This is a genomic window from Trinickia camelliae, from assembly GCF_053525655.1.
Genome location: NZ_JBCHAA010000018.1, coordinates 1 through 57,318 on the forward strand (window position 1 = coordinate 1; position 57,318 = coordinate 57,318).

Here is a 57,318-nt window from a genome sequence, read left to right on the forward strand (position 1 = left end):
ACCCGCGCGGATGGTCAGCCACACATGTCTGGTTCGCGCTGATTTCCGCCGAGGATGGGGTTCTTACCAGAGGCGCGAACACCGCCGATGTGGCGTGGGTCGACGTCGATGCCGTGACAGCGAAGCGCGGACTCTCGTTCGATCACGACGACATTCTTGAGGCCGCGGTCGAGCGGCTACGCAGCAAGGTCGAATACACGTCCCTGCCGGCTTTCCTGCTGCCGGAACCCTTTACGCTGCCACAGCTGCAACGGGCGTATGAGATCGTGCTTGGCCGGCCGGTGGACAAAAGCGGCTTTCGCACGCGCATGCTTGCCGCGGGATTCCTCGAGGAAGCTGGCTACGTCGCTGGGGAATCGAATCGGCCGGCGCTGGGGTATCGGCTCGTGGACCGGCATGCGCCCGTGGTCTTTCCGCGAACTTTCAGTCCGCGCGGCAGCAACTGACGGGCTCGAACGGCACAAGCTCTCCCCAACATTAGGGAGAGCTCAGCCAATCCACTACGACGAAGTCAAAACTTATGGCGTATGCCCGCGATCACCAGATTCTGGCTCTGACTGGTCGACGGGGCATTGAGGAAAATATCCGCCACGGCGTGCGGACCGCTGACACGCTGGTAGTCGTTGAACACGTAGACATCGGTGCGCTTCGACAATGCGTAGTCCACCGTGATCTGCCCTGTGTTCCAGTGAGGGTTGGCGTCGACCCCGCCGTAGGCGCCATGTGTATAAACGTAGGACGCCGCAACCGACAACGCCGGCGTCAGCAAGTACGAAAACGAGACGTCGTAGTTGTTGAGGTGAAGACTGGCGTGGTCAAGATAGTCATACCGGATGTCGTCCACAAACGCGCTTAGCGTGGCCTTGTCGGTAATGCGGATATTTCCGCCCGCACCGATATTCCGCTGTCGCTGAACACCCACCGCGCTGTTGATCGGGCTCGTGCGGAACAGCCAGAACGGCGCGCCCGAATAGTCGTTCGTTACCGCACCGTTGGCGTTGGTCGTGCCGGGGTACTGGAGGTCCACGTATGCCGCCGCGACGCTGAATCGATTTCCCGTGTACCGCACGCCCGCGCTCCATGCTCTGTTGAGGGCGAAGTCGGTCGAATTGCTCATGGCGTAGAGCGCTTCCGCGGAGAAGCCGTTCCAAACCGGCGTCGCGTATTTGATGCTGTTGTTATAGCGCCAGCTTCCCATCAAGTTGTCGGAGTCTCCCGGGTGCGCTGCAAGCCCACCCGAAGCATAGGGCGCTGAGAACAAAGCAATATAGTCAAAAAACGCGTCGTACTGCCGGCCGAACGTTAGCGTTCCCAAGGTGTTGCTTTGCAGACCAACCCAGGCCTGCCGGCCGAACATTCGCCCGTTCTGGCCCAGATTGCCGGTGGTAATGTCGAAGCCGTTTTCGAGTTGAGCCACCGTCGCAAGACCGCCGCCGAGGTCTTCCCTGATCTTGAAGCCCCATCGATTGTTCTGGTTCGTCCCGGAGTAAAGGGCATACGCCTTGGCGCCCCCGGCGTTGCTCACATAGCCAACCCCCGTACTGATGAGGCCGTACATCGTTACGCTCGACTGCGCATGTGCCGGGAGCGCGCCGCAAGCGCCCATCGCTGCGACAGCAGCGGAAATAAAGGTCTTTTTCATCACGATTTCCAAACCAAGATAATTGTGAATTTTTAATTAGGATGACGATGCTGGTGTCGCACTTGCAACGCTCACATCGGGTAGAGATGTTGTCGATGGTGATGCTTCGCGCTCGAGACTTGCGCGATAGTGGCGGCATCCGATATAGAGCAGTACGAAGGCGAGCACCGTCGCGATCGCGTTGATCACGGCCATCGAATTTCCTACCGCGAGCGGAGAACCAAAAATCTTGTCGGTCACGAGGGCGACGAGCGTGGTTCCCAAGCCGAGTCCGATCAAATTGGAAACGAGTAGGAAAATGGCTGAGACCTGGGCACGCATCTGATTGGGCGCGAGATTCTGCATCGCCACGGCAGACGTGGGGAGCGGGAAGGAGGCGAAAAACATCGCGAGCACGAGCCACATCAGCGAGCCGCCCACATCTTCCGCTTGTGTCATCACGACCGATGGGACGATCAGGAATAGCGCCCCCAGCCACGCGGCGCGCATCGGTGCATCCCTGTAGCCGCGACGCAGAAACCAGTCATTGAGCCACCCGCCGCAAAAAACCCCTGCCGTATTGGCGACGAGCAAGACGGCCCCGAGCTTGTAGCCGGCCTCGACCGGCGATAGCCCGAAGTGGCGCATGTAGAACGCGGGCGACCATGACATGAGGCAGTAGAGCGTCATCGCGTAAAACGAGAACCCAACGAAGTGACAGAAGAACGTCGCTCGATGTTTTCCGATGAAGCGTAAGGTATCCAGCAACGACACCTTCCTGGCTCGACCATTGATATCGCTGGCGAGACCTTTGCGCTGCGGATCGCGAACAGTCGCGAAAAACAAGAGCGCGATCAGGAGACCCGGCAAGCCCACGATGAAGAACGTGATCTGCCAGGCATGCACTTCGCCGAGGACGGGTAGCGAGAAACGGGTCGCGTGCTTCAGCAGAGCGATGACGTAGCCGCCGACCAGGAAGGCCATCCCGCCTCCGATGAACGATCCCAGCGAGTAAATGCCGAGCGCACGTCCCAGCTTTTCCTTGGGGAAGTAATCGGAGAGCATCGAATACGTGCTTGGGGATAAGGCAGCCTCTCCAACGCCGACGCTCAAGCGAGCGGCGAACATCTGCACAAACGTTTGAGCGGTGCCGCACCCTGCTGTGGCGATGCTCCATAACGCGATGCCGATCGCGATGATTCGAGGGCGAGCGAAGCGATCCGCGAGGTAGGCGATCGGCATCCCCATGATTGCGTAGAACAACGAGAAGGCGAACCCCTGCAGCAGGCTGAACTGCGTATCGCTGAGCTGAAGATCGTGCTTGATGGGCTCGATCATCAATGCCAGCACTTGCCGGTCGACGAAAGAAAATACGTACGCAAGCATGCACACGATGACCACATACCACTCATATGTGTACCGCCTGACCGACTTGGGTTTTGTCGACGAAGACATCTTAGGTCTCCAATTCCAATGAATATTAATGTTGCGATTAGTGAGCGAATTGTCAGTCTCGATGGAAGCGGAAATTTACTAAGGTATCCGCACGATGGAGTGTCGAGTGGTCATATATCCACGTCAAATCTGCCTAAAAGGAGTAGACATATAAGCGTCGTAAATTTTGGATATAAGCCGCACTGCGTTGTCAGGAAATCCTGAGCAAGAGGCCGCATTAAGGTACGCAGGCACAAATCCCTTTAGCTAGAAAATAGCTATGGACTGCGATTGATTGATGAATGATTGAAGATTGCGCGGGTAGTCCGCGCCAGATCGGAGACGGTCGATGCACAGAACCGGTGGTCGGCATGTGCTCGCCGGAAGAAGGGATCAGATGATAATGTCGCGGCGGGCGCTGGCGACGTTCGACGCTGCAGCCCCGCTGGATGGCAATTTTCCTAGTGGCGCCTTCGATTAGGAAAGACTGGATTCACGCCGCCAGCGCGGCCGGCAGGCGATGGAAATGCCTGTTGAAATAGATCAGGCTTTCGCCTCCGTTTTGAACGCGGATTCGGGTGGCCTCGACGAACATGACCGAGTGCGAGCCTACATTCTTGAAGTCGACGATCGCCCCCTCCAAGCTTGCGAGCGCGTCCTGCAGAACGGGGACGCCGTGCTCGCCATCGTCCCATGCGTTTAATTCAAAGCGCTTCTGCATAGGCATTTCGGTGAACCCCGCGAAATGCCGAGCCAGCGGTTCGTGATGCCCGGTGAGCACGTTGATGCAGACATTCCGATTCTTCTCGAAGACCGCGTGCAAAGCGCTCGACCGGTTGAGGCAGACCAGCAAGGTCGGCGGCGCATCGGTCACGGAGCAGACTGCGCTTGCCGTGATCCCGCAACGTCCTGAAGGCCCCGATGTAGTGATGATGTTCACTGCGGCGCCCAGATGAGCCATGGCGTTCCGAAACAGTAGGCGCGCTTCATCGTTCGTTGCATAGGGGAGGTTGTTCTTGGCCATGGTAGTGAAGCTCCGACGCTGAATGGGACGTTAGGATGTAGCGTAGTCCACGGTATCGGCTGGCGAAATCGGCATCAATGCCACAAACAATGAAGCAGTTCCCTACGCATCTAAAGATTTCCCTAGATCGGCCGCCCGGAATCAATTTATTTGCGGTTGCGAGCCGGCCGCGATGCGCTCAAACTTGAGCCAACGCTGCAAAAACAGATACGGATTGGACTCCATATGACCTCGCCATCTGCCATCGTTTATATCGTCGACGACGACAATGGTCTGCGTACGTCGCTGTCCTGGCTGCTCGAGTCGGTCGGAATTGCTTCGAAAGGATTCGCGACCGCGTCCGCTTTCCTCGACGCATTCGATGAAAAGAATCCGGCGTGCCTCGTTCTGGATGTCCGAATGCCGGAAACGAGCGGCTTTGAAGTGCAGGCGGAATTGAACAGGCGTGGATCGACGCTGCCGACTATTTTCGTCAGCGGGCATGGTGATATCCCGATGTCGGTCCGCGCGTTGCAAAATGGCGCGATCGATTTTGTGGAGAAGCCGTACAACTCTCAACAGATGCTGGAGCGCATCCAGCGCGCTTTGAAGCTGGCTACGCAGCGTCATGCGGCCGGCATGCGGCGCAGAGAACTTCAGCAGCGGATCGAATCGCTTACCACGCGCGAAAGGGAAGTGCTGACGCAGGTGCTTGACGGGAAGGGAAGCAAGAAGATCGCATCAGACCTTGGGATTAGCGTCAAGACCGTGGATGTCCATCGGGCAAGCATCAAGGAAAAGCTCGGGGTAACGTCGATCGCCGAACTGGTCCGGGACGCCGGCATGATTCTGGGTAACCAAAGGGACGGCAGGGAATAGATTGCAACTGAAGCACCCAGGTGCTCGCGAAACCCTGTGAAGAGCCTCAGCGCATGTACAGGCCGCCATTGACATCCCAGCAAGCGCCGTTCGCAAAGTATGCGTCAGGCGACGCCAGCAATACGGCGACGTCGGCGACATATTGCGCGGAGCCCAGGCGGCCGACCGGGATGCCCGCTATCACCGTTTTCAGCTTATCGGCGGGAACGCTCTCGTGGACGATCGGAAGATCGAGCGGCCCTGGGGAAATGGCATTGACCGTCACACCGCGCGCCGCGAGGTCGCGAGCGAAGACCTTGGTCAGCGTGATCGCGCCACCCTTGGCTGCCGCATAGTGCGCGCCAGTTGCGGAGCCGCCGTTCTGTCCGGCCAGCGATGCCACATTGACGATGCGTCCTTCGCCGCGGTCTGCGAAGTACTGGCCGAACACTTGACAGCCAAATAGCACGCTGCGCAGATTCACGTCGATGACCTGGTCGAACTGCTCCGCGGTAATTTCCATGACCGGCACGACTTTCGATGCGCCGGCGTTGTTCACCAGCACGTCCACGCCGCCCCATCGCTGAACGAGCGCATCGAGCGCCGCGGCGAAGTCTGCTTTCGAGGTGACGTCGAGGCGAATCGCGCAGGCCGTGTCGCCGCTTGCGTCGAGTTCGCGCGCACTGCCCTGCGCTTCGTCGAATGCAATGTCCGCCAAGCCCACGAGATAGCCCGTCCGATGAAATTTGCGTGCGACCACTGCGCCGAGGCCCCGGGCCGCGCCAGTTACCAGAACGATTCTCTTCGACATGTTCATGGTCCTCGTTGAAGTGAGCAGGTCCCGCAAACGCCTTCACATTGGTGCGATCTATCCATCGGCCGCTGTGGCGCCTCCAAGCTGCAGCGGTAAAGTGAATCTGCAATCCAGGCCGCCTGAGCGCGCCTCTTGCGCCCAGATCCGGCCTTTGTGCCTCGATATGATATTTTTGCAAAGCGACAAGCCAATCCCATTGCCACCCGCTTTCGACGACGAAAATCCGTCGAACAGGCGTTCGTGCCTCCCCGCCTCGACGCCGCGCCCGTTATCGATCACGCGCAACTCCGCGTTGTCTTCCTGTCGCACTGCCTCGATTGTCACGCGCCCGCCGGCGACTGAGTCGGCCACCAGCGCTTCCGCGGCGTTGAACGCCAGATTGAGGATCACCTGCCCGATCAAGACGCGTTCGCACACGACGGGTAGCGGCTCGCTGCTCTGGCTGATATGAACGGTGACGCCGGCTTCCGCCGCCCGCAGTTCTATGAAGTATGAAACGTCGGCGAGGATGTCCCTGAGATCGACGCGGGTCGTGCCCTGCTCGCGCTTGACGATGTACTCGCGCACGCTCTTGAGTATCAACGCTGCATGCTCCGCTTGGCGATCGGCACTGCGCAATCCCCAGAGCACCGAGTCCATGCCTTCGGATTGATTCAACCGCTGGATTGCGCCTTCGATGAAGTTGCGGACTGCGGCAAGAGGCTGGCTCAACTCGTGCGCGATGGCCGTCGCCATTTCGCCCATCGCGTTGTACCTGCCGGCGTGCTCGAGCATGCGCGCTTCGGCGCGTCGCAGTTCTTCGACCTCCACCTCGCTGCTGATGTCGCGAAAGTGGACGACGAGATCGTCCGGATCGCCGTCGATATTCACGCGGCGGCACGTTACCTGAAGCCACCGTTCCTCTCCATCGTGACGAACGATCTTGTAGCGCTGCGGTTCGGACGTACGCGCCGAATTCGCGCGATCGAGTTGCAAGGTAAGACGCTCCCGATCTGCGGGCGCGCAGTAGTCCTGCATGCTTCCATGGCTCGGCAAAGCTTCGAGGCCCAGCACGCGAAGTCCGGATTCGCTGATGTATTCGAACGTACCTTGGCGGGCCAGCAACGCCACCCCTTCACTGAGGTCATGCATCAGTTCCCTGAGCCGGGTTTCATACCCGCGCAGCCTTTGCCGCATCGATTCCTCGGCACTGATGTCGCGGAACTGGACCATGACGATCGCGCGCTCCCGCAGCTGGACGAATGTCGCGACCGCTTCGGACAACATGTCGACATTCGTACGCGAGCGATAGCACCATTCGTAGGCCTGCGGACCCTCCGTTTCGGCGCGGTCCATAGCGGCAACAGCAATCTCGCGCCGATACTTCGTGTCGGGCCGGGTCATGTCCGCGGCTTTGAGGGGCAGCAGCTCTTCAAGGGAAAACCCTAGCGCCGAACATGCGGCGCGGTTTGCCCATACGATCGCTTTCGATTTCGCGTCGTGAACAAGGACGCACAGCGTCAGTGCGTCGAGAAGGCGATGGAAGTCTTCTTCCGCAGGGAAATCCATGGTGTGCAGTCAGGCTATGGGCTGTCCCGCAACATACCAACAATAGGCCACATGTGTATGTAAAGAATTCTTTAGGGACGCTGGCGTACTTACGTAATACCGGGGACAGCGCCCCAATTGATCGCGTTCTTCTGCCTTTCTAGACTGGTATCGCAGTGCATAGCCATGCAGAAACAGACAAATCGAGCAACGAGGAGCGCATACCATGTCCGACGCGGCAACCGTCATTCAATCCACCAACGCCCCATTTGCACCAACCGCCGGGGTCGACCGTGATGCAATCGCGTTGGATCGCGTGATCGCAGAGATCGCCACACGAAGGGAAGAGTTCGAGCAACACTCCCACGTGCCTCGCGACATGATCGCGAAGCTGAAACAAGCAGGCGTCTACCGCGCCGCGACGCCGAAGCGCTTTGGCGGCGATGCGCTTCCTCCAGCGAAGTTTCTGTCGATGATCGAGAGAATCGCCGTTGCCGATGGATCCGCCGCGTGGGTGGCCAGCTTCGGCTCGGCAAACGTCTATCTGGCCGCGTTGCCGGTCGAAACGCAGGCCATCATCTATGCGGACGGACCCGACCAGGCCTTTGCCGGAGGGCTGTTCCCGATGCAGCCGGCGCAGCCGGCGGAAGGCGGTTTCATCGTCGACGGCACCTGGAAGTTCGCGAGCGGATGCAAGGGCGCGGACTGGCTTGGCGTGGGCATCGGCGTTGCCAAGGACGGGAGCCATGCCGGCAAGCCGCGGACGGCGGTCTTTGCACCGTTCGAGGTCGACATCGTGGAGAACTGGGATGTCGTCGGGATGCAGGGCACAGGCAGCCACGACCTGCGTGTCGACAGCAAATTCGTCGACGAGGCGTGGACCTTTGTACGCGGTGGAACCGCGACGATCGATGAGCCTCTCTATCGTTACCCCACGATGGCATACGCGTCACAGGTGCTTGCGGTCGTGAATCTCGGTCTCGCGCGCGCCGCGCTCGACGTCGCGAACACCATGTCGGGCGGCAGGAAGACCACCACCGGTGCGCCTCAGCTTGCAGACCGCGCGTACTACCGCATCGAGCTTGCGAAGGCGGAAGCCCAACTGCGATCGGCTCGCGCGTTCTTTTACGACGCGACCGAAAGCGTATGGGAGTCGATCCTGAAGGGCGACGAGGTCACGCACGAGCAAATCAGCTTGCTGCGTTTGTCAGCGACGCAGGTCGCCCACCAGGGGGCCGATGTCGTCACTCGCGCGTATCGCCTCGCCGGGACAATGGCGATTTATCGAACTCATCCATTGCAGCGCCTGGTTCGCGATTCCATGGTCGTCACCCAGCATGCTTTTCTCGGTCATGGAAACTACGACGGCGCCGGCGCCGTGTTCGTGGGCGTTCCTCCGATTCCTGGATATCTGTAAGCCCATTCGAATCGAACCTTGACCACCCCATTTGGAGTCGATATGACGGCGGACACTCGCAACCTTCCCTTGCGCGTGCTTTTTTGCTGCGGCGTGACGCAAAACTTTTTCGATCTGCCCAGGGATCAAATAGGAGAAGTTTGGCAGGCGTACGCAACGATGCTCGATGCGGTGCAAGCCATGGAGACGATTCGCGTGCTCGGCATCATGGACGACGATCGCTTGACCGTTGGACAGTCGGATGGTGCGCCGTGGACCTTTTACATCATGGCGGATGTCGCCGACCTCGACGCTGCCGTGGCCGTTTGCAATCTGTATCGGAGTACCCCGGTGGGTCAATACAACCTCTGGCGCTACGGAAAGATCGAAGCGCGTGTGGGAAGGCCATTGACAGTCCCGCCGGCAGTTGCCGAAGCGAGAACAGACGCTTGACCTTGGCCTGTGAGGCCGTTGCCGCTGACCACAGCCTTTGCCGATTCCGGCTACCTCGTCGGCATCGATGAGTCCATGCTTGGCAGCCGAACGCAACGACACCGACACTTCCCATGAACGAAACCAACTGGATCTCCGTAGGCGACCTCGGCACGAGCTTCGCCGTTTCAAGCCACGCGCTCGCCCCCGTCGCCGACTTGGCCGGCCATGCTTACGACATCGATTTCGGCGGCGACGTCGTCACGCATACGTTCGTCGACGGCGAGACGCTGCGCTGGACCGTCAAGGGCGCCGGCCAGTCCGGCACCGATACGTATCGCGCCACCTCGCCGCGCCAGGGCATCTATTTCGTCGACTTCGTCAAATCGTCGGAGCGTGCGACCTCGGTCAGCCTCGTGCTCGATCTGCAACGCGGCATTGCGACGGCCGTCATCGGCACGCTGCCCGACGAGGCGCGCGCCAGCATCCCCGCTGTCGAACTCGCGCGGGACAAGCGCGAGCTGACCGGCGTCGACGTGCAGATTCTTGCGGGCGTCGTCGGCGGCAAGTTCGAAGCGTTGTCGCCCATTCACGAACCAACCAGCGAGCTGGTCGGCAAGCGCGTGCTCTACCGCTACAACCCGCACGAGTGCTACGAGCACGTCTATCTGAACGACAAGGTGTACGCGTGGCACTGCGTTTCCGGCATCGAAAAAGGCCTCGCCGACGCTGACCGCTGCGACTACCGCAAGATTCGCGACGGCCTCTACCTGTTCGTCTGGCGCGAGAAGATCGTGCCGACGCTCGGCGTCGTCGTCATCGATCTCGAAGCACGCAAGACGACCGGCAAGATCTTCGGCTATGCGGGCGACGACTTCGGCAAGCTGGCCAATTTTCCGGTCGGCGCCTACGCCACCGTGCTCAATACGACGACGGCGCCCGCATGACGCGGCGCTTTGACGGCTCGCAAGCAGCGCCGCGGGCCTCTCAAGCGTCCCGAAGCCGGGGTATCACGCATTGCCGATTTGGGCTATCTGTCGCATTTTGGGCTCCCTACACTGGGCTTCACATCGCATGCCGCCGCCTGTCCAGCCTTACCAGGCGGGCGTTGCGGGCAAACCCGATGCTGCGTGCGGAACCATCGAGGAGCCTTACAAATGACTGTCGCAACCGAAGCACAGGAGTCGACCGAACTGAGGCGCGAAGCGCTTGGGCTCGGTTTCATCATCTTCTTCGTGATTTCCGCGGCTGGTCCGCTCGTCGCGATTGCGGGCGGTGTGCCGATCGGCATCATGCTCGGCAACGGCGCGGGCACGCCAGCGCTGATCGTCGCCACCGTCATCATCCTGCTCGCGTTCTCGGCGGGCTATACGTCGATGGCGCGTTATGTCACGAACGCCGGCGGCTTTTATGCATTCGCGGCGCGCGGGCTGGGCGGCAACGTCGGCGGCGCCGCCGCGCTGCTCGCTCTGCTCGGCTACAACACGATGCAGATCGGGCTTTACGGCATGTTCGGCACGGTCGCCTCCGGGTTTCTCGCCCAGCACCTCGGCATCGGCGTGCCCTGGTGGATCTGCGCATTCGCTGCCATGGCGAGCATCGCGGTGTTCGGTTACCGGCAGATCGACCTTTCCGCGAAGGTGCTGTCGATTCTCGTGATCGGCGAATATCTGGTCGTGCTCGTGCTCGATGTCGCGATCCTGAAGGTCGGCGGGCAAGCCGGCCCCACGCTGGTCCCGTTCACGCAGCATGCGATTTTCAGCGGTACGCCCGCGATCGGCCTGCTGTTCTGCTTCGCGATGTTCATTGGCTTCGAAGCAACGACCATCTATAGCGAAGAGGCGAAGAACCCGCATCGCACGATTCCGCTCGCGACGTATCTCTCGGTTTTGCTGATCGGCGGCTTCTACGCGTTCTCGGTCTGGTGCATGGTCGTCGGCGCGGGCGCCGATTCGATCGTCAAGAACATCTCCGCGTTGCAAGACCCGACGACGTTTCTCTATTCGCTCTCTGACCGCTACGCGAACAAGAACCTGACGCTTGCAATGAGCGTGTTGTTCATCACGAGCGTGTATGCGGGCTTGCTGGCCTTCCACAATTCGGCCGCGCGCTACTTCTTCGCGAGCGGACGCGAAGGGCTGCTTTCGAAAGCGCTGGGACGTACCCATCCGATTCATCAGAGCCCGCACAACGGCTCGCTGCTGCAATCCGCGTTGGCCGCCATCGTCGTGCTCGGTTTCGTGATCGCCAAATCCGATCCGGTGCTCACGCTCTTTTCGTGGCTCACCAACGTCGCTACGCTGTGCGTGATCGCGCTGATGGCGCTGACCTCGTTCGCGGTCATCCGCTACTTCAAGCGTGCCAATGCGGGCACTTCGGAAAGCGCGCTGCGTGTGTTCATCCTGCCGCTCTTGTCGGGCGTCGCGCTGACTGCCGTGCTGCTGCTCGCCATTGCGAACTTCTCCGTCCTCACCGGCGCGAGCAAGAACGTGTCCTATGCACTGACGATGTCGTTGCCGATCGCCGCCATCGTGGGTCTGCTCCTGGCCGGCAGGCTCAGGACGCGCAACCCCATCCTCTTCAGCCGGCTCGGCAATTCGAAAATCTAGGCGCGCTTCGCAAGCCTAGCCCTGCTCACCGGTTTTGCATGATGTCCGCGGGCATCGACGCATGCGTCGACGCCCCGGCTGCCTCTTAACGCCCACTCGCACGATGAACCAGCTCGACTCCCTCACCTACTACAGCGCCACGAAGAAGTACGACTTGCGCTTTCCCGCCCTCAAAGAAGATATCGACGCCGACGTCGTCGTCATCGGCGGCGGCTTCTCCGGCATCAACACGGCGCTCGAACTGGCCGAGCACGGCATCACGAATGTCGTCGTGCTCGAAGCCAAGCACCTCGGCTACGGTGGCACCGGCCGCAACGGCGGCCAGATCATGGCCGGCATCGGACACGATCTCGACGCAATCGCGAAGCACGTCGGCGAAGACGGCCTCAAGGAAATCTTCAAGATCAGCAACCTCGGCGCCGGCATCATCCGCGACCGCATCGCGAAGTACGGCATCAATGCCGACTTCCGCAACGGCTATGCCTATCTCGGCTTCAACGGCCGCCAGGAAAAAACGTTGCGCGCTTGGGAAGCGAGTTTCAAGGCAGTGGACCCCGCGACGGAAATCCAGCTCCACACCGGGCAGGAAGTGAAAAAGATCGTCGGCTCCGATGTCTATGGAAGCGCGTTGCTGCATATGGGCGGCGGCCACGTTCATTCGCTGAATCTGCTGCTCGGGGAAGCGCAGGCGCTCACGAGCTACGGTGCGAGGATCTACGAAAACAGCCCCGTGATCGACGTCGAGTACGGCGAGCGCGTGATCGTGCGGACCGCGATGGGCTCCGTACGCGCCTCGAAAATGCTCTGGGCGTGCAACGGTTTTCTGAACGGTCTCGAACCGACGATCTACAAGAAGACCGTCAATACGTTTGCGTTCCAGCTCTGCACCGAGCCGCTGCCGGACGACTTGATCGAGCGAATCAGCCCAATACGTGGCGCCTATAGCGACATCCGCCCCATCATCGACTACTACCGCGTGACCAACGAAAACCGCCTGCTGTTCGGCAGCGCGACCGCCGTGCTCGATTACATTCCGAGCGACCTCAAGGCGTGGAATCGCAGCCTCATGCTGAAGGTGTTTCCGTATTTGAAGGACGTCAAGATCGATCTCGCGTGGGGCGGGCCGCTCTGTTGCGGCGCGAATCTCTTTCCTCAGATCGGCTCGCTCAACGGGCATCCGAACGTGTTCTACGTCCAGGCTTATGCGGGCTTCGGCGTCACGCCGAGCCACATCGTCTGCAAGGTGCTGGCCGAGGGAATGACCGAAGGCTCCGCGCGCTACGACCTTCTGAGTTCCGTGCCGCACATCGACATCTTCGCCAAGGACCACCTGCGTGCGGTGATGACGACCGCGGGCAAGACCTGGAACCAGGTCAGCGGCTATTGGAAAGGCCGGCGATAGATCAAGCAAACCGGCACGTAGACAAGCGCAATATTTTCTAACCGACCAACGGAGTCGACATCAATGCATAGCATCAAACTGGGCACATTTCCGCACGAACTCGACGCATGGGGCACGGTTGCCGACCTCGGTTCGACGATCGTCGAAGGCGACGTAAAGGCCTTCGGCAAGGTTCACTACGGCACGCCCGCTTCACCTGTCAGCGCGGGCTACTTCGCGTGCACGAAGGGCAAGTTCAACATGACCTACCCGTTCACCGAGCATGCGACCGTGCTCGAAGGCGAATGCGTGCTGCGCAACGAGAACACGGGCGAAGCGGTTCACTACAAAGTCGGCGACAGTTGGTTCATCGAGAAAGGCACGCCGATCGCGTGGGAGATTCTGTCGGAGCGGTTCACGAAGCACTACTTCGCGGTGGTCTGAGCGCGATGCGATTCCAGGCGGGCGGCGATGACGTGTTGCGTGTGCGGCCACTGCGGCGTTCAGCGCCCCGCCTGACGCGCCCCCTACGCCGCGCCCTTGCCCTGGCGCCGTCTCGTCGCCGAGGGCAGTTCGCCGAACATGCGGCGATAGTCTTCGCGAAAGTGCGAGGGGTGCCAGAAGCCCCATTGCGCCGCGATGTCTCCGACGCCAAGCGAGCGCGAGCGCGGCGACTTCAGTGCTCGCCGCGCTCCGTTCAGGCGCACCGCCTTCAGATACGCGAGCGGCGCGACACGTTGATCTCTTTGCACAGGGCGCCGACCGTGATCGGCTCCGCGACGTTTTCGCGAATGAACGTTATCGCGCGACTGACCACGCGCCACCGAACGACACTTCGACAAACCGGCCGTCGAAGCGCCCTGCACTCAATTGATCGAATCGCTGTTCGAAGACCGTCAAGCCGTGCGCGAGCTCGTTGACGTCGTCGGTCTCGAAGCGCGTCACGATGCAGGGAAGCGGCGTCATCACGCCGGCTTGCGCGCGCTTTTGAGCGCACAAGCGCCGTCGCCGAGCAGGAACAAGACGATCAAGGCGACCATCCAAAACGCCGGATATTCCCATCCGCCGTCCTTGTTGGTGAAAAGCCAGCCATTCGCCGCGTGTACCGTCACGATCGCACCCGCGAGGTCCAACGCGAGCGGAATCGCGAAATAGCGCGCGTGCCAGCCGACAATCAGCGCGATTCCGCCAACCAGCTCCAGCACGATCACCGCATAGGCAAGCGGCCCGGGCAAGCCCAGCGAGGCGAAGAACTCGACAGTGCCGGGAATCGTAAAGACAAAGATCTTAAGCAAGGCGTGCGCGACAAAGAGCACGCCGAGGCTCACGCGCAGCAAAAGAGCGGCATAGGGAGCGGAATTTTCGCGAATCATGAGGAGAACCCAATGAGGAATTGAAGTGGAACAGGCCGGATCATTCGGATTTCAGAACGCCGTCCTTCGAAAACAAGATCGGTGTGCTTGCCTGTGCGTCAGCACCCGCGCCCGGCACGATCAGCGCGGTCAGCTCTGCACGATCCAGCCGTTCTTTAGCTGTGAAACTCTCGGCCGCCGTGGCGCCGCTGATCACGAAACCTTCCAGGCCGACACCGAGCACCCGGTCGCCCGCCGCGACGAGATCCGTGATCGATCCGCTCGAACCCGAGTCGATCGCCGTCCAGGTATCGCCGCCGTCGCGGCTCCGATACAGATGGCCGAGCAAGCCGCCCACGTAAAGCGATCCGTCCGGCGCAGCCGCACCCGCCCACAAGCTGCCCTTGTTGCCGGTCTCGCGGTATTCCCACGTCGTGCCGTGATCGCGCGAGCGCAGCACCGTGCCCTTTTCGGCCGCGATGTAGAGCGTGCCTGCGCGATCGGCGAAGATCCGGTACAGATTGCGGTCCGCCTTGCCGCCGCCGGGCGGCGGCGGCAGCTTCGCGACGTTCCAGGTGTGCCCGCCGTCGGTCGTTTCGAGCAGCAGCGACCACAGGCCCGCCGCCCAGCCATGCTGCGCGTTCTCGAAGTACACGGAAAAAAGCGGCTGGTCGATCGACGTGTCGGACCGCTGCAGGGCCCAGGTTTCGCCGCCGTCCGCCGTGGCGAGAATCACGCCCCACTGGCCCGCTGCCCAGCCGTGCTGCGGGTCGGCGAAATAGACCGACGAGAGCGTCGTGGCCGCGGGCACCTGCTTCGCCTGGCGGTAGTGGCGGCCGCCATCGTCGGACAGCACCACGATGCCGTGCTCGCCGACCGCGACGATGCGCGCGCCGGCATGGGCCGCGTCGAGCAGCATCGCGTGCTCCGGGCCGGCCCAGGCATGCGCGGGGGTGACCGGCAGCGCAGCAGGCGCACCGCCGCCCGACTGAGCGAAGCCGTTCGCGCAGGCACAGCACAAGGCGATGCCGGCAATAGCGTTCTTGATCATTGCGAGACCTTTCCTGTTGCGTTCGATTTCGTGAGTGACCTCAGTGGCTCAGCAGACCCGGCGCCCGCACCGGCTTGCGCCGCGGGAACAGCCGCTCGAGCACGACAGCGAGCGCGGGCAAAGCCGTCATCGCCATCACGAGATTGACGATGAACATGAAGGCGAGCAGCTTGCCCATGTCGGCCTGGAACTTGAGCGCCGAAAAACTCCAGGTGGCGACACCGATCGCCAGCGTGATCGCGGTGAAGATGGTCGCCACGCCGACTTCGAGCATCGCGTGCTCGACCGCTTTCACGATCGGCTGCCCGCTGGCGAGGTGCAGCTGCAGGCGGTTGTAGATATAAAACGCGTAATCGACGCCGATCCCCACCGCCAGCACCATCACCGGCAGCGTCGCCACCGTCAGGCCGATCTGCAGCTCCTTCATGAACCAATAGCCGATGAAGGTCGCCACTGTCAGCGGTGCACAGCAGGCCACCATCGCGCGCAGATCCCGGTAAGCGAAGAACACGAGGATCAGGATCGCCGCGTAGACGTAAAGCATCATCGGCAGCTCGCTTTGCGCGACTTCGTCGTTGATCGCCGCGAGGACGCCGGCGTTGCCGGCGGCGAGCCGGATCGTGACGCCGTCGAGATGATGCGCGGCGCGATACTGCTTGACGTCGTCGAGGATGCGATTGATCGTCGTCGCCTTGTGGTCGGTCAGGAACAGGTGCGTGGCCGTCATGCTGCAGTCCTTGCTCATGTAGCCCTTCACGCGGCCGAGATCCGCCGAGATGCCGCCGTAGTTGCCGGAATCGATCGGCACCACGTTCATCTTCGGATTGCCCTCGTTGTAGCCTTCGTTGTAGGTGCGCAGCATCGCCGGGTACGACTGCACCGAGACCACGCCAGGCTCGCGCTGCATCAGCGACGCGAAGTCGTCTTCGAAGACGCCGACGGACGGGTTGTCGCACGCCGTGCCCTTCGATTCGAACACCACCGTCAGCCAGTCGAGCCCGATGTCGTAGTTGCTCGCAATCGACACCGCGTCGCGGTTGAAGCGCGCATCGGCGCGCAACTCGGGGGCGCCGGGCTGGAGCGTGCCGATCACGCGGTCGCGGCTTTGCCACGCAGACAGTACGAACACCACCGCCGTCACGGCGAGCACCGCATAGGCGTTGCGCGGTTCGGCCACGCGTGCGAGCTTGCGCAGCCACGCCGAGCGGCGCTCGCGCTTGTCGAGCGCGCGGTCGGCGTAGGCCTTCGTGAAGTGGAAGCACGAGGCGGCCACCGGCAGCATCACGAGGTTCGTGATGATCTTGTAGCCGACGCCTAGCGATGCGGTGATCGCCAGCTCCCGCACCATCGGAATCGGAATCAGGAGCAGCGTGACGAACGAAACGAACGCCGTGATCAGGGCGAGCGTGCCCGGGATCAGCAATCCGCTGAAGCTGCGGCGCGCCGCCTCGAGCGAACTGTGTCCATGCGACAACTCGCGCACGATGTAGTTGACCTGCTGCACGCCGTGCGACACGCCGATCGCGAACACCAGGAACGGCACCAGCACGGCGAGCGGATCGAGACCGAAGCCCAACAGCCTGAGCGTGCCGAACTGCCACACGAGCGACGTCAGCGAGCAGACGATCGGCAGCACCGTGAAGCGGATCGAATGGCTGTACCAGTACACGGCCAGCGCGGTCAGCAGCAGCGCGACACCGCAGAAACCGAGCACGGCCGTTGCGCCGTCGGCGATATCGCCGATCTGCTTGGCGAAACCAATGATCTGAATCTCGTAGTTCGCGTCTTCCAACGATTTGCGGATCTGGCTTTCGAGCAGACGGTTGAACGCGACATAGTCGAGCACCTTGCCTGCGCTATCGCGCTCGTTCAGTTCGGCCGTGATCATCGCGCTGTCCTGATCGTGCGAGACGAGCGTGCCGATGTAGCCGCCTTCGGTCGCCGCCTTGCGGATCTGCGCGACGATCGCGGGCGTCAACTGCGCCGGCGTAATCGTGCCGTCGATGACCGGATCGGCGCGGAAGCCGTCTTCGGTGATCTCGTTGACGAACGCGTTCGGCGTCCACAGCGACTGAACACCCTGACGATCGACGTTGGGCAGGAATATGACCGCCTGCGTCGCCTGGTACAGCTTCTTCATGCCTTGCGGCGTCCAGATATTGCCATTGCGCGCGCGCACGACCACCGTGATGCGATTCGCGCCGAACAGGTCGTTGCGATACTGCTGGAAGGTCTTGATGTACTCGTGGCCGATCGGCATCTGCTTCTCGAAGCCGGCCTCCATGCGCAACTGCACGGCGAACACAGCCATGACCGCGGTAAAGATGCCGATCGCCGCCAGCACGATCATGCGATGTCCGAAGAACAGTGTCTCGAGACGGATGACAAAGCGATTCAACACGGCGCTATCCTTCAAGTAGGTCCGCGGTGCGCAGCGCTGCGCACCGTTTTATTGCGCTTGCCGCACTAAAAGTTGCGTGTGGCGAAGAGGCCAACGAAGTTCCGGTCGGCGTACGGCTGTCCGACGCCGCCATGGCCGCCGAAGAACGCCGTGTAGTTGATGCCCGCCTGCCAGACAGTCGGATTCTGGTTGAACAGCACATAGACGTTCACCGACTTCGCGCCCTGCAGGTAGTTGGCCGTGAACGTCGGCGTGTAGCCATACAGCGCGTCGGCGAACGTCACGCCCGGGGTGACCTGCCAGCCGGGAATCACGGTGCCGTCGTAAGTCCAGTTGAAGTCGATGGTCGCGCCTACCGAGCTCGCCGTCCCTTGTGCGGCGGCGATCGGGTAGCCGAGGCTGGAACCGTTGTTCAGCCACGCGTAGTAGCCGGCGGCGGCCACTTGGGTGACGCTCTGGCCGTTGATCGTGCGGGTCACGCCGCTCGAGCTCAAGCCCGGGTAGTAGATCCAGGTCAGTTCGGCCGTCAGCACCGCCATGTCCGCGTGAAGCAGCTTCAGGAACGGATACTGGCTTTGCGTGAGGTTCAGCTGACCGTTGATGTCATACTGGAATTTCTTCTTGTCGATCCATTGCTGGCAATCGATGCCCGAGACGCCGTTCGTATTCAAGTCGAGCGGACCGCCCGCGCCATAGCAGCTCGAGAGCGCCACGGCGTCGCGAGGACGATATGACAGCTCGGTCCCGATGGCCCAGTCGCCAAGCGAGAAGTTCGCGCTCACGCCGAATAGCTGGCGGTTCTCGAGATACGACCATTGGTTCGAACCGTTCGCGAGCGTGGACAGAACCGGCGATTTGTCCGTGTAGTTCTCGTAGTAGAAACCGAAGTTCACATCGAGATTTTTCGGCCGGTAGTTGAGCTTGAGGCCGAATTGCGGCTTGTACTCGCTCGGCAATTGCGTGGACACCGGGATGCCGATCGAGTTGTACGGCGCACCCGCATACTGTCCGTTCACGAGACCCGTGTTGATGGCCGAGAGCGTCGCGGAATTGCCGGCGTTCGCGCCCGCGATGGTGCCGGCATCCACCCCGCCCACGTTGCCGTTGATCGTGCTGGCCGTGAACGGCACCGCCCCGCGCCCGAAGTTGTTGGTCACCGACCAATACGTGCCCACTGGAGGATAACGATTGCCGTTCCATTGAAACTGGTAGTAGCCCTCGGTGCTGAAGCCGTTTCCGAGCCCTGCCGCAAAGCTCAGCATCGGTGCGGGCAAGAGCGCCTGCTTGAGCTGCGTGCCGGGAATCAGGAGCTTCTGGACATCGACCGAGTTCGTCGCGTTGATGCCGTTGGTGGCGAAGTAGCTTTCGCCCCAGTTGATGACCTGGTTGCCGAGCCGCACGTGCGCCGGCTCTCCGCCGATGTTGAAATCCTTTTCGCCCCACAAATCGAGCAATTGAGCGTTGTAGACGACTTGCGCCGACGCCGTGCTCGAAAGCGGGGTACGCGCGGTATTCCCAGCCAGGAAGTCGTACATGCCCGTGCCGCGGATCATGAACTTGTAGCCCTCGCTAGGCATCGTCAGCAGCAGTTCGCTCGTCGCGCTGATGTACGTGCTGAACGGCTGCCCTTTCCTATAGTTGAGGTCGCCCATATCGCCGCCGCCCCACTGCGCGACATTCGCCGCGTCGCCGCAGCCATAGGCATTCGGGTCGCCCGTCAACGCACAGCTCGGGCTCTTGGTGCGAATGCCTGCACCCGCCGTCAGGTTGGATACCCACGAGCCGGACAGGTCCCCAAGGCCCGTCGTGAAATCGTAGCCGTACGCACTGGACGACGCGGCGCCCAGCACGGCCAGCGAAACAGAAACAGATACGCCAACCCCTGTCGTTTTCATTAGCATTCCTTCACATTGTCATGGCTCGTGGCGCCCGCCTTGCGGCACGCGCCACGCCTGTGTTGCCGGCTTCAGCGCTCGCTGATCGAGCGCAGGTTTTCCGCGGAGTAGTAGTTCGAAGAGAAGCGCGGATCGCTCGAGGACTCGAAGTAGTGCACGTCCACCCCGGCTCCGATCACGGTCTGGTCGTCCACGTAGCGGCCGTTGAGCAGGTTGTACTGGGCGAAAGGCTCGATGTCGCAGGTTCCGCCCAATTCCCACAGCGGTACCGGATAGCCTTCCTTGGTCTTCCAGAGCTTGCCCTGGGCGTCGTAGTCCTCGCCGACGAGCGCGAGGTAGGTGTCCTCGTCGAGATAGAGCACCTTCTTCCGCGAGATGTGGCGCATGCTCGACTTGAGCGTCGCCTCGAGCACGTAGACGCGGTGCAGCTCATAGCGGCGCGCCGACGGGTCGACCTGGTCGCTCTTGAAGACGTCGCCGACGCTCTTCCGGAAGTCGTACATCGCGAAGTCGTTGTACGGCACGTACATTTCCTTCTTGCCGATCAGCTTCCAATCGAAGCGGTCGATGTCGCCGTTGAAGAGCCAGGGTTCGTCGACCGTGTACTGGTTTTCGAAGCCGATTTGCGGAGCGTCATAGTTGTAGGACGGCATGCGGCGCACACGGCGCTGGCCCGGGAAGTAGTAGTAGGCCTCGGCCTGGTTGTCCGCGAAATGGAACGTCTGCACCACCGCCTGGCCCGCCATGGCAGCCGGCGAATCGTAGCCGTAGTAGATCGAGAACAGCGGGTCCTTCGCGCCGAGCGTATTCGCACCCTTGGCGCCCCATGGGAAATACAAGGTCTGGCGGCTCGTCACCGAGATCCAATCGGAACTGCCGGGACGCGGCGAGACCATCGTGTAGACCTTGTCCCACTCGGCGCCGACACCGCGATAGCGCGTCAGATAATTCCAGATCGCCTGCTGCCCGGTCTTGGCCCCCGGGAACGGCAGTCCCGGCAAAACGGCATTTTGCAAGTGATCGCCGGTCGGATCGAGCTTCGCGCCTTCCGCGTTCTTCTTGACGTTGTCCTGCACCCAGTCGGGATAGCTGCAATCTCGGTGCGTCGGGTACACCTCCATGCGGTAGCCCTTGACCTGCTTGAAGAGCGCGAGCTGGCCCGCCGAGAGCTTGTCCGCATACTTGTCGGCGTTCGACGCATCGATCGTAAGGAGCGGTTTTTCGTTCTTGTATTTCCAGTAGTCGCCACGGAATTTGCCGTAGCTCCACCCTGCTTGCGGCACGTCGCGACCGGCGAACGCCGGAATCGCGCCATCCGTGCTCGCGCCGCTCTCCGCACCGGTTATCGTCGGCGATCCCGACGATTGGGCGAGCACCGCGGCAGCGATCGCAGTCAGTGCGGCAAAGACGCCTGCTTTGGCCAGTCGTTTCATCTCCAACTCCTTCTCATCTTGCCTTTCGTTATGGATTCCGGATTAACCTGACGTGACGGGAGATGTGCGGTGTGGCTTCCTGTTACGTTCCGATCTCCTTGATGACAATTTAGAGATAACAAAAAGATCGCTTTAGCCGAAATTGGCAAACGGAGAACTCGCCGCTGTGCCGGGCATGATAAGAATCTGCTTAAAAAAAAGCCCTCGCGGACTCCGGAAGGAGCAGCGAGGGCATGAAGAATCCGCCGTCCTGCAAACGGCGGAGACGCTTACTGTACGAAAGGCACCTTCTCGAAGCCGGCCGCGAGCGCATCGACGAGCACATCGATCTGCTCGCGCTCGATCACGAGCGGCGGCGACAGGATGATCTTGGTGCCCACCGGCCGCACGATCACGCCAGCTTGGCGCGCCACTTCGGCAACGGCGTTGGCGTAGCCCGAAGCCGGATCGATTGGTTCGCGCGTGGCTCGATCCGCGACGAGATCGAGCGCAACCATCAGACCTTTGCCGCGCACTTCGCCGACCGCTTCAAAGCGCGCCGGAAAGTCCTGCAATTGCTCGAGCAAATAGGCTCCCTGGCGCTTCGCATTCGCGGGCAAGTCTTCTTCGACGACGATCTTCAGATTCGCAAGCGCGGCCGCGCATGCCACCGGGTGCCCCGCATACGTGTACCCATGCATGATCGCGCCGGAGAAATCGCCGTTCTCGGCGAACGCCGACTCGACGCGCGCATTGACGACTGTGGCGCCAAGCGGCACGTACCCCGAGGAAATACCCTTCGCGAGACACATGATGTCGGGCTTCACACCCCAACCGCGGCTGCCGAACATATCGCCTGAGCGGCCGAAGCCGGTGACGATCTCGTCTGCGATCAGAAGCACGCCGTACTTGTCGCACACTTCGCGCACGAGCGGCCAATAGTTGGCAGGCGGCACGATCACGCCGCCCGCCCCCTGGATCGGCTCGGCGATGAAAGCGGCCACCGTATCGGGACTTTGAAACACGATTTCGCGTTCGAGCAACTCGGCGCAAATGCGGCCGAGTTCTTCAGGATCCTCCGTGAATGGATTGCGGTACGGCCACGGCGTCTCGACATGAAAACAGCCAGGCAGGTTGGGCTCATAGTTGCGCCGAAACACCGTGTTGCCGTTCACCGATGCACCGCCGAAGTGTGTGCCGTGGTAGCCCTGCTTCAACGAAATGAACTTGGTTCGGTCCGGCTGCCCCTTCACGCGCCAGTATTGCCGCGCGAGCTTGAGCGCGGTCTCGACAGCATCCGAGCCGCCGGAGCTGTAGACCACACGCCGCATCCCCTCCGGCTCCAGAAGGCCCGCAATCACCGTCGACAGTTCCTCCGCACGCGGATGCGAGATGCCGTCGAACAGCTGGAAGTATTCGAGTTCGTCGAGCTGCCGGACGATCGCTTCCTTCACTTCCCGGCGGTTATGGCCGACGTTCACGTTCCACAGACCGGCGACGCCGTCGACGAGCTTGCGCCCGCGATCGTCGAACACATAGCAGCCGTCGCCGCGCATGATCCGGATCGGCTCGCGCGCCTTCATCTCGTTTGGATGCAGCATCGGATGCCAGAAGCGGGATTCGCGATAACTCATGGTTCACTCCTTCATTTTTGACTCGGGCGGCGCCGCCATGAAACCGCGAGAGCGCAGCAGCGCCGCCGCACGTTCAATGTCAATGCGCGATGCAGACCGACTTCACTTCGGTGAAGCCCTCGATCGCCTGACGGCCGAACTCGCGGCCGATGCCCGATTGCTTGAAGCCGCCGAACGGCAGGCTCGGATCGAGCGGGATATGGCAGTTCACCCAGACGGTACCCGCCTGAATCTCGGGGATCAGGTTGAGCGCGGCCTTCAGATCGTTGGTCCAGAGGCTCGCGGTGAGACCGTACGGCGTGTCGTTCGCCATCCGGATCGCGTCGCGGGTGTCGTCGAAAGGAATGGCGGCGAGCACGGGGCCGAAGATTTCTTCGCGGACAACGGCGTTATCCTGGCCGACGCCGGTCATGACGGTCGGCTTCACGTAGAAGCCGTCGAATTCCGGCGCGACGCCGCCGCACAAGAGCGTCGCGCCGTCGGCGCGGCCGCGCTCGATGTGGCGCGCCACGGCGTCGCGATGCTTCGCCGATACGAGCGGATTGATCTGCGTAGTGGGATCGAGACCCGGCCCGAGTTTCATCGAATCCGCCGCCGCGGCGAGAGCTTCCGTGATCTGCGCATAGCGGCTGCGATGCACGTACAGGCGCGATGCGGCAGCGCACACCTGCCCTTGGTTGAAAAACGCGCCGGCGAGCACGCCCTGCACCGCCTGCTCGACATCGACGTCGGCCAGCATCACGATCGGATTCTTGCCGCCGAGTTCGAGCGAAAAGCGCGTCATGTTCTGCACGGCCGCGGTGCCGACGAGCTTGCCCGTGCGTGTGGAGCCGGTGAACGAGATCTTGTTGACGAGAGGATGCTTGACGAGCGCATCGCCCGCCTCCGCGCCGCCCGTCACGACATTGAACACGCCCGGCGGCACACCCGCTTCGCACGCGATCTGCGCGAGCAAGAGCGCGGTGAGCGGCGTCTCGGGCGACGGCTTGATCACGATCGAGCAGCCGCTCGCGAGCGCCGGAATCAGCTTCCAGACTGCGATCATCAGCGGGAAATTCCACGGCACGATGCCGGCGACCACGCCGACCGGCTCGCGCCGCGTGTACGCCGTATAGCGCGTGCCGGGCGGAAACGGGATCGACACATCCATCGTTTCGCCCGTGATCTTGGTCGCCCAGCCTGCCATGTAGCGGACGTATTCGACCGTCGCGCCCACCTCCACCGCGCGCGCGACGTTGATCGATTTGCCCTGGTTCAGCGTCTCCAGCTGCGCAAACGTTTCGCCGTTTGCTTCGAGCGCGTCGGCCAGCTTCAGCAGAATGCGCTCGCGGTCCGCGGGCCGCAGGTTGCGCCATACCCCGCTTTCGAACGCGCGCGCGGCGCTCGTGACGGCAGCATCGATGTCGGCGGCGTCGGCATCGATCACTTGCGCGAGCCGCCGGGCCGTCGCCGGATTGAACACGTCGAGCCGGGCGGACGAGTGTCCCGCGCGCCAGCCGCCGTTGATAAAGAGACCGTGCTCCCTCGCCGCGAAAGAGGCGACTTCATCGCTTATCGCGACCGCTCCATTGTTTTGGCTTTCCATATGCTCCTCGTTTGCTTGGCGCCGTCCTTGGGTCCGGCAAGCGGGGACGGCAGCGAAGCCAATATAGGGAGCGTCGAGAAGGCACCGTTAGCCAAAATCGGCAACACACGGCGCATGCGCGCGCCGGCGTATCGGCAGCAGAGGAAAGCGCAGCGCCGCGGCGCTCAATGGAACGTGGACAGACGCGAACCGTCGAAGCGGCGCGTATCGGAGGGCAGTTCGCCGAACAGCGATTTGTAGTCGGCGGTGAAATGGCTCAAGTGAAAGAAGCCGAAGCGCGCCGCCGCGTCGCCGATCGACAGCGCCTCGCGCGGCGAGCTCATCAACGCGCGGCGCACCTCGGAGAGGCGGATCGCACGCAGATAACCGAGCGGCGTCATCTTCGCAACTTGCTGGAAGCTGTTCTGCAGCGTGCGGCGGCTCACGCGCAGGATGCGGCACAAATCGAGCACCGTGACGGGCTCGGCACTGCCGGCAAGGACGATCTCGCGACTTCGGCGCACGAGGTCGCAACGCACGGCATCGGTCAGATCGGTCTTGCGATTGGGATCTTCGTCGGTCAGCACGTCGAGCAGAATGCCCAGCATCGTGTGCCGAAACATCTTCTGCGCATGCAGCGACGAGAACATCGCTTCGTTTTGCGCCGCGGCGGAAAACGCGTCAGCCAGGCTCTGAACCGCGCTCGCGTAGCACTGCGGATCGGTCGACAGCGGCCGGCCGCGGTGCTTGTGCGCCGACCACGTCGAGTGCATGCATTCGAGCAGTTCGGCGAGTTCGCCGGCATCGATCGTCAGGATCATCGTGTCCATGCCTTCGGCGACATGAAACACGAAGTCCTCGCCGCTCGCGAGCGCATGCAGCGAGTGCTGCTCGAACTTGCGCCCTTGCAGCGTCGCCTCGCCAGGCACGTGCAAAGGCACGGCGAAACTCACGGCGCCCTCGGGCGCCGCACCGTATTGGGCGACGCGCTGCGTGAAGCCCTCGCGAAAAACATGCAGGCGCTCGACGGCGACTTGCGACAGCGAGCATTGGATGCGGCCCGGCGTAATCTGATAGTAAGACTGCTTCCAACCCGCAAGCGCATCAGCGTGGAGTTGAGCGTCGTTGAAGCGGGTGAACTGAACCGCCATCCTGAGTCACCGGTGAACGGGCGTCTCGCACCAGATCGGCGCGCGAAGCCGGAGAGATTAAGCAACAAGCACGCAAACGCACCAGCTTTGTGCGAAAACGCAGGCTTACAGCGCTAGGGCCGCTGTAAGACTGAGAAAGTGCAATATCCGCGCCGGGCCGGCAATCGGTATAAATCCGGTTTAGCGCAATGGAGCGTCAATTCGGAGGGCGAATTGAGCGTTCTAATCTTCCCTCACGAGGCCGACGAGCAACGCGTCGACCGCCTGATAGACGCGTTCGACGACGTCCGGCCCCACCTCGCGCTCGAGCGCCAGATATTCGGCCTCGAGATCCTTCGATAGGACGCGAACCAGGTGGACACTCTGCTTGGTCAACGACACTCGCACGCGCCGCTGATCGTCCTCGAAACGCTCCTTGGTTATGAGGTCCATTGCTTCCATCCGAGTCAGCACCCCCGCCATGCTCGGGCTCGAAATCGTACAAAGATCGGAAATCTGTCGAGGCTCGAGCGGCCCGCTTTCGTCGAGCGCGCGAATCACGCGCCACTGCTGCTCGGTCAACCCACGCGCGGTAATGAGCGGACGAAACCGCTCCATCATTTTTTCTCGAGCCCTCAACAGCAGCATCGGCAAGTTTCGGTGAAGGAAGCGATCGGAAGCTGATTCGGACATGGCAGACGGTGCGCGGAACGGGAGTAGTGTGCTCGGGGAAACCCTCAACGGCGCGACAAACTGTTGACGCCGAATCATATCAGCCGCACTATTACTAACATGTTAGTGTTTGTGATGACGAACCCCCAACTTATGTTCGCTCTATCTGATCATCTCCTTCACGTCGAAGGCGAGCCACTTGCGCGAGACATCGGCGCGCAAGCTGTCCGCGAGGCGCTCTCGCACGGTTTAGCCTGCCGCGCGCCGGTGACGGGCGCGGTCTACGGCACCCTGCTCAACGACCGCGCCGCACTCGAGGCGCTCGGCGAGGCGATGCACGAAGCGCCGTACAAGGCTCCTCCGAAAGCACCCGTCCTCTATCTGAAGCCGCGCAATACACTCGCCGGTCATCGCGCTCGCGTCGCCGTGCCGGGGGATGCTCCTGGCGTCGAGGTCGGTGCGTCGCTCGGCATCGTGATTGGGCGAACCGCGACACGCGTGTCGATCGAAAACGCGCTCGACTACGTCGCCGGATATGCGATCGTCGCCGATCTAAGTATCCCGCATGCCAGCGTCTATCGACCGTCGGTACGCTTTCGCGCACGCGATCGCTTTTGCGTGATCGGCCCGACGCTCGTCGCGAAACGTCATGTCGCGGACCCCAACCGTCTTCCGATCGCCGTATCGATCAACGAGCAAACCGTATTCGAGGCAAACACCGCTACGTCGGTGCGCGGCGTCGCGCGCCTAATCGCGGACGTGACCGACTTCATGACCCTATCCGCCGGAGACGTCCTCACGCTCGGCGTGCCACACGGGGCACCCGTCGCGCGCGGCGCGGACGAGGCAATCGTCACGGTCGGCGGATTTGCGCCGCTCCACATATCGTTCGTTGAAGCGATCGAAGCGATCAAACCGGAAGGAGAGCAACAATGAAGCGCGGCCGCGTCGCCTATGCAGGCGCGATTCACGAGGCCTATCCAGAAGGCGATCGCGTGCGGCTCGCTGACGGCCGGGTTTGTCAAGAAGACGAAGTGGTATGGCTCGCACCGATCGAAGTCGGCACGATCTTCGCGCTCGGCCTCAACTACGCCGATCACGCAAAAGAGCTGCAGTTCTCGAAGCAAGAAGAGCCGCTCGTCTTCCTGAAGGGACCCGGCACGGTGCTTGGACATCGCGGCGTCACCCGCCGGCCATCGGACGTCACGTTCATGCACTACGAATGTGAGTTGGCGGTTGTAATCGGCCGCACGGCGCAAAAGGTCTCGCGCGAAGAAGCGATGGAGTACGTTGCCGGCTACATGATCGCAAACGACTACGCGATCCGCGACTACCTCGAGAACTACTACCGCCCGAACCTGCGCGTGAAGAATCGCGACGGCGGCACCGTCGTCGGGCCATGGTTCGTTGATGCGCAAGACGTTAGCGACGTATCGAACCTCGAGCTGCGCACCTACGTGAACGGTACGCTACGGCAACGCGGGAACACCCGCGATCTCATCACCGATGTGCCCGCGCTAATCGAATACTTGAGCGGCTTCATGACGCTCGCGCCCGGCGACGTCATCCTGACCGGCACACCGGAAGGAACGGTGAATGTCGATGTCGGCGACGAGGTGGTTTGCGAAATCGACGGTCTTGGTCGTCTCGTCAATGAAATCGCGTCGGACGCCGCGTTCGGACGTGGAATGAACGATAGCTAAAGAGGACATGCCATGCGCATTGAGCATCTGATCAACGGTAAGCCGCGAGCCGGACGCGATTACTTCGAAACCGTGAACCCGGCCAACCAGCAAGTACTGGCAGAGGTCGCGCGCGGCGACGCCGACGACGTCGATGCCGCGGTCGCGGCCGCGAAGGAGGCATTCCCGGCGTGGGCAGCGAAATCGCCAAAGGAGCGCGCGAAACTGATCCGCAACCTCGGCGAGCTGATCACGAAGCACGTGCCCGAACTATCGGAAACCGAAACCAACGACACGGGCCAGACAATATCGCAAACGCGCAAGCAACTCGTGCCGCGCGCGGCCGATAACTTCCACTATTTCGCCGAAGTTTGTGCGCACGTCGATGGTCATACGTATCCGACCGACACGCATCTCAACTACACCCTCTTTCATCCCGTCGGCGTGTGCGCGCTGATTTCGCCGTGGAATGTGCCGTTCATGACGGCCACCTGGAAGGTCGCGCCCTGCCTCGCATTCGGCAACACCGCTGTGCTGAAAATGAGCGAGCTGTCGCCGCTGACCGCCGCACGCCTGGGCGAGCTCGCCCTTGAAGCCGGGATTCCCGCAGGCGTATTGAACGTCGTCCATGGCTTCGGAAAAGACACCGGCGAGCCACTCGTCGCACACCGGGACGTACGCGCCGTGTCGTTCACCGGCTCGACGGCGACCGGCAACAGGATCGTGCAAGCAGCGGGCCTGAAGAAATTCTCGATGGAGCTTGGCGGGAAGTCGCCGTTCGTGATTTTCGAGGATGCCGACCTTGAGCGTGCGCTCGACGCGGCTGTGTTCATGATCTTCTCGAACAACGGCGAACGCTGCACCGCGGGCTCACGAATTCTCGTGCAGAAGTCGATCTACGCGCGCTTCGCGGAGCGCTTCGTCGAGCGAGCGAAGCGAATCAAGGTTGGCGACCCGCTCGCCGACGATACGATCATGGGCCCGATGATCAGCCAAGGCCATCTTTCGAAGGTACGCAGCTACATCGAGCTCGGTCCCAAGGAAGGCGCCACGCTCGCATGCGGCGGCCTGGATGCGCTCGATCTTCCCGCGTCGCTGCAGAAAGGCAACTATGTCGCGCCGACCGTGTTCGTCGACGTCGATAACCGGATGCGGATCGCGCAGGAAGAGATTTTCGGGCCGGTCGCATGCCTGATCCCGTTCGACGATGAAGCCGATGCAATCCGAATCGCGAACGACATCGCATACGGCCTGTCGAGCTACGTCTGGACCGAGAGCACCGGCCGCGCGCATCGCGTCGCCGCCGCGATCGAGGCTGGAATGTGTTTCGTCAACAGCCAGAACGTGCGCGACCTGCGCCAACCCTTTGGCGGCACGAAGGCATCTGGCGTAGGTCGAGAAGGCGGCACGTGGAGCTACGAAGTGTTTCTCGAGCCGAAGAACGTTTGCCTGTCGCTCGGCTCACATCACATCCCGCAATGGGGCCGCGCTTGACGGCTCCGGCCGTCAGCGCACGCGTCCGCTGAGGAGACAATCATGGGTGAACTCGCCCTCGTTGCGAAAATCACGCACGTTCCATCGATGTACCTGTCCGAATTCGACGGCCCGCGCAAGGGCACGCGGCAAGATGCGATCGATGGCCACCGCGAAATTGCGCGGCGCTGCCGCGAGCTTGGCGTTGATACGCTCGTCGTATTCGACACGCACTGGCTTGTCAACGCCAACTACCACATCAACTGTGCGCCGCACTTCAGCGGACTCTATACCAGCAACGAACTCCCTCACTTCATCAGCAACATGCCGTTCGAGGCGCCCGGCAACCCAGTGCTTGGGCGGCTCCTCGCACAAGCCTGCACGGAGCAAGGCGTCGAGACGCTCGCACACGATTCGACTACGCTGGCACCCGAATACGGAACCCTTGTCCCGCTGCGCTACATGAACGCCGACCAGCACTTCAAGGTGGTCTCGGTGTCGGCCCTTTGCATGGCGCACTACCTGAACGACAGCGCGCGCCTTGGCTGGGCGATGCGCCGTGCGGTCGAGGAACATTACGATGGCAAAGTTGCGCTCCTGGCCAGCGGCAGCCTGAGTCACCGCTTTGCGCAAAACGGCCTCGCCCCGGAATACGCGCACCGAATCTGGAGCCCGCTTCTCGAGACGCTCGACCGGCAGGTCATCGCGATGTGGGAGCGCGGCGACTGGAAGCCGTTCTGCGAAATGCTGCCCGAATATGCATCGAAGGGTCATGGAGAAGGCTTCATGCACGATACCGCGATGATGCTCGGCGCACTCGGATGGTCCGACTATGATGGTTGCGCGGAAGTCCTGACACCGTACTTCGGCGCGTCGGGAACGGGCCAAATCAACGCCGTGTTTCCAGTCACACCGCAAACAGGCGCGGCTATTCCGGCACCGGAGGCATCCGCTGCGAAGCAATATCGCTCGTTTCCACGGCTGTGACTATTCCGACCTAACATCCGAGGCCCCCAATGCCACATCTGACCATCCTTTACACGCCGAATCTCGACCGCGCGGCCGACGAGGGCGGCACCGACATGCAGGCGCTCTGTGCCGCACTCGCGGAAACGATGATCGCGCAACGCGATGAAGCCGGTGCCGCGGTGTTTCCAACGGGAGGTGTACGCGTACTCGCCTATCCGGCCGCCCACTACGCGATCGCCGATGGTGGCGCAGCGGGGCGAGCCGCCGGCGGGACCGGCGACTACGCGTTCGTCTATTTGAACCTGCGCATTGCACGCGGCCGTAGCGCCGCCGTTCACAAGGCGGTCGGCGAAGCACTCGATGCTTGCGTCAAGCGACACATGGCGCCGCTTCTCGCTGCGCGCCATATCGGCATCACATTGCAGATCGACGAGGGCACTGAAGTCTTCAACTCGCGGACGAGTTCGCTACACCCGCTATTCAAACAAGGCTGAAACATGCTGCCGAAAGACACGATCACGTCGCTGGCGCGCCAGCTCTATGACGCGCGTAAGACGCGCCAGCAACTGCGTCATTTTTCGAAGCAGTTTCCAGAAATGACGATCGAGGATGGCTATGCGATCCAACGCGAATGGGTGAAGCTCGAACTCGCGGACGGCCGTACGGTCAAGGGGCGCAAGATCGGTCTCACGTCGCGCGCGATGCAACAGGCGAGCCAGATTACCGAGCCCGACTATGCGCCGCTGATGGACGACATGTTCTTCGAGGCCGGCGACATCCCGGCTAGCCGCTTCATCGCACCGCGCGTCGAAGTGGAACTCGCGTTCGTGCTCGACAAGCCGCTCAAGGGGCCGGGTGTGACGCTCTTCGACGTCCTGTCGGCCACCGGCTATGTGGTACCGGCCATCGAAATCATCGACGCCCGCATCGAGCAGTTCGACCGCGACACACGCGAAATGCGCAAGGTATTCGACACGATCAGCGATTTCGCCGCCAACGCCGGAATCGTTCTTGGCGGCCGCCCCGTGAAACCGATGAACGTCGACCTGCGCTGGGCCGGTGCGATGCTGTACAAGAACGGCGTGATCGAGGAGACGGGACTGGCAGCGGCCGTGTTGAATCATCCCGCCACGGGCGTCGCGTGGCTCGCAAACAAGATCGCACCCTACGACGAGGCTCTCAACGCCGGCGACATCGTGCTCGCCGGTTCGTTCACACGGCCGACCACGGCTACTGCCGGCGATGCGTTTCACGTCGACTACGGTCCCCTGGGTTCTATCGCGTTTCGCTTCGTCTGAAGATTCGACCGACATGCAGATTCCGACCAATACCTTCCGCAACGCCCTGCAAGCGGGCCAGCCGCAGATCGGCTTGTGGGTCGGCCTCGCCGATAGCAACGCGGCCGAAATGCTGGCGCTCTGCGGCTTCGACTGGCTTCTTTTCGATGGGGAGCACGCCCCAAATGACGTGCGTTCCGTGCTTGCGCAGTTGCGCGCCGTCGCACCCTACCCCGTGCATCCCGTCGTGCGTCCCGTTCAAGGCGACGCCGCGCTGATCAAGCAGTATCTGGACATCGGCGCGCAGACGCTGCTCGTGCCGATGGTGGACACGCCCCAACAAGCCGAACAGATCGTGCGCGCGATGCGCTATGCGCCGGACGGCATCCGAGGAATGGGCGCAGCGCTCGCTCGGGCGTCGCGTTGGAACAAGGTTGATGACTACGTGAATCGAGCAAACGACGCAATGTGTTTGCTCGTCCAGGCTGAAAGCACCATAGCGCTGCAAAACCTGGAAGCCATTGCTGCAGTCGACGGTGTGGACGGTGTGTTCTTCGGGCCAGCCGACCTATCGGCATCGATGGGTTATCGCGGGCAAGCGAATCATCCAGAGGTGCAAAGCGCGATCCTCGATGGCATCCGTAAGGTCCGAGCCGCGGGAAAAGCCGCGGGTGTGCTGATGGCCAATCGCGAAATCGCACAGACCTATCTCGAGGCTGGCGCATTGTTCGTGGCAGTGGGCGTCGATACGACACTGCTCGTCCAGGCAGCGACGGGTCTGGCCCAACACTTCGCTCGGAAGCCAACCGGGACCCAAAACCCGGACGCGTCCGCGCAGAGCGGCTACTAAAGCGAATTCCCGCGCCGAGAATCTTCCCCAGAAAAAATCGAACAACCCCATATCGGGTAGTGCCATTTCACATATCGTCAAAATCCGATATATGATTCTAGCAACAGCGATTTAGATGGCCGACGCCGCCTTGGCGGTGAACGCCGTTTGCGCTGGTTAGCGAAACCATGCCTGAACCATGACGACGATCGACATCGACGCAATCCACAAGGCCCTTGCCAACCCCGTGCGGCGGGAAATCCTCACGTCGCTGAAAGATCCGGCCACTTGCTTTCCGGAGCAGGTGCTGTCGCTCGAGAACGGTGTGTGCGCGGGCGCGATCAACGCGCACTGCGGTCTCTCTCAATCGACCGTTTCGGCGCACCTCGCCGTGCTGCAAAACGCGGGGCTCGTCAGCTCGACGCGCGTCGGCCAGTGGGCGTTCTTCAAGCGCAACGAAGCCGTCATTCAGGCATTCCTCGATACGCTGCACACGGAGCTGTAGTTCGCGGTGCAGCGTCTCCAATCGTCAACGTTTGAACCGAGAAGCGCGGGCGCGTGCCCGCCGAAGAGGTGAATTGCTATGCCGACACTATTCGATCCGCTCCGCGTGGGCGACCTGACCTTGGCGAACCGCATCATCATGGCGCCGCTGACGCGCCAGCGCGCCGGCGACGTGCGCGTGCCCAACGCGCTGATGGCGCAGTACTACGAGGAGCGCGCGAGCGCCGGGCTGATCCTGAGCGAAGCGACCGCGGTCACGCCGCAAGGCGTCGGCTACGCCGCGACGCCGGGCATCTGGTCGCAAGAGCAAGTCGAAGGCTGGAAGCTCGTGACGAACGCCGTCCATGCGAAGGGCGGCAAGATCTTTCTGCAGTTGTGGCACGTGGGCCGCGTATCGGATCCGGTCTTCCTGAACGGCGACCTGCCCGTCGCACCGAGCGCCATCGCGCCGCAAGGCCACGTGAGCCTCGTGCGTCCGCAACGCGAGTATGTGACGCCGCGCGCGCTCGAAGCCTCGGAAATCCCCGGCATCATCGAAGCGTTCCACCGTGGCGCTGAAAACGCGAAGGCCGCCGGTTTCGACGGCGTCGAAATTCACGCCGCGAACGGCTATCTGCTCGATCAGTTCCTGCAGGACAGCACCAACCTGCGCACCGACGAATGGGGCGGCTCGATCGAGAACCGCGCGCGCCTGATCCTCGAGATCACCGACGCCTGCATCGGCGTATGGGGCGCCAACCGCGTCGGCGTGCACCTCGCGCCGCGCGGCGACGCGCACACGATGGGCGATTCCAATCCGGTCGCGACGTTCGGCTATCTCGCACGCGAACTCGGCAAGCGCAAGATCGCGTTCATCTGCGCACGCGAAGCGCTCGGCGACGACCGCATCGGTCATTTGCTGAAGGCCGAATTCGGCGGCGTCTATATCGCCAACGAAAAGTTCACGAAGGACACGGCGCAAGAAGCGCTCGATTCGGGCGAAGCCGACGCCATCGCATGGGGCAAGCTGTTCATCGCGAATCCGGATCTGCCGAAGCGCTTCGAAATCGACGCGCCGCTCAACGAGCCGAATCCTGCGACGTTCTATGCGGAAGGCGAAGTGGGTTACACCGATTACCCGGCGCTCGAAGCGGCGTAACTGCTTAGTCGCGTAGCTTAAAAGCGCAACGCGCCGGCCGACAGGCATGTCGGCCGGCGCGTTTTTTATTCGCGCTACGCCCACCCTTCGATCTTCACGCCCCCCGGCCTGCTCGGCCTCCTCACGCGACACGATGCGAACTGTTTGCCCGAAACTCCAGACGTGTCCTTCCGGATCGCGCGCGGCATAGACGCGGTCGCCATAGAACTGATCCTCCGGTTCGCGCGTGATGACGGCGCCCGCTGCGCGGGCTCGCGCACAGTGTGCGTCGATACCCTCTTTCAGCTGCACATGCACCGTTTGCGAGTTGCGGCCGTCGAGCGATGCCGGGCTTGCCGACGCGCCCCAGCCTTCCGTGCAAACCATGATGTAGCCGTCGCCGAAACGCATCTCCGAGTGGCCGAGCCGGCCGTCGTCATCGACGACGACGAGCGTCCGCTCGAAGCCGAACGCTTTTTCGAGCCAATCGAGCGCGGCGAACGGGTCTTGATAAAACACACAGGAACCGAAAGTCGGACGGTGGAACGGGTCTTCCATGCGAGCCTCCTCGAAGCGCTGGAACAGTGATATCCAACGTTGTAGCTAAGCGCATAGGGGAGGTCAAGAAAACACACGTCACTGCTTATCGTCGTCGTCAAACTTGACGATCCTCTGTCCTTGCATGCCAAGGCCGGCCATCAGGCCCGATTGGCCGAAAATGAACGAATAGACATCGGATTTCAACGTGGTCGTGGTCATCGATTTGGCCATCCCCGCATCCACCACCACGACGCTCGGCCCCACGCCGACCGACAATCCGGTGCCGCTCGTGAGCGTCGTAATCGCCTCGTCGGTCATGAGAAACAAGGCCTCCGAGAACGATTGGGCACCCGCCTGCAGGCCGTAGGAAACGGCGCGGGCCCGATAGTACCCGACCACTTTCCCGCTTGGATCAAACATCACCCCTTTTCCGCCTTGCGCGCCGACGATCAACCCGGCCTTGACGATGTCGGGAAACACGACGATCCCTTTCGCCTGAGCTTGGAGTTCTTTTGCCTTTGGCGTGCTGTCGTACAGTTGTTGCAGCGCCGCTTGCGCTTTCGCCACTAGCTCAGGGTCTCCGCCATTGGCAACGGTCGGGTTCGTCGAGCAGGCCAGGACAAACAGACAGACCGGAATCGCGAGAACGAGCCGAATGTACCTGATCATGATACGAACTCCATTGGAAATATCGCAGTCACGGTATGGAACGCGTCTCTACCTCGACTTCGGTCGGGGCTAACATGAATCGTGATAGTTGGGTTCCGATCAGACAATCGGACCTTGGTCCCATAGCGTTTTCGCTAAAGTCAGCCAAATACCGCTGAATGGCCGATAGCGCCAGATTGACGAGCGTTCTTTGCGATCCATTCCGCCGGGGAATGACTGTTATCAGTCGTGCCTGCCTTCTTCGCGGGCGTCGCGCGTCGCATCATCTGCTCACCGTCAACCCACCCGGAGCAGAAGATGACCACCTTCCCGTCCTACACGATCGAATCCGCCCCCGCCGCATCGAAGTCCACCCTTGAAGAAGCGAAGCGTGCTTTCGGCTTTGTCCCCAACCTGCAGGCGCATATGGCCGAGTCGCCCGAGCTGCTCGCCGGCTACACGGCGCTGTGGGATCTCTTTGCGAAAAGCTCGCTCACGCCGCACGAGCAGCAGGTCGTCTACCTGACGTCGAACTTCGAGAACGACTGCCACTACTGCATGGCGGGCCACAGCACGCTCGCGAAGATGATCAAGATGGACCCGGCCGTGATCGCCGCGCTGCGCGCCGGCACCCCGCTGCCCGACGCGAAACTGGAGGCGCTGCATCGCTTCGCGACGATCGTCGTGCGCGAGCGGGGCTTCGTGCCGGACGCGGACGTGGAGGCATTCCTCGCCGCCGGCTACACGCGCCGCAATGTGCTCGAAGTCGTTCTCGGCGTCGCGACCAAGGTCATGAGCAACTACACGAATCACATCGTTCACACACCGTACGACGCCTTCATGAAGGGCAACGAGTGGACGAAGCCCACGGACGTGACCGCTACATCCGCCGCCGTCTAACGCTTGCCTGGAGCCTTACATGACTCAACGCAGTTTCCTGATTACCGGCGCGACGAAGGGGATTGGCCTCGCGTTGAGCGAGCGGCTCGTCGGCGCGGGCCATCGCGTAGTCGGCCTCGCACGCCAGAGCGCGCCGTACCCCGGCGAACTCGTCACCGTCGATCTAGCCGATCGCGCGGCGACCGACGCGGTCCTCGCCGAATTGACGCAGCGCTACAACTTCGACGGCGTGGTCAACAACGTCGGTCTCGTCAAGCCTCAGCTGATCGGCGAGGTCGACCTGAGCACACTCGACGAGGTACTGGCGGTCAATCTGCATCCCGCCGTCCAGACCGTGCAGGCGTTGTTGCCTGGCATGCGCGCAAGGGGCTGGGGCCGCATCGTCAACATCTCCAGCTTGACGGTTCTCGGCATCACCCATCGCACGGCGTATGCGGCGGCCAAGGCGGCCCTCGTCAGCTTCGCGCGTTCGTGGGCCCTGGAACTGGCGAGCACGGGGATCACGGTCAACGCCGTGGCGCCGGGGCCGACTGAGACCGAACTGTTCCGCGCGAACAACGCGCCGGGCAGCGAGGGCGAGCAGCGCTACCTGTCCGCCGTGCCGATGGGGCGATTCGGCAAGCCCGAGGAAATTGCGGCTACGGTGGCTTTCCTGCTCTCGGACGACGCCGCGTTTATGACGGGGCAGACGCTGTATGTGGATGGCGGCGCGTCGATTGGGAAGGTCGGGTTCTAGCTGCGCGCCGTGTCGAGGAGCAAGCGCCCAGCATGCTTATCTGCAACGCTGGGCGCGCGACGCACTCAACCCACTCGCACCCGCTTGCCCGTCCGGTCCGACTGTTCGATCGCGTCGACAACCTTGTGAAGCGCCACCGCGTCATCAAAATCCGGAGCCTTGCCGGTTCCATTGAGCAAGTCCTCGACCATCCGCCGATAAATCCCAGCGACGTTGCGAGCTGCGAGCCCATCCTCGAGACCGAAGTAGTACGACTGCGGGATCTCGAGTTCGCGATACCCCTCCTCCCCCTTCCGAGCGCCTTCGACACGCAATGGCGAGATGTTGATCACGGGCACGTGCTCGTTCGCCGCCGTGATGCGGAGGTCCCCCTCGGTGCCGTTGATTTCCCACAGCAGCCGTGTGCCGCGCGGAAGGCCGCCGCGAAGCTCCATCGACAACGGCGCGCCCGACTGCAGGACAGCGTTGATCATCACGTGATCGGGCGTCTGCATCGGGATGGTGTCACCCGTCTCGACGACACGCACCGTTTTCCGGCGCTGCGACAGGACCGCACCGACCTCGCCGATCGGGCCAAGCACGCTTTGCACGGCGGCAATGGCATGTCCGCCAATGATCGACAGCATGGTGGCGCCGTTGCGCGAATCCATGGCGTACGAGTCGCCGCGCGTGACTTCGTCGCCCCACGTGAATCCGCAGCCAAGGTAGGTCGACGACATCACCTCTCCAACGTAACCGTCGGCGACGAGCTTGCGCACGAATTCGACCTCGGGCGAAACGACAGCCTGCGTGCCCACCACCGCCAGCGCCTTCTTCTTGTCGGCGAGCCGCGCAAGCTCGACCGCTTCCGCCAGGCCATTGCCGAGCGGCCATTCGCAGTAGACGCGCTTGCCCGCCTCCAACGCCGCCGTGACGACTTCCCGGTGATGCGGGACCTTGACCGTGACGACTACGACGTCGATATCCGGGGAGGCCACGAGCGCCGCCACGTTCTCGAACGCGTGCGGAATATCAAAGGCTGCTGCTGCAGCCTTTGAGCTGGCGAGACTCGTGTTTGCGACGCCGGTGATTTCCAGCACATCGGATAAGGCGCGCAAGGCGGGAATGTGGGCCGTCGTGCCCCAGCCGCGCTCCGTGCTCAAGCCAACGATACCCACTCGAATAGGTTTTTCCATTGCTTCCTCGAAACCATTAAATAACCCGCATGCGAACGCCCCGCCGTGCGAGCCTGCAACGGCAGGGCGCCCTCTTCACACGAGCCCGTACTTGTACGACGGATCATCCTTGTCGCGCCTTCCGATGTGGAAATCCGCGAGCGGCGCCGAATCGCCGGGAACCGGATCGGAGCGCTGCGAATCGAGCACCACCATCCGGTCGGCAATGCGCCATTCGCCATTGCGCCGCTCCATGCGGTCAACGTATCGGACGAACGCAATCCAGTCCATGGCCGGCGTGTCGCCCTTGGGTTTGGTCCGGTGGATCGCCTGCGCGTAGTGCTCCGCGTAAGCCACGTCCCCATCGACCTTGACGTATTGGTTGCCGGTGAAATGCTGCGTGCATTCGAAGTCCGGCAGCAACTCGGCGGCCCACTTGATGAAACCCTCCACGCCGCCCTCATAGGCCCCGTGCCGGTCGATCGCGTCCGGGTGATAGCACGAACGGATCAGATCCCAGTCCATGCGATCGACGCCCCGGCAGTAGCGGATATGGACACGGCGAATGTCCGCCTCGTCCAGAAGCTGTTGAAGTTTCGGTTCCACGTTAGGTATCCTGTTTAATTGCAGATATCACTGACCCACGCTCTGATGCGGTCCGTATTGGCCCGTCTCCATCAGCTCCGAGACGGCAAGCGCCTTCGGCGTCCAGCGCATCGTCGCACGCGTTTCGAGCAGCCAGGCCTGATAGCCCTCCAGCACGTCCTCAGATGGGCCATGGTGAATGACGCCTTTCGGCACGCAGGTCAGCGTGCCGGGCTCCGAGACGCCGCCCCACACGCCCGGGCCCCGCACATAGCAGATCAATTCGTCGAAGTCGGCATTGATGTGAACCGGCGGCCGTCCCCCGGGACGCGCGCTCAGGTTGAACATCAAGATGTCGCCCGTGCCTGACGACAAGAACGAGCTGGGCGGGCCGCCCTCGGGCAAATAGGCGTGAACCTGAATGCTGGCCAGGTTCAGCTTCCACACCGGCACGGACTCCGACAGCCGCACGCCAAGCGCAAGCGGATCGTGCGGCATCGTAAAGACCGTGTTCTCCGCGTCGAAGGTCTTCAACACCAGTTTCGTCGGGCCGCCGGCCGCGATTCCAGGATCAATCTCGGCGTACTTCACGTCCCGCGCGACGTTGAGCATTCCCGAAGGCATGGGCGGCGAAAGCTTCAAAGCCGAGGGACTTTCGACGATCACGCTGCGCATGGCATCGCTGATAGGCGCGTACCGATAGGCCACGGCGCGTGGAATGCAGACAAAATCGCCTTCGCCCGCAGTGAGGCAGCCAACGTCCGTTTCGAACCTGACCGTGCCTGATTGGATGAAGTGGATCTCGTCCGCCTCGACGTTTCGAACGACGTACGGCATCGGCTTGCGCCGTCCCGACACATGCAGCTTGACGCCCTGCCTCGAGGTGGCGACCGTGGTCGGGAGGGCTTCGGCGTCGTCCTGATCGTCAGGCGTCAATCGCTCCAGAACCGCTCTTCGCGGCGCGTGCGGGCCTTGCACCGAAAGATAGTCCGGCGCGTAAGTCGGCCGCGTCACGACCGACAACGCGCCTTGGAACCCGTCCCGAGTCCACAGTTGCACGGGAGGCCCTGCGTCCTGCGGCTTATCACTCATTTGTCATCCTCCTTGGCTCTCGTACGCTGCCGCCGTCCGGCGCTCGGCAGCGCTTTTCTTCGGCGGTCGTACACCCAGTCTATGCAATGGCGCCGCGAGCGGCGCCACGGATGGCTCATCACGAACGGGTCGGCAAGCCCAACAGCGCCCGGTACTCGTTCGCCGTCGCCGGCTTGCGGCCGAGCAGGCCCGCGATGTCTTTCGCCATGTTGAACATCTCGAGGTTGCTCTGGAGGCGCTCGTCGCTGTTCGGGTACTTCCACGGCGTGTCCTCCGTGCCGACACGAATATGCAGACCCATCATGGTGGCGAGGGTGGTCATATAGAGCGTCGAGCGGCCCGCCGCGCACACGGTGATGACCGAGGTCGGATCGATCTTGCGGATCTGGTCCACCATCAGGAACATGTGTTGAGCCATGTCCTGGGCGTCGCTGACCCAGGTGCCGGAAACCAGCGTGCGGCCGACGTTGAACGGCAGGCCGTAGAGGATGATCCAGTTGTACGGCGCCTTGAGAATGCCGGTATCGATCAGCTTGCGCTTGGCCAGCTCGATTTCGCCGGAGCTGTGGACCGCCAGCTCGGGCTTGACGCCGACCTCTTCGAGCGTGGCGACGGCCGGCACCGCAAAGGCCTCCGGATGGCCCGGCGCGCACGGCGCCACCTCGCACATCCCGGCGCGTGCCGGGTCCATGCACATATCGAACGTCGTGCCGTGCAGCACGTTCACGTTCGGCACGAAGTCGTTGCCGAAGCGAGCGCGCAGTGGCTCGATAACCTGCTTGTAGGCCTCGACCGGGATGATGTCGCGATCCATGCGGCGCCCCTGCGCGTCGGTCATGAACGAGAAGTCGATGTGAACGCCGCAGGCGCCGGCTTCGAGCACCTTGGTCGCTTCGTCCACGTACGCCTGGAACGACGTCGTGTCCTCAAAGCGGCCGGAGACCGCGGCGTTGATTGCGATCTTCTCCGACACATCCCACTTGGGTTGCAACTCGGCCCCTGCAATGAACTGGTACTCCTCCATTTCGCGTTTGGCGGCTTCCCAGAGTGGCAGTTTTTCAATCATGTGATCCTCGACGTCGGTAGTGAAAGTAACGTTCCCATCGTCCCCCGGCTGCATCGTTTGTGCTACGATGATTCCATGCGAGATCGATTTACATCGAATGATTAGCCTTGGGATGAACAAAGTCAAGGAACCTAGGGAATTCCCTAGCAAGATGCCGCGGCGGCTGGCCTTGTGCCTCGCGGCGTCGGCCAGTTGCATCCCGTTTGCCGAGGAATGAGCGAATGAACAAGTCCGGCTCGACTGCAATCGACGTGGTTCTGGATCCTCCCGAGCCGGCCAGCGGCTCAGGGGGAATGGAAGCGCATCCGGTCTTCGATGAGCGGAGCAGGACCGTTCCGTGGATGACGCGCACGCTGCATCGCCTCTACGATCTCGAAGCGCAAAAGGTACTCGGCAAGGAGCGGATTTCGATCGCGCATTGGTACTACTTGCGCGTGCTGGCTCAGGGGGGCGAGCTCAATCAGCTGGAGCTCAGCAAGCGCATCGGGATCGCCTCGACCACCGCCGTACCCGCTTTGGACAGCATGGAAAGGCGTGGCTTGTTGAAGAGAACCCGCGATCCGAAGGACCGGCGAAAGTACTACGTGAGCTTGACCAGCGACGGCAGGCGTCTGGTCGATCAATTGATGCCGGAGGTCGTCAAGTTGATTGACGCATCATTCGACGGCGTCAACGAGGAAGAGCTACTCGTCTTCTGGAAGGTCCTGCATCAGATCGAGCAAAACCTGATGTCGATGGCGAATGGCGATACGGTGGACTGAGCGAGAAGGCAATTCGCGAACTGCGGCTTGACTGCCGCAGTTCAGTGCATGGCAACGCGTTACGGATTGGGCGTGCTTCCGGATTGGGTTGATGCGCCGGCTTGTCCGCCATAACTCTTCGCTTCCGTGGCTTGAGCCACGGCGCGTTGCGCGCTGACTTTCGCCTCGGCGGCCTGAAGATTCTCCGGATAGTGAATCGAGTCTTGAGGGGTGTAGCCGGCTTTCTCGACATCGGCCAACTCGGCGCGCACGTCCGCGCGAGTGAGCTGCGAGCTGGACTGGCCGAACGTCACGACCGGCGCTGAAATGACGGCAGCAATGACGACTGCCTTGGTGATCGACTTCATGCTTTTTCTCACTGAAATTGTTGTCAACGGCGCCACGAACCCACTTCCGGCCACGGCTGGACGCAGTATAGGATTACTTAATACCTAGGAAAAACCCTAGCTGCAATGATTCAGCGTTCCACCACCGCAACAATCCGCACCCCGCCTTTGTCACCACGACCCGCAATCGCGTTCAGTCGCACTCGCCGCCTTCATGCACGCCTTCGCTAGGGAGATTCCCTAGGATTCTTGACTTCATTCACTTCGAAACACATCATTCGATATAAATCGATCTTGTATCGCATCATCTCCAGCAGAATCATGTAGCCAGATCACCGCGTCGCTTGCGGCGGCAAGCCGACGGTGCAAACGAAGTGTGGTTTCGCATCCATCATCCACGTCGAGGATCGTCATGTTCTTCAAAGTCGTTTCGAGCGTTTTCACCAGTACCGCCCTGCTTTGTTCGGCAAGTTTGATTTGTACCGCGGCACACGCGGCCGATGATTCCGTCGCGAACCATCAAGGCAACATCGCGCCGCTCTGCGGCACCAAGCCGATGGTGGTCGGCGTATCCGACGGGTATGGCGGCAACACCTGGCGCAAGACCGGTCTCGAAGAAGTCAAAGACGAACTGAGCCGCTGCAAGAACGTCACGCGCGTCATCTACAGCAACGCCAACGGCGACCCGCAGAAGGCGAACTCCGACATCAACAGCATGGTCGCGCAAGGCGTCAACGTGCTCATCATGGTGCCGGACTTCGGCGCCGTGCAACTCCCCGCCATGCGCGCCGCCATGAAGGCCGGCGTATCGGTCATTCCCTACTCCGCGCAAATTCCCGGTGTGCCGGGACGCGACTATGTCGTCAACGTCGTCGGCGACACCAAGGAAGTCGGCGTGCTTTGGGCCGACTGGCTCGGCACCACGCTCAAGAAAGGCAACGTCGTGTTCATGGGCGGCTCGCCTGGCGCGACCACCTCGCAAAACTTCATGGATGGACTGAAAAGCGGCCTCAAGAAATACCCCGACTTGAAGCTGTTGAACGAGCAGTACGTCGTGACGAACTGGAACCCCGTCGACGCGCAAAAGGCGACCGCAGGCCTGATTGCCCACTATCCGAAGATCGATGCCATCGTGACGGACTTTGGCGAAACCGCGTTTTCCGCAGTGAAGGCATTCGAGCAGGCCCACCTTCCGGTACCGGCCATCGCGACCATCGCAAGCGACAACGAATTGAACTGCCATTACCTGGCGGCGAAGAAGGCGGGAACGGCATTTCCTTACTACTCGCTCGACGGCACGACCACTTACGTGCGCTTTGCGGTACGCCAAGGCGTAGCCGCCTACGAGGGCACGGCGGACAAGGAATCGCCTGCCGTTCTCCCCTACCCCTACGCGGACAGCGCAAAGGGGCTCGACCCGCAGTGCGATCCTGCAGCTCCGCCGGATGCCGACCTCTCGTCCGCACTCCCGCCTCAGAAGCTGAAGGCCGTGTTTGAACATTGATAGCTTGGAACGAGTCATGAACCAACAGCATTCACTGCTGCAGATCGATGGGGTCACCAAGACGTTTCCCGGTGTGCGGGCACTCGATAACGTGACGTTCTCGGTGCTCGCGGGCGAAGTCCACGGTCTTGTCGGCGAGAACGGCGCCGGGAAATCCACCCTCATGGCGGTGGCGTCGGGCGCGCTGGTCCCTGAAAGCGGACGCGTCGTCATCGACGGCACGCAAACCCAGGGCGATACCGAAGAGGCGCGCCGCCTAGGGCTCGCGATCGTGCGGCAAGAGCCGGCGCTCATGCCCGACCTGACCGTCGCCGAAAATCTTTATCTCGGCGTGCCGGCCGAGCAACGTCCGTCTTTGATGAGCACTAGCGAATGGGCTCAACAGCGGCTTCGTCAATGGAGCGGGAACGTCGCGATCGATGCGAACGAGCGCGTCTCGAGCTTGACGCCGGAGCAACGCTTCATCGTCGAGATCGTGAAAGCGCTCTCGGCCAAACCGAAGGTGCTGGTTCTCGACGAGCCCACCGAGCATCTGCTCGCGGAAGACGTCGAGCGTCTGTTTGAACGCATTCGCGGCGTCACCGCGTCGGGCTGCTCGGTCGTCTATATCTCGCACCGCATTCGCGAAGTGCACAAAATCGCCAACCGCATCACGGTGCTGCGCGACGGACAAGGACAAGGCACCTACGAAGCCGAGGGTCTTAGCGAGCAGCAAATCGTCGAGCTCATCGTCGGCGGAGCGCTCGATCGCGAGTTTCCCGCCAAGGCCGGAAATGGCTCCACCAATACCGTTCTCGATGTCGTCTCGCTGGGCGGCGCCGGCTTCACCGATGTGTCGGTGCGAGTCAAGAAGGGCGAAATCGTGGGGCTGGCCGGGATCGACGGTAACGGGCAGCGCGAGTTCATGTCCGCCCTGGCCGGCCTGATTCGAAGCCGTGGCGCGGTCAGCGTGAACGGCAAACCGGTGAACCTTCGGGATTCCCAGGCGGCCGCGGCGTCAGGCATCCGCTTGCTTCCGGGAGACCGGCACCGGGCTGGCATCTTCGGCGAGCTTTCCGTACGCGAAAACTTTTCGATCCGCAGTCTCCCGTTCGACTCGCTCAAAGGCTGGATCAACCAACGAAGCGAAGCGAGACGAGCCCGCGAGGCGGTGACGGATTTCGCTGTCAAGACGCCGTCAGTCGAGACGCCGATCCGCTCGCTTTCGGGCGGCAATCAGCAAAAGGTCGTGCTGGCGAGCGTCCTCGCCAGTCATCCGAAAGTGTTGCTCGTCGACGAACCGACGCAAGGCGTGGACATCGGCGCCCGCATGGAAATCTACAAAGTGCTCCGCGAGGCCGCCGCAGCCGGCACCGCTGTCATCGTCGTCTCGTCGGACGCGCTTGAAGTGGCCGGCTTGTGCGACCGCGTGCTGATTTTCTCGCGCGGCCACATCGTCAAGGAACTGCGGGACGGCACGGTCAGCGAGAACAACATCACGTCCGCGGTGCTCACGGCGACTACGGAGCGAGTCAGAGGTACGGCAAGCATTCCGGCTTTCTGGAAGTGGGCATCCGGAGACTGGGCCCCCCTCGTGATGCTCGCGTTGGCGATTTGCGCGCTCGGCTTGTATGCGGCGCATATGAACGAAGCCTATCTGTCGGCACGTAACTTGAGCGGCATGCTGGCGCTCGTGGCGACGTTGGCCATCGTCTCATACGGACAGCAGGCGCTCATGCTTGTCGGAGGCATCGACTTGTCCGTCGGTCCGCTGATGGGATTGATGGTTGTCATTCAGTCGTTCTTCCTGAACGACGGGTCCGCGTTGAGCCATCAGTTGACGGGATGGGCCATTGCTTGCGGGGTCGCGATCGCGGTCGGGCTCGTGAACTGGGTCCTGGTCTGCCCCTTCCGGCTCCATCCCATGGTCGCGACGCTCGCCACCTATATGGCGTTGCAGGCGATTTCCCTGATTCTGCGTCCGGTTCCCGGCGGCATCATCGCGGATTCGCTGCTCGACACCATCAACACGCAGATCGGATTTGTGCCGGTCATCGCGATCGTGGCTGCCGCTTTGGCGCTCTTACTCGAGTTTGCGCTGTTCAAGACACGGACCGGCCTCGTGTTTCGCGGCGTCGGCTCGCGGCTCGAGGCGGCCCGCATGGCCGGCGTTCGCACGCAGCTGACGTTGTTGGCCGCGTATGTCGGCTGTTCGCTGCTTGCGGCCGTCGCCGCCATTCCGATGATGGCGCAGGTCGGGTCGGGCGATCCGAACGCCGGCATCAACTACACCCTGGCGAGCATCGCTGCGGTCGTCATCGGCGGGGCAAGCCTGTTCGGCGGGCGCGGCTCCTTCATCGGCTCGCTGCTCGGCGCGCTGCTGATCATTCAGGTGAACGTGGTCACCTCGTTTCTCGATATCGGAGATTCGTGGCAGTCCTATTTGTTGGGTGGAATGATCCTTGTGTCCGTCGCCCTCTATTCGAAGAGTCGAGAAATGGCGGTGGCGAAATGAGAAAAGTCATGAGCAATCGAGCAGCCGTGGTACCGGATAACGTGCCGTCATCGTCATCTTCCTCGAAGTCGAGGGCCGTCGGAATGCCCGCCATCGGCGAGTTCGGATGGATCTGGGTCGGACTGGTACTGCTCTTCCTCATCAGTCTGGCCGTCGCGCCGGGCACGCTGAGCCGCGGCTCCATTCTCGCCATGTTGCCGTTCGCGGGCATCCTCGCCATTGTCGCGACGGGCCAGACCCTCGTCATCCAGCAGCGGGGTCTGGATATGTCGGCGATCGGCATGGTGTCGCTGGCGGGCGTGGTGATGGCCAGAACCGGCTTTGCGTTCGACTCGCTCAGCCTCGCCGTCGTGTTCACGGTTGGCGTCTGCGCCGTGGTCGGCATCGTCAACGGAACGCTGGTGTCCCGGCTCGCCATTACGCCACTGGTGGCAACGCTGGCGGTCAACGCGCTGCTCGTCGGCAGTGTTCGCTCGTTGACGGGCAGCGTCCCAGTCAACGTCCCGGCCATCATGCAAACGATCTCGCATGCGCAATTGATCGGCTTGCCCGCCAATGTGCTGATCGCGTTCGCTTTCGTCGTGACGGCGTGGGTGATCACCCGCAAGACCGCGGTCGGGCGCCAATTCGTCGCCGTGGGCGTCAATCCACGCGCGGCGGAAGCGGCGGGGGTGCGCGTCCTGTGGTACCGGATCGGCGCTTACGTCGCCTCCGCCGTGTGCTTTTCCGCAGCCGGCATGCTCTTGGCCGGATTCATCGGCAGCGCGTCGCAGACGTCCGGCAACGACTACCTGCTTCCCGCCATCGCGGCGGTGGTCGTCGGCGGCACGCCGTTCACGGGCGGCAAAGGCAGCGTCATCGCAAGCGCTGTCGCGGCGTTGTTCATGGCGCAACTCGGGCAGCTTGTTCTGGCACTCGGTGCGGGCGATTCGGTTCAGCTGCTGGTGCAGGCATGCGCCATTTTGCTTGCGACGCTGATTCGCCATCTGCCGACGGCCCTGAAGACCTTTCGCAGATTCAAGCAGTAGACGAAACGTTGTTTGCAATAGCAGTTCGGCTTGACCTTGCAGTTTGATTGACGCAGCCCATCAGAGGCATCGAAGCAGTTCCTGGAGACTTCTATTCCGTAAGGATTTCTAAATGAAAAGGCTAATCTTAGCCACGACGATGGTGGCTTTAGGTACGTGTTTAGGTACGTGCAATGCTTACGCCCAAAGCAGCGTGACACTGTATGGACGCATCGCTTCCGGTATTGACTACGTCACTAACGTCGCGACGCCAAACGGCGGCTCGGCGCACAACCTCCGATTCGGCAGCAACCAGTACGGATACAGCTGGTTCGGCCTGCAAGGCACCGAAGATCTCGGAGGTGGTCTGCATGCCGTCTTCAAACTCGAAAGCCTGTTCACTTCCGGAACGGGCCAGATTCCACCCAACACGATATGGACCCGTGACTCCTACGTGGGCTTGTCGCACGACACTTACGGAAGCATCTGGTTCGGCCGCGCCATGAGCCTGACCGACGAAACCGGCTGGTACATCGACCCCTTCGGAGAGCAGGCAACGGGTATCGGCAACTTTGCCTACGGACGTGCGTGGGGCCCCCGCCCCAACGTGGTCACCTATAACTCGCCGAAGTGGGGTGGCTTCTCGTTCCGCGTGCAGAACGGATTCGGCAACACCGCAGGAAACTTCCAGGCCGGACGCCAGTTCAGCACGAGCTTCGCCTATCAGGCTGCCAGCTTTAGCGCTTACGGCGTCTATGAAGAAATCCGCGACGCGAACGGGAAATTTTCCGATCTTTACAACGCGTCACGCGAATATATGATCGGCGGCACCTATCAACTGGGCGGGCTCAAGTTCTATACCGGCTATCAGCTGCTGGCCTCGGGAGCGGATACGATCACTACGTCCTTCAACCCTTACGGCGCGACACGCAGCCAGCAAGAGTGGCTCGGCGCTTCCTATCAGGCCACTCCCGCCCTCGCCTTCCAGGCGGGATGGTTCCACGGCACGGTCAATCACGGCGGCGGAACCGGAAACCTAGGCGTCCTCGGCACCACCTATAACCTGTCCAAGCGGACCTTCGTGTACTTGACCGTCGGAGCAATGTTCAACGGCACGAATGCGGCCTTCCCGGTCGAGACGGGCGATTCGCCGCCGCTGACTGGCCACAATCAACAAGGGGGGTATTTCGGCATGATGCACTACTTCTAAGCGCACACATGCCGGAGCAATCCATCGAAGCGCCGCGCTCGCGGCGCTTCGATCCGTCTTGCCGCCGATCCCGCAGTCAGTCCTCGACCGTCTCGTCCTGAGACATCTGACCCAGGTTCTTCTCGATCTGGTGCATGACCTTCCAGAAAACCTTCATATCCCGTTGCGTGATCCCGTCGAGCGATGACGAAATCATGTCCGTGATCTCGGGCAGCATGTCGTCGACCAGACGCTTGCCCTCGTCCTTGAGCTGGACGTAGTACTTTCGTCTGTCTTTTGGATCCCGAACGCGTTGCACCAAGCCGCGCTTTTCCAGGTTATCGAGCGCCGGAACCGCAGTGGTCGATGCAATCCCCACGCGCTTGCTCAATTCAAGCTGATTCAACTCGCCGCGCTCGGCCAGAACGCGAAGGTAATACCAGTACGCGATGGCGAGGTCTTCCCGATCGAGAATTTTTTGCGCCTGGGCGTCATAGAGCCGGTGCACCGTTCGCGCCATCCACGGAACGGTCCTGCCACGGTCATCGAACAGCTCGGACATTGGATGCTCGGTTGACTCGCCAGGCAGCTCGCGAGCCGCCTTCGTTGTCTTGGCTGCAGTGGAGTTCGACTTAGCCATTCCCTCATTCCCCTTTGTATGAGCGGCCCCGTACAGAGATCCGGGCCGCGAAGCATCGACGCTCAAGAACCTGCCCCGCCAGAAGAGTTCTTGACTTTTTTAATACCATGACCAATCATTCGATATAGATCGATTTCATTCGGCATCATCGCTACACAGATGATCCGTCTTGAGAAAGATCATACAACACGAGCGGCCGCTGCGCCGTGCTGCCCCGCAATATCGGCTCGTCGAGGCGCCAGCGGGAACAGCCAGGCATGCAACGCGGCTCGTTTCGCTAACACGGAGACGCAGGCAGGGTCTAAAACATGAACAGGATCGCCGATAGCGCGTGGCGCAGCCTGGACCTGCCGGACCGGAAGCTCAGGGATTAAAACGCTCATGCAGAGACAACTTCTCGTATTGATACTGTGGCTCATGCCGGCCGTCCTGCGTATCGCGGCGCGCAAGTTTCCCAGCGTGCGCCAGCACCTCGGCTCGGGGAAATGGGTCATCCAACTGCGGCTGCGCGACAACAGCCTCGCGCGGCAGCTTCATTTCAAGGACGGCACCGTAACCGGCAGTTGGGGGCCATGCGCCGCGCCGGACGCGGAACTCGTGTTCATGGACGCGGCCACCGCGCGCCGCATGCTCGCGCCGACCACCGATCACGCGTTCCTGATCGACGCGCTCAAGAACTTCAAGATCACGCAGGGCGGCAGCGACAAGGCGCTCGTCTGGTTCGGCCAGCTCGTCAATACGATGAAGACCGCCTCGTGGCGCAAGGGCACGCCGATGAAGGACGGGACGACCCGCTTCGTCACCCTCACCAACGGCGGCCCCGTCTTCGTGTTCGTCAAGGACGGCAAGATCATCCGGACCACGCCCATCGACCTCGTCGACGAAGACGGGCCGAGCTGGACCATCACCGCGCGCGGCCGCCGCTTTTCGCCGGCCCGGCGCGGGACGGTCAGTCCGCACGCGCTCTCGCTCAAGTCGCTGGTGTATTCGGACAAACGCATCCTCTACCCGATGAAGCGCGTCGATTTCGACCCCAAGGGCGAGCGCAATATCCAGAACCGCGGGGTCTCCGGCTATGAACGGATCAGCTGGGACGAGGCGCTCGACATCGTCGCGGGCGAGATCACTCGCATGAAACAGCAGTACGGCCCCGGCGCGATCGCGATGGCGACGGGCGCGCACCATCAATGGGGCAACATCAACTACTACCTGAGCGCGATGCAGCGCTTCGGCAACCTGATCGGCTACACGCGCATCGAAATGAGCCCGATCAGCTGGGAGGGGTGGTACTGGGGCGCCATGCATCACTACGGCAACAGTCTGCGCCTCGGCACGCCGAGCTTTTACGGCACGACCGTCGATTGTCTAGAGCACGCCGAAGTGATCGTGTTCTGGTCGAGCGACCCCGAGTCGACCAACGGCGTCTACGCCGGCTTCGAAGGCACGGAGCGCCGCTTGTGGGCGAAGCAGCTCGGCATCGAGTTCGTCCACATCGATCCGTACCTGACGCAATCGGCCCAGTTTCTCGGCGGAAAGTGGCTGCCCATCCGCCCCGGCACCGACTCCGCCTTTGCGATCGCAATCATGCACGAGTGGATGGTGAACGAAACGTACGACAAGGCCTACGTGGCGTCGCGCACGACGGGCTTCGACGAATGGCGCGCCTACGTGCTCGGGGAAGAAGATGGCGTGCCCAAGACGCCCGAGTGGCAGGAAGCCGAAACGGGCATTGCGGCGAAGGACGTCCGCAGCCTTGCCACGCTGTGGGCGTCGAAGAAGACCTACCTCGCGGCGGGCGGTCTCGGTGCTGGCTTCGGCGGCGCGTGCCGCACGGAAACCGGCGCGCAGTGGGCGCGCAATGTCGTGATGATGATGGCGATGCAGGGCTGGGGTAAGCCCGGAGTCAATTTCGGCAACCTGCAGATCGGCGCGCCGCAGGACCTCAACTTCTACTTCCCCGGCTACGCCGAGGGCGGCATCTCCGGCGACCTCAACTACACGGCGAGCGCGGCGCACAACTACTGCCGCATGCCTCACATCATCACGATCAACCCGGTGAAGCAGTCCATTCCGCGCCAGCGGTTTGCCGAGGCGATCACGCAGGGCTCCGCGGACGGCTATCTGTGGGAGGGTTTCTCGGTCGAAGGACAATTCGCCCACTACGCCTACCCCCGGCCCGGCTATTCCAAGGTCCACATGCTGTACCGCTACGGCTCGTCGTCGTTCGGCACGGTCCCGGGATCGAACCGGCTCGTCGACGCCTATCGCCACGCGTCGCTCGAATTCGTCGTCAACCAGTCGATCTGGATGGAAAACGAAGCGCAGTTCGCCGACGTCATCCTGCCGGCCTGCACGGCGCTCGAACGCGACGACATCTCCGAATGGGCCAACTGCGGCGGCTACATCCAGCACGCGCAGAGCCAGCTCAATCACCGGATGATGATCATGCAGCACAAATGCATCGAGCCGCTCGGCGAATCGAAATCGGACTACCAGATCTTCCTGGACATCTCCTTGCGGCTCGGCTACGGCGGCATGTACTCGGAAGGCGGCGGCTCGGAGCTGACCTGGTGCGAACGGATGTTCAACTCCACGGATCTGCCGATGCAGACCACCTGGAAGAAATTCCTGAAGAAGGGCTATCACGTCGTGCCACCGCCCGCCGACGACGACAAGCCGCCAGTCGACATGCGCTGGTTCGCCGAAGGCCGCCCCAAGGATCTGCCCGAGGCAAACCCGCTACCGGGTGTGTACGCGACCGCCTTCGGCGAGGGTCTTCCCACGCAGTCCGGCAAGTTCGAGTTCGTGCCGTCGAGCCTGCGCCGCATCGAGACAATCGATCCCGCGCGGCCGGCGGTCAATCGGTACATCAACCGCGACAGCGGCGTGAAGCAGCCGTTTCCGCTGCAGCTCGTGACCAATCATCCGGTCTACAGCTTCCACACCCAGGCCGACGGAAAGAACAGCCACGTCAACACCATCGACGAGCACCGGATGAACGTCGGCGGATATCGCTACTGGGTCCTGCGCATGAGCCCCAAGGATGCCGAGGCGCGAGGCGTGCGGCGCGGCGATCTCGTGCGGGTCTACAACGCGCAGGCGTCGGTCATCTGCGCCGTGGACGTCTCCGAGCTCATCAAGGCAGGCGTCGCGCGCGGCAACGAATCGTGCGCGGAGCTCGACCTGATCCAGACCTCGATTGGCGTGGTCGATCGCGGAGGGTGCCTGAACCTCCTCACACCTGGCAGAAAAATGAGCCAGACCGCGGACGGGATCATGCCGAACACCTGCTGGGTGGAGATAGAGAAATGGAACGCGCCAATGGAGCAAGCAGCATGAGCGGCTGGGCATTGATCATCGACGTATCGCTCTGCATCAATTGCAGAAACTGCGTCATCGCGACCAAGGACGAGTACGCCGGCAATGCCTTCCCCGGCTATTCGGCGCCTCAGCCTCCGGAGGGCCTCGAGACGATCCGCGTCGAACGCCACATTCGCGGCGAAGGGTCGCTCGTCGACGTCACCTATATCCCGCAGGCGTGCAATCACTGCGACAACGCGCCTTGCGTCAAGGCCGCGCCGGACGGGGCCATCTACAAGCGCCCGGACGGGGTCGTCATGATCGACCCGGTCAAGTCGCGCGGCCGGCGCGAACTGGTCAAGTCGTGTCCTTACGGAATGATCGAATGGAACGAACAGGAACAGGTGCCGCAGAACTGGAACTTCGATGCCCACCTGCTCGACGCCGGCTGGAAAGAACCGCGCTGCGCGCAGGCCTGCCCGACCAAAGCGATACGCGCGCTGAAGGCGGAGCCGGAACAGCTGCGTGACATGGTCGAAAAGGAGCACTTGTCGGTCATTCACCCTGAGTTCGGCACCAAGCCGCGCGTGTTCTACAAAAATCTCGACGACGCGCTGAGCCACCTGGTGGCGGGCAACGTCTGCGAAGACATCGGCGATGGCCGGCTGCGCAACGTGGAGGGGGTTGAAGTCGTTTTGCGCGACTCCGCCGCCGTTGGCGAACGCACGACGACGACCGACCATTTCGGCGACTTCCGGTTCTCCGGCGTCACCGCGCAGTCTTCGACGATCGAGTTGCGGGTGCGAAAGGATGGGACTGAGAAAGTCATCGCATCGAGAGAGCGCACCGGAAGCGTCAATCTCGGCACGTTGATGGTTTGATCAACGCGACTGCAAAACCGCCAACCACAGGACACATGCAATGAGCACCACTGCGACGGAACACTGGGACCACGAGGTCGACGTCGTCATCATGGGCGCGGGCGCGGCCGGCATGACGGCTGCGATCGTTTCGAAGAACGAAGGACTCGAGCCGCTTGTCCTCGAGAAGACCGATCAGGTCGGCGGCACCAGCGCGTGGTCCGTGGGCATGATGTGGTTCGTCGACAGCACGCCCATGCAGGCTGCGGGATTCAAGGATTCGTTTGAGACGGCGCGGCAGTATTTTGCTGCGACGGTCGGCTCAAGTGTCGGGCGATCGTTGCAGGAGGCGTACATCACTCAGGGCCGTGCCGCGCTTGACTATCTGTTGCGGAATTCGGAGCTCGAGGTGATGGCAGTCCACTATCCGGACTACAGCCCCGAGCTGCCCGGTGGCATGTTCGGCCGTGCCCACGCCCCGCTCGAATTCGATGGCCGCAAGCTCGGAGCGCATTTCAAGGACCTGCGCGCCCCGCTTCCGGCGTTTGCGCCGTTCGGCGGGATGATGCTGGACCTTCCTGACCTGCTTCACTTTCTGTCCGTTACGCGGTCCGTGCGGTCGTTTGTTCATGTGCTGAAGCGCTTTGCCCGTTACGGTGTCGATCGGCTGAGCCATCATCGCGGTACCCGGCTTGTCGGCGGGAATGCGCTCATCGCGCGCTTGTATAAGACGCTGCTTGATCGGAATGTCGATGTTTGGCTGCGTTCGTCCGCGACCAAGTTGATCATGGAGAGCGGCAAGGTTGTGGGCGCGGAAGTGGTTCGAGACGGGCGCACGATTCGCGTTCGTGCGCGACGTGGCGTGGTGATCGCTACTGGGGGCTACCCGGGCAATAAGGACATGCGTCGCGAGCACTCGCGCAAGCCGACGGTCGATCTCACGCTCGGGTTGACGAGCAATGTCGGTGAAGGGATTCGGCTCGGGGTGTCGGCGGGCGGGCGGATTGATCACAACGCTGGTGATACCGGGTACTACGTGCCGATGTCGGTCTATACGGACGAAGCAGGCCGCACGACGCAGTGGGGGCACTTCATGCTCGATCGGCCTAAACCTGGATTTATTGCGGTCGGCAAGGATGGGAAGCGGTTCACCAACGAGGCGGCTTCGTATCATGCGTTCACACTCGGCATGTTCGAGGCGGGGGCGATTCCGGCGTTTTTGATTGCGGATGCGGTGACGGTGAAGAAGTATGGGATTGGGGTGATCTTGCCTGGCATGTCGCTCACCCGCTACGAAAAAGCGGGCTACCTCGTCAGTGGCCGAACACTGGCCGAACTCGCCCAGAAGATCGGCGTCGACCCGAGCGGGCTCGCGCGCAGTGTCGAGCGCAATAACCGGTTCGCAGTGAGTGGCGTCGACGAGGATTTCGGCAAAGGGTCCTCCGCGTACAACGTCTATAAGGGCGACCCTGGGCATTCGCCGAACGCCTGCATCGGCCCGATCGAGCGCGGGCCGTTTTACGCCGTCAAGCTGATGCCTGGGGACTTTGGGACTAGCCGGGGGCTTGTGACGAGCGCGCTTGGCGAAGTTTTGGATCAGGAAGACCGGCCGATTCCAGGCCTGTATGCATGCGGCAACGATATGAACTCGCCCGTGGGCGGACACTATATCGGCGCGGGAATCACGCTCGGGCCCGCGCTGACGTTTGGATATCTGGCCGCGATGGCGCTGGTGGGAAAGGGGCTGGCGCGGGACGTCGGCCAACAAACGGCGCCCTCGCCTTCGTCTACGCAGAAAGTGGGGCTTGCTTGAGCCGGGAAACGGCGCATTCAGTTATTTCGGATAGCCGCGCGAAGATAACGCTATTCGAACGTCCACCCCCATGAATGAACACCCTGGATGGCATGGAGAACGGCGCAAGCCTGTATGCCCAACGACACAAAATTCCTATAGTGGTGCGCGCTGTCCCGCTCAACCTGAGGGATCCTGAGCTCGCTTAGACTGTCCAGAATGGCTCGTTGGCGACGCATTGCAGAAAAGAGCTGTGGCGATTCGGTCAACGGGAAATGCTCGGTGATTCCTTCTTCAATGAGCTCGTCTAGGACAGCTCCGGTGTCACGCAGGGACGGGGCGATCTCCTGGTGCAGATTCCTGAACTGTTCCAGTTCGTCTTGGATGGCTATCAGCAGTTCCGCAGCCCGAGCAGGATCGATTCTCGATTTGAGCTCGTGGACGAGCGAACAGAAGTAACGATCTTTTGGCAACATTGATTCAAGATATGCATTCTTGTCTGCAAGGTACTTCGCCTCAAAAATCCTGTCGTCGTCCGCTGCAAAATAGTTGGCGCTTGGCTCCAGATAATCTTCGATGCGTACGATATGGTGGAAGCGCATCGATATATTCGCGCCAGTCTGCCATGCCAGTTGCCCCTTGAATGCGTCAAATACCATCTCTGAGCTTTCGTGAAGCAGATGGCGCAGCGGGCGTACGGCATGTTCTGCGATGTCGTAGGCATCGAACTCGTTAATGACCCTGACCAATGTATCCCCGGCCAGCCGGCTCAACTTTCCGATCTCGTCCCTGTGCTTTTTGCGTATCGCCCTAAAGGCTTCCCGATATCGGGAGTGCTCGCCTGATACCTGGGCACGGTAGGCGTTTCGTAAAGAAAGCCGGGCGATATCGCTTTGCTTCTTCGTGTAGAGCGCACTCATCGACGCAACCGCAAACGCTGCCAGGGCAATACAGTTTGAGAGTTCCAAAATCAATGTCCGTATTTGTTGTTGTGCAAGTTATCGACCCACCGAATCTGTGATTGTCCAACCGTGTGTAACGGCAACCAGCTCGTAGCACCGAACTATATAGTGTTGATAAAGGCTCCCAGGTCAGTCTCTTCGAACGAGGCTCGCTCCATCGCTTGCGCGATTCGCCAGTTATCAGCTTTAGCCCACGCATTCGCGTGCGACTCCAGTCGCTCGAACGGTCCCAAGGCCGAAAAAGAATTTCCGAGCGCAGTCTTTACCGCAGAATCCGGAAAATAGTTCTCAGTTGCTCGCCGACTTGTTAGAAGGACTTTAAATCCCAAATTTTCACAAGACTTTGCAAATTCACTTCGGACTTGAGCCGGTGCTCCACCTTCAGTTTCTCGTTCACTGTCTACTATCGCCCAAATTTCTTCCGCAACGCGTTTTAATTCCGCTAACTCATGGTCCACTCCCCCGCGTGCAAGGGAATTTCCACCTAGCGGCAATACAACGACTTCATGGTCCTTGCCCACCTTACGAAGCAGTTGTTGCATGACTTTTACATCCGTCGTACCTTCAACAAGTAACAGCTTCCTACAGCCAAGCTCTCGATATGCCGAGAAGCTTAACTCTCCGAGCAACTCAATGAGGTCCACTCTCTTTTCGTACGGCGCTATGCTTGACTTACCGGCGATTCGCGATACAGCGTAAATCTTTTCAGCGGCCGATCTCGCCAACCCCATCGAATGTGTTGCAAAAACCACCCCATACGAGGCGTAGCTTCCTAAATTCGTCAAGAACTCAAGCTGAAGCCTCGGATGAAGATTTAGCTCGGGCTCATCTATAAGCACAATTGCAGGCTTTCGAATTAACGCATTTCCAAAGACGACGATTAACTGCGCAAGCCCTGCCCCTACCTCATTTAATTTGTATGGCCGATTTTCGATATTTAATTGAAGCGTCTTTGTTTGTATCGAGGCGGTGATGTTGAGCTGCGAGAACCCCATTACCCGCCGGATGTTCTCCGTGACCGAATTAATCGCACGATTATTAGCCTTGTTGGCCCCGTTTTGCCACTCATTCCATGTATTTATGAAAGTTTCACCAACGGTTAACTCATAATGAGCCCCCGATCCAACTGTAATTGCATTCCTAAATGGTCCGATATAAAGAGAGTTAGCGAGCAAATTAAGAATTTCTCGGATTGGCGCGAGATTATATTCGGCGCCCTGATTTTGGATTTTGAATCCATCAGGAATGATGGCTGCCCCCTGGTTGGTGGGAATTTCATAATTTTTTGAAAAATATTTGAGAGACCATTGCTTTGGAGTGGCATTTGTACGCGCACAACTTAGAATGATTTTAGTTATATTTTTCCTGTTCGAGAGGTCGGTTTCAGGGACGTTCAATGCCTCCATTTCGATGGACATGCTCCGCTCATTGAGATCGCAAAAGACCTCCTCTTGATCAAAAACATGAATAAATGCTGCAGCGAAAGCTGTCGGACTTCCCACCCCTTGAAAGGTCGAAGCTTGAATCCACACATTTCGGAGTTCTTGAAAGAATTTCAATAGAGCAGACTTCCCCGAATTGTTAATTCCGAGAAATGCTATCATTCCTTTCGAGATTTCGAATCTGGCAGGACTTTCATCAGAAAAGCACCGATAGTTCTTTATAACTATTTGGTAGCTATGCATCTTATTCCCCTTTTGGCGCTGATCGTCATCGACGGTCATT

The 57,318-nt window shown here is 61.5% G+C and carries 52 protein-coding genes and 1 pseudogene; 27 read left to right on the forward strand and 26 right to left on the reverse strand.

Annotation, left to right across the window (positions count from 1 at the left end; translation table 11 throughout):
• Positions 1-446 (forward strand): NUDIX hydrolase (locus AAHK20_RS26150; protein ID WP_449184377.1); only part of this gene is annotated, 446 nt, incomplete at its 5' end.
• Positions 447-511: 65 nt separating this feature from the next.
• Here the strand turns inward: AAHK20_RS26150 and AAHK20_RS26155 are convergent.
• The 3 genes from AAHK20_RS26155 to hpaC form a co-directional block, all read right to left on the reverse strand.
• On the reverse strand, positions 512-1,642 hold the full coding sequence (locus tag AAHK20_RS26155; protein ID WP_449184378.1) for a porin: 1,131 nt from the start codon (positions 1,640-1,642) through the stop codon (positions 512-514).
• Positions 1,643-1,678: 36 nt separating this feature from the next.
• A complete protein-coding gene (locus AAHK20_RS26160; RefSeq protein ID WP_449184379.1) occupies positions 1,679-3,076 on the reverse strand; it encodes a spinster family MFS transporter in 1,398 nt (465 codons plus the stop codon).
• Positions 3,077-3,548: 472 nt separating this feature from the next.
• Positions 3,549-4,079: a 4-hydroxyphenylacetate 3-monooxygenase, reductase component gene (hpaC, locus tag AAHK20_RS26165; protein ID WP_449184380.1), complete on the reverse strand. Its 531-nt coding sequence runs from the start codon at positions 4,077-4,079 to the stop codon at positions 3,549-3,551.
• 225 nt (positions 4,080-4,304) lie between these two features.
• On the opposite strand from hpaC, the gene AAHK20_RS26170 reads away from it, so the two are divergent.
• Positions 4,305-4,937: a response regulator transcription factor gene (locus AAHK20_RS26170; RefSeq protein ID WP_449184381.1), complete on the forward strand. Its 633-nt coding sequence runs from the start codon at positions 4,305-4,307 to the stop codon at positions 4,935-4,937.
• A gap of 46 nt (positions 4,938-4,983) precedes the next feature.
• On the opposite strand, the gene AAHK20_RS26175 is transcribed toward AAHK20_RS26170, so the two are convergent.
• Positions 4,984-5,727 (reverse strand): SDR family NAD(P)-dependent oxidoreductase, encoded by a 744-nt coding sequence (locus AAHK20_RS26175; protein ID WP_449184382.1) that lies wholly within the window; start codon positions 5,725-5,727, stop codon positions 4,984-4,986.
• A gap of 57 nt (positions 5,728-5,784) precedes the next feature.
• Positions 5,785-7,278, reverse strand: a complete 1,494-nt coding sequence (locus AAHK20_RS26180; RefSeq protein WP_449184383.1) for an ATP-binding protein — start codon at positions 7,276-7,278, stop codon at positions 5,785-5,787.
• Positions 7,279-7,483: 205 nt separating this feature from the next.
• Between AAHK20_RS26180 and AAHK20_RS26185 the strand changes: the two genes are divergently transcribed.
• The 6 genes from AAHK20_RS26185 to AAHK20_RS26210 all read left to right on the forward strand — a co-directional run bounded on the left by AAHK20_RS26185 (position 7,484) and on the right by AAHK20_RS26210 (position 13,519).
• Positions 7,484-8,674 carry an acyl-CoA dehydrogenase family protein gene (locus AAHK20_RS26185; protein WP_449184384.1) on the forward strand — a complete coding sequence of 397 codons (1,191 nt, stop codon included), beginning with the start codon at positions 7,484-7,486 and terminating at the stop codon, positions 8,672-8,674.
• Between the two features lie 42 nt (positions 8,675-8,716).
• Positions 8,717-9,106: a hypothetical protein gene (locus tag AAHK20_RS26190; RefSeq protein WP_449184541.1), complete on the forward strand. Its 390-nt coding sequence runs from the start codon at positions 8,717-8,719 to the stop codon at positions 9,104-9,106.
• A gap of 113 nt (positions 9,107-9,219) precedes the next feature.
• Positions 9,220-10,032 (forward strand): molybdenum cofactor biosynthesis F family protein, encoded by an 813-nt coding sequence (locus AAHK20_RS26195; protein ID WP_449184385.1) that lies wholly within the window; start codon positions 9,220-9,222, stop codon positions 10,030-10,032.
• 210 nt (positions 10,033-10,242) lie between these two features.
• Complete coding sequence (locus AAHK20_RS26200; RefSeq protein WP_449184386.1) at positions 10,243-11,694, forward strand: APC family permease; 1,452 nt, start codon at positions 10,243-10,245, stop codon at positions 11,692-11,694.
• A gap of 103 nt (positions 11,695-11,797) precedes the next feature.
• Positions 11,798-13,096, forward strand: coding sequence for an NAD(P)/FAD-dependent oxidoreductase (locus AAHK20_RS26205; RefSeq protein WP_449184387.1), 1,299 nt, complete (start codon positions 11,798-11,800; stop codon positions 13,094-13,096).
• 63 nt (positions 13,097-13,159) lie between these two features.
• Positions 13,160-13,519 carry a cupin domain-containing protein gene (locus AAHK20_RS26210; protein WP_449184388.1) on the forward strand — a complete coding sequence of 120 codons (360 nt, stop codon included), beginning with the start codon at positions 13,160-13,162 and terminating at the stop codon, positions 13,517-13,519.
• 83 nt (positions 13,520-13,602) lie between these two features.
• Here AAHK20_RS26210 and AAHK20_RS26215 read toward each other — a convergent pair whose 3' ends face one another.
• The 11 genes from AAHK20_RS26215 to hpaR form a co-directional block, all read right to left on the reverse strand.
• On the reverse strand, positions 13,603-13,827 hold the full coding sequence (locus AAHK20_RS26215) for a helix-turn-helix domain-containing protein (RefSeq protein WP_449184389.1): 225 nt from the start codon (positions 13,825-13,827) through the stop codon (positions 13,603-13,605).
• Positions 13,828-13,873: 46 nt separating this feature from the next.
• Positions 13,874-14,041 (reverse strand): hypothetical protein, encoded by a 168-nt coding sequence (locus AAHK20_RS26220; protein WP_449184390.1) that lies wholly within the window; start codon positions 14,039-14,041, stop codon positions 13,874-13,876.
• Positions 14,041-14,448 carry a DoxX family protein gene (locus AAHK20_RS26225; protein ID WP_449184391.1) on the reverse strand — a complete coding sequence of 136 codons (408 nt, stop codon included), beginning with the start codon at positions 14,446-14,448 and terminating at the stop codon, positions 14,041-14,043. Before AAHK20_RS26225 ends, AAHK20_RS26220 begins: the two co-directional genes overlap by 1 nt.
• 40 nt (positions 14,449-14,488) lie before the next feature.
• On the reverse strand, positions 14,489-15,478 hold the full coding sequence (locus tag AAHK20_RS26230) for a WD40/YVTN/BNR-like repeat-containing protein (protein ID WP_449184392.1): 990 nt from the start codon (positions 15,476-15,478) through the stop codon (positions 14,489-14,491).
• A 40-nt stretch (positions 15,479-15,518) separates the two neighbouring features.
• Entirely contained in the window at positions 15,519-17,879 is a 2,361-nt protein-coding gene (locus AAHK20_RS26235; protein WP_449184393.1) for an efflux RND transporter permease subunit, read from the reverse strand.
• 65 nt (positions 17,880-17,944) lie between these two features.
• Complete coding sequence (locus tag AAHK20_RS26240) at positions 17,945-19,774, reverse strand: DUF1302 domain-containing protein (protein ID WP_449184394.1); 1,830 nt, start codon at positions 19,772-19,774, stop codon at positions 17,945-17,947.
• A 71-nt stretch (positions 19,775-19,845) separates the two neighbouring features.
• Entirely contained in the window at positions 19,846-21,207 is a 1,362-nt protein-coding gene (locus AAHK20_RS26245) for a DUF1329 domain-containing protein (protein ID WP_449184395.1), read from the reverse strand.
• Positions 21,208-21,476: 269 nt separating this feature from the next.
• On the reverse strand, positions 21,477-22,820 hold the full coding sequence (locus tag AAHK20_RS26250; RefSeq protein ID WP_449184396.1) for an aspartate aminotransferase family protein: 1,344 nt from the start codon (positions 22,818-22,820) through the stop codon (positions 21,477-21,479).
• Positions 22,821-22,899: 79 nt separating this feature from the next.
• Positions 22,900-24,405 (reverse strand): aldehyde dehydrogenase family protein, encoded by a 1,506-nt coding sequence (locus AAHK20_RS26255; protein WP_449184397.1) that lies wholly within the window; start codon positions 24,403-24,405, stop codon positions 22,900-22,902.
• 164 nt (positions 24,406-24,569) lie between these two features.
• Positions 24,570-25,535 carry a helix-turn-helix domain-containing protein gene (locus AAHK20_RS26260; protein ID WP_449184398.1) on the reverse strand — a complete coding sequence of 322 codons (966 nt, stop codon included), beginning with the start codon at positions 25,533-25,535 and terminating at the stop codon, positions 24,570-24,572.
• A gap of 222 nt (positions 25,536-25,757) precedes the next feature.
• Positions 25,758-26,162 carry a homoprotocatechuate degradation operon regulator HpaR gene (gene hpaR / locus AAHK20_RS26265; RefSeq protein ID WP_449184542.1) on the reverse strand — a complete coding sequence of 135 codons (405 nt, stop codon included), beginning with the start codon at positions 26,160-26,162 and terminating at the stop codon, positions 25,758-25,760.
• Positions 26,163-26,339: 177 nt separating this feature from the next.
• Between hpaR and AAHK20_RS26270 the strand changes: the two genes are divergently transcribed.
• The 9 genes from AAHK20_RS26270 to AAHK20_RS26310 all read left to right on the forward strand — a co-directional run bounded on the left by AAHK20_RS26270 (position 26,340) and on the right by AAHK20_RS26310 (position 34,058).
• Positions 26,340-27,122, forward strand: a complete 783-nt coding sequence (locus AAHK20_RS26270; protein ID WP_449184399.1) for a fumarylacetoacetate hydrolase family protein — start codon at positions 26,340-26,342, stop codon at positions 27,120-27,122.
• Positions 27,119-27,889: a fumarylacetoacetate hydrolase family protein gene (locus AAHK20_RS26275; RefSeq protein WP_449184400.1), complete on the forward strand. Its 771-nt coding sequence runs from the start codon at positions 27,119-27,121 to the stop codon at positions 27,887-27,889. The genes AAHK20_RS26270 and AAHK20_RS26275 overlap by 4 nt, the downstream gene beginning before the upstream one ends.
• A 12-nt stretch (positions 27,890-27,901) precedes the next feature.
• A complete protein-coding gene (gene hpaE / locus AAHK20_RS26280; protein WP_449184401.1) occupies positions 27,902-29,362 on the forward strand; it encodes a 5-carboxymethyl-2-hydroxymuconate semialdehyde dehydrogenase in 1,461 nt (486 codons plus the stop codon).
• 42 nt (positions 29,363-29,404) lie between these two features.
• The gene (gene hpaD / locus AAHK20_RS26285) at positions 29,405-30,328 is read left to right on the forward strand and encodes a 3,4-dihydroxyphenylacetate 2,3-dioxygenase (RefSeq protein ID WP_449184402.1); all 924 of its coding nucleotides are present in this window, start codon (positions 29,405-29,407) and stop codon (positions 30,326-30,328) included.
• Positions 30,329-30,357: 29 nt separating this feature from the next.
• The gene (locus AAHK20_RS26290; RefSeq protein ID WP_449184403.1) at positions 30,358-30,804 is read left to right on the forward strand and encodes a 5-carboxymethyl-2-hydroxymuconate isomerase; all 447 of its coding nucleotides are present in this window, start codon (positions 30,358-30,360) and stop codon (positions 30,802-30,804) included.
• A gap of 3 nt (positions 30,805-30,807) precedes the next feature.
• The gene (gene hpaH / locus AAHK20_RS26295; protein ID WP_449184404.1) at positions 30,808-31,608 is read left to right on the forward strand and encodes a 2-oxo-hept-4-ene-1,7-dioate hydratase; all 801 of its coding nucleotides are present in this window, start codon (positions 30,808-30,810) and stop codon (positions 31,606-31,608) included.
• 13 nt (positions 31,609-31,621) lie between these two features.
• Positions 31,622-32,437: a 4-hydroxy-2-oxoheptanedioate aldolase gene (hpaI, locus tag AAHK20_RS26300; protein WP_449184405.1), complete on the forward strand. Its 816-nt coding sequence runs from the start codon at positions 31,622-31,624 to the stop codon at positions 32,435-32,437.
• Positions 32,438-32,615: 178 nt separating this feature from the next.
• Positions 32,616-32,921 (forward strand): ArsR/SmtB family transcription factor, encoded by a 306-nt coding sequence (locus tag AAHK20_RS26305; protein ID WP_449184406.1) that lies wholly within the window; start codon positions 32,616-32,618, stop codon positions 32,919-32,921.
• Positions 32,922-32,999: 78 nt separating this feature from the next.
• On the forward strand, positions 33,000-34,058 hold the full coding sequence (locus tag AAHK20_RS26310) for an alkene reductase (RefSeq protein ID WP_449184407.1): 1,059 nt from the start codon (positions 33,000-33,002) through the stop codon (positions 34,056-34,058).
• Positions 34,059-34,132: 74 nt separating this feature from the next.
• Here the strand turns inward: AAHK20_RS26310 and AAHK20_RS26315 are convergent.
• A pseudogene (locus AAHK20_RS26315) lies at positions 34,133-34,595 on the reverse strand (VOC family protein).
• 78 nt (positions 34,596-34,673) lie between these two features.
• Positions 34,674-35,144 carry a lipid-binding SYLF domain-containing protein gene (locus AAHK20_RS26320; protein WP_449184408.1) on the reverse strand — a complete coding sequence of 157 codons (471 nt, stop codon included), beginning with the start codon at positions 35,142-35,144 and terminating at the stop codon, positions 34,674-34,676.
• 399 nt (positions 35,145-35,543) lie between these two features.
• On the opposite strand from AAHK20_RS26320, the gene AAHK20_RS26325 reads away from it, so the two are divergent.
• Both AAHK20_RS26325 and AAHK20_RS26330 read left to right on the forward strand, forming a co-directional pair.
• On the forward strand, positions 35,544-36,125 hold the full coding sequence (locus AAHK20_RS26325) for a carboxymuconolactone decarboxylase family protein (protein ID WP_449184409.1): 582 nt from the start codon (positions 35,544-35,546) through the stop codon (positions 36,123-36,125).
• 19 nt (positions 36,126-36,144) lie between these two features.
• Positions 36,145-36,861: an SDR family oxidoreductase gene (locus tag AAHK20_RS26330; RefSeq protein ID WP_449184410.1), complete on the forward strand. Its 717-nt coding sequence runs from the start codon at positions 36,145-36,147 to the stop codon at positions 36,859-36,861.
• Positions 36,862-36,926: 65 nt separating this feature from the next.
• Here AAHK20_RS26330 and AAHK20_RS26335 read toward each other — a convergent pair whose 3' ends face one another.
• The 4 genes from AAHK20_RS26335 to AAHK20_RS26350 all read right to left on the reverse strand — a co-directional run bounded on the left by AAHK20_RS26335 (position 36,927) and on the right by AAHK20_RS26350 (position 40,758).
• Positions 36,927-38,036, reverse strand: a complete 1,110-nt coding sequence (locus tag AAHK20_RS26335) for a Gfo/Idh/MocA family protein (RefSeq protein WP_449184411.1) — start codon at positions 38,034-38,036, stop codon at positions 36,927-36,929.
• Positions 38,037-38,111: 75 nt separating this feature from the next.
• A complete protein-coding gene (locus tag AAHK20_RS26340; RefSeq protein ID WP_449184412.1) occupies positions 38,112-38,621 on the reverse strand; it encodes a nuclear transport factor 2 family protein in 510 nt (169 codons plus the stop codon).
• A 27-nt stretch (positions 38,622-38,648) separates the two neighbouring features.
• Complete coding sequence (locus tag AAHK20_RS26345; RefSeq protein WP_449184413.1) at positions 38,649-39,692, reverse strand: homogentisate 1,2-dioxygenase; 1,044 nt, start codon at positions 39,690-39,692, stop codon at positions 38,649-38,651.
• Positions 39,693-39,810: 118 nt separating this feature from the next.
• Positions 39,811-40,758 carry a 3-keto-5-aminohexanoate cleavage protein gene (locus tag AAHK20_RS26350; RefSeq protein WP_449184414.1) on the reverse strand — a complete coding sequence of 316 codons (948 nt, stop codon included), beginning with the start codon at positions 40,756-40,758 and terminating at the stop codon, positions 39,811-39,813.
• Positions 40,759-40,979: 221 nt separating this feature from the next.
• Between AAHK20_RS26350 and AAHK20_RS26355 the strand changes: the two genes are divergently transcribed.
• Positions 40,980-41,519, forward strand: coding sequence for a MarR family winged helix-turn-helix transcriptional regulator (locus tag AAHK20_RS26355; protein WP_449184415.1), 540 nt, complete (start codon positions 40,980-40,982; stop codon positions 41,517-41,519).
• A gap of 59 nt (positions 41,520-41,578) precedes the next feature.
• Here AAHK20_RS26355 and AAHK20_RS26360 read toward each other — a convergent pair whose 3' ends face one another.
• Entirely contained in the window at positions 41,579-41,866 is a 288-nt protein-coding gene (locus tag AAHK20_RS26360; protein ID WP_449184416.1) for a DUF4148 domain-containing protein, read from the reverse strand.
• Positions 41,867-42,257: 391 nt separating this feature from the next.
• Between AAHK20_RS26360 and AAHK20_RS26365 the strand changes: the two genes are divergently transcribed.
• The 4 genes from AAHK20_RS26365 to AAHK20_RS26380 all read left to right on the forward strand — a co-directional run bounded on the left by AAHK20_RS26365 (position 42,258) and on the right by AAHK20_RS26380 (position 48,060).
• Entirely contained in the window at positions 42,258-43,349 is a 1,092-nt protein-coding gene (locus AAHK20_RS26365) for a substrate-binding domain-containing protein (protein ID WP_449184417.1), read from the forward strand.
• A gap of 16 nt (positions 43,350-43,365) precedes the next feature.
• The gene (locus AAHK20_RS26370; protein ID WP_449184418.1) at positions 43,366-45,843 is read left to right on the forward strand and encodes an ATP-binding cassette domain-containing protein; all 2,478 of its coding nucleotides are present in this window, start codon (positions 43,366-43,368) and stop codon (positions 45,841-45,843) included.
• Positions 45,844-45,851: 8 nt separating this feature from the next.
• Entirely contained in the window at positions 45,852-46,871 is a 1,020-nt protein-coding gene (locus AAHK20_RS26375; RefSeq protein ID WP_449184419.1) for an ABC transporter permease, read from the forward strand.
• Positions 46,872-46,983: 112 nt separating this feature from the next.
• Positions 46,984-48,060, forward strand: coding sequence for a porin (locus tag AAHK20_RS26380; RefSeq protein WP_449184420.1), 1,077 nt, complete (start codon positions 46,984-46,986; stop codon positions 48,058-48,060).
• A 76-nt stretch (positions 48,061-48,136) separates the two neighbouring features.
• Here AAHK20_RS26380 and AAHK20_RS26385 read toward each other — a convergent pair whose 3' ends face one another.
• A complete protein-coding gene (locus tag AAHK20_RS26385; RefSeq protein WP_449184421.1) occupies positions 48,137-48,679 on the reverse strand; it encodes a MarR family winged helix-turn-helix transcriptional regulator in 543 nt (180 codons plus the stop codon).
• A gap of 381 nt (positions 48,680-49,060) precedes the next feature.
• On the opposite strand from AAHK20_RS26385, the gene AAHK20_RS26390 reads away from it, so the two are divergent.
• The 3 genes from AAHK20_RS26390 to AAHK20_RS26400 are packed head-to-tail and all read left to right on the forward strand — an operon-like array spanning position 49,061 to position 54,652.
• Positions 49,061-52,018 (forward strand): molybdopterin-dependent oxidoreductase, encoded by a 2,958-nt coding sequence (locus AAHK20_RS26390; RefSeq protein ID WP_449184422.1) that lies wholly within the window; start codon positions 49,061-49,063, stop codon positions 52,016-52,018.
• Positions 51,901-52,860 carry a 4Fe-4S dicluster domain-containing protein gene (locus tag AAHK20_RS26395; protein ID WP_449184423.1) on the forward strand — a complete coding sequence of 320 codons (960 nt, stop codon included), beginning with the start codon at positions 51,901-51,903 and terminating at the stop codon, positions 52,858-52,860. Before AAHK20_RS26390 ends, AAHK20_RS26395 begins: the two co-directional genes overlap by 118 nt.
• A 40-nt stretch (positions 52,861-52,900) precedes the next feature.
• Positions 52,901-54,652 (forward strand): FAD-binding protein, encoded by a 1,752-nt coding sequence (locus tag AAHK20_RS26400; protein WP_449184424.1) that lies wholly within the window; start codon positions 52,901-52,903, stop codon positions 54,650-54,652.
• 50 nt (positions 54,653-54,702) lie between these two features.
• Here AAHK20_RS26400 and AAHK20_RS26405 read toward each other — a convergent pair whose 3' ends face one another.
• Complete coding sequence (locus AAHK20_RS26405) at positions 54,703-55,599, reverse strand: hypothetical protein (RefSeq protein ID WP_449184425.1); 897 nt, start codon at positions 55,597-55,599, stop codon at positions 54,703-54,705.
• Between the two features lie 95 nt (positions 55,600-55,694).
• Entirely contained in the window at positions 55,695-57,278 is a 1,584-nt protein-coding gene (locus tag AAHK20_RS26410; protein WP_449184426.1) for an ATP-dependent nuclease, read from the reverse strand.
• Between the last annotated feature and the right edge of the window lie 40 nt (positions 57,279-57,318).

What these genes read in the sequence shown, in the direction of transcription:
- AAHK20_RS26155 (WP_449184378.1), bottom strand. Translation starts at nt 1,642, where the DNA reads ATGAAAAAGACCTTTATTTCCGCTGCTGTCGCAGCGATGGGCGCTTGC.
- AAHK20_RS26160 (WP_449184379.1), bottom strand. Translation starts at nt 3,076, where the DNA reads ATGTCTTCGTCGACAAAACCCAAGTCGGTCAGGCGGTACACATATGAG.
- hpaC (WP_449184380.1), bottom strand. Translation starts at nt 4,079, where the DNA reads ATGGCCAAGAACAACCTCCCCTATGCAACGAACGATGAAGCGCGCCTA.
- AAHK20_RS26170 (WP_449184381.1), top strand. Translation starts at nt 4,305, where the DNA reads ATGACCTCGCCATCTGCCATCGTTTATATCGTCGACGACGACAATGGT.
- AAHK20_RS26175 (WP_449184382.1), bottom strand. Translation starts at nt 5,727, where the DNA reads ATGTCGAAGAGAATCGTTCTGGTAACTGGCGCGGCCCGGGGCCTCGGC.
- AAHK20_RS26180 (WP_449184383.1), bottom strand. Translation starts at nt 7,278, where the DNA reads ATGGATTTCCCTGCGGAAGAAGACTTCCATCGCCTTCTCGACGCACTG.
- AAHK20_RS26185 (WP_449184384.1), top strand. Translation starts at nt 7,484, where the DNA reads ATGTCCGACGCGGCAACCGTCATTCAATCCACCAACGCCCCATTTGCA.
- AAHK20_RS26190 (WP_449184541.1), top strand. Translation starts at nt 8,717, where the DNA reads ATGACGGCGGACACTCGCAACCTTCCCTTGCGCGTGCTTTTTTGCTGC.
- AAHK20_RS26195 (WP_449184385.1), top strand. Translation starts at nt 9,220, where the DNA reads ATGAACGAAACCAACTGGATCTCCGTAGGCGACCTCGGCACGAGCTTC.
- AAHK20_RS26200 (WP_449184386.1), top strand. Translation starts at nt 10,243, where the DNA reads ATGACTGTCGCAACCGAAGCACAGGAGTCGACCGAACTGAGGCGCGAA.
- AAHK20_RS26205 (WP_449184387.1), top strand. Translation starts at nt 11,798, where the DNA reads ATGAACCAGCTCGACTCCCTCACCTACTACAGCGCCACGAAGAAGTAC.
- AAHK20_RS26210 (WP_449184388.1), top strand. Translation starts at nt 13,160, where the DNA reads ATGCATAGCATCAAACTGGGCACATTTCCGCACGAACTCGACGCATGG.
- AAHK20_RS26220 (WP_449184390.1), bottom strand. Translation starts at nt 14,041, where the DNA reads ATGACGCCGCTTCCCTGCATCGTGACGCGCTTCGAGACCGACGACGTC.
- AAHK20_RS26225 (WP_449184391.1), bottom strand. Translation starts at nt 14,448, where the DNA reads ATGATTCGCGAAAATTCCGCTCCCTATGCCGCTCTTTTGCTGCGCGTG.
- AAHK20_RS26230 (WP_449184392.1), bottom strand. Translation starts at nt 15,478, where the DNA reads ATGATCAAGAACGCTATTGCCGGCATCGCCTTGTGCTGTGCCTGCGCG.
- AAHK20_RS26240 (WP_449184394.1), bottom strand. Translation starts at nt 19,774, where the DNA reads ATGAAAACGACAGGGGTTGGCGTATCTGTTTCTGTTTCGCTGGCCGTG.
- AAHK20_RS26245 (WP_449184395.1), bottom strand. Translation starts at nt 21,207, where the DNA reads ATGAAACGACTGGCCAAAGCAGGCGTCTTTGCCGCACTGACTGCGATC.
- AAHK20_RS26250 (WP_449184396.1), bottom strand. Translation starts at nt 22,820, where the DNA reads ATGAGTTATCGCGAATCCCGCTTCTGGCATCCGATGCTGCATCCAAAC.
- AAHK20_RS26255 (WP_449184397.1), bottom strand. Translation starts at nt 24,405, where the DNA reads ATGGAAAGCCAAAACAATGGAGCGGTCGCGATAAGCGATGAAGTCGCC.
- AAHK20_RS26260 (WP_449184398.1), bottom strand. Translation starts at nt 25,535, where the DNA reads ATGGCGGTTCAGTTCACCCGCTTCAACGACGCTCAACTCCACGCTGAT.
- hpaR (WP_449184542.1), bottom strand. Translation starts at nt 26,162, where the DNA reads ATGCTGCTGTTGAGGGCTCGAGAAAAAATGATGGAGCGGTTTCGTCCG.
- AAHK20_RS26270 (WP_449184399.1), top strand. Translation starts at nt 26,340, where the DNA reads ATGTTCGCTCTATCTGATCATCTCCTTCACGTCGAAGGCGAGCCACTT.
- AAHK20_RS26275 (WP_449184400.1), top strand. Translation starts at nt 27,119, where the DNA reads ATGAAGCGCGGCCGCGTCGCCTATGCAGGCGCGATTCACGAGGCCTAT.
- hpaE (WP_449184401.1), top strand. Translation starts at nt 27,902, where the DNA reads ATGCGCATTGAGCATCTGATCAACGGTAAGCCGCGAGCCGGACGCGAT.
- hpaD (WP_449184402.1), top strand. Translation starts at nt 29,405, where the DNA reads ATGGGTGAACTCGCCCTCGTTGCGAAAATCACGCACGTTCCATCGATG.
- AAHK20_RS26290 (WP_449184403.1), top strand. Translation starts at nt 30,358, where the DNA reads ATGCCACATCTGACCATCCTTTACACGCCGAATCTCGACCGCGCGGCC.
- hpaH (WP_449184404.1), top strand. Translation starts at nt 30,808, where the DNA reads ATGCTGCCGAAAGACACGATCACGTCGCTGGCGCGCCAGCTCTATGAC.
- hpaI (WP_449184405.1), top strand. Translation starts at nt 31,622, where the DNA reads ATGCAGATTCCGACCAATACCTTCCGCAACGCCCTGCAAGCGGGCCAG.
- AAHK20_RS26305 (WP_449184406.1), top strand. Translation starts at nt 32,616, where the DNA reads ATGACGACGATCGACATCGACGCAATCCACAAGGCCCTTGCCAACCCC.
- AAHK20_RS26310 (WP_449184407.1), top strand. Translation starts at nt 33,000, where the DNA reads ATGCCGACACTATTCGATCCGCTCCGCGTGGGCGACCTGACCTTGGCG.
- AAHK20_RS26325 (WP_449184409.1), top strand. Translation starts at nt 35,544, where the DNA reads ATGACCACCTTCCCGTCCTACACGATCGAATCCGCCCCCGCCGCATCG.
- AAHK20_RS26330 (WP_449184410.1), top strand. Translation starts at nt 36,145, where the DNA reads ATGACTCAACGCAGTTTCCTGATTACCGGCGCGACGAAGGGGATTGGC.
- AAHK20_RS26335 (WP_449184411.1), bottom strand. Translation starts at nt 38,036, where the DNA reads ATGGAAAAACCTATTCGAGTGGGTATCGTTGGCTTGAGCACGGAGCGC.
- AAHK20_RS26345 (WP_449184413.1), bottom strand. Translation starts at nt 39,692, where the DNA reads ATGAGTGATAAGCCGCAGGACGCAGGGCCTCCCGTGCAACTGTGGACT.
- AAHK20_RS26350 (WP_449184414.1), bottom strand. Translation starts at nt 40,758, where the DNA reads ATGATTGAAAAACTGCCACTCTGGGAAGCCGCCAAACGCGAAATGGAG.
- AAHK20_RS26355 (WP_449184415.1), top strand. Translation starts at nt 40,980, where the DNA reads ATGAACAAGTCCGGCTCGACTGCAATCGACGTGGTTCTGGATCCTCCC.
- AAHK20_RS26360 (WP_449184416.1), bottom strand. Translation starts at nt 41,866, where the DNA reads ATGAAGTCGATCACCAAGGCAGTCGTCATTGCTGCCGTCATTTCAGCG.
- AAHK20_RS26365 (WP_449184417.1), top strand. Translation starts at nt 42,258, where the DNA reads ATGTTCTTCAAAGTCGTTTCGAGCGTTTTCACCAGTACCGCCCTGCTT.
- AAHK20_RS26370 (WP_449184418.1), top strand. Translation starts at nt 43,366, where the DNA reads ATGAACCAACAGCATTCACTGCTGCAGATCGATGGGGTCACCAAGACG.
- AAHK20_RS26375 (WP_449184419.1), top strand. Translation starts at nt 45,852, where the DNA reads ATGAGCAATCGAGCAGCCGTGGTACCGGATAACGTGCCGTCATCGTCA.
- AAHK20_RS26380 (WP_449184420.1), top strand. Translation starts at nt 46,984, where the DNA reads ATGAAAAGGCTAATCTTAGCCACGACGATGGTGGCTTTAGGTACGTGT.
- AAHK20_RS26385 (WP_449184421.1), bottom strand. Translation starts at nt 48,679, where the DNA reads ATGGCTAAGTCGAACTCCACTGCAGCCAAGACAACGAAGGCGGCTCGC.
- AAHK20_RS26390 (WP_449184422.1), top strand. Translation starts at nt 49,061, where the DNA reads ATGCAGAGACAACTTCTCGTATTGATACTGTGGCTCATGCCGGCCGTC.
- AAHK20_RS26400 (WP_449184424.1), top strand. Translation starts at nt 52,901, where the DNA reads ATGAGCACCACTGCGACGGAACACTGGGACCACGAGGTCGACGTCGTC.
- AAHK20_RS26410 (WP_449184426.1), bottom strand. Translation starts at nt 57,278, where the DNA reads ATGCATAGCTACCAAATAGTTATAAAGAACTATCGGTGCTTTTCTGAT.